54 protein-coding genes and 2 tRNA genes (1 of these 56 running past the window's edge) are annotated in these 57,248 nt (G+C 60.8%); 34 read left to right on the top strand and 22 right to left on the bottom strand.

Annotated features, from left to right (window positions below):
• On the top strand, positions 1–1,283 hold the 3' portion of the coding sequence (gene mqo / locus J5M72_RS23845; protein WP_207867270.1) for a malate dehydrogenase (quinone). 226 nt of this gene lie to the left of the window's left edge; only the last 1,283 of its 1,509 coding nucleotides appear in the window; the start codon falls outside the window, past its left edge; its stop codon occupies positions 1,281–1,283.
• Positions 1,284–1,358: 75 nt separating this feature from the next.
• On the opposite strand, the gene J5M72_RS23840 is transcribed toward mqo, so the two are convergent.
• From J5M72_RS23840 to J5M72_RS23830, 3 genes are all read right to left on the bottom strand, one after another.
• The gene (locus J5M72_RS23840) at positions 1,359–1,646 is read right to left on the bottom strand and encodes a PA4642 family protein (protein ID WP_169431888.1); all 288 of its coding nucleotides are present in this window, start codon (positions 1,644–1,646) and stop codon (positions 1,359–1,361) included.
• Between the two features lie 63 nt (positions 1,647–1,709).
• Positions 1,710–2,189 (bottom strand): hypothetical protein, encoded by a 480-nt coding sequence (locus J5M72_RS23835; RefSeq protein WP_207867269.1) that lies wholly within the window; start codon positions 2,187–2,189, stop codon positions 1,710–1,712.
• Between the two features lie 182 nt (positions 2,190–2,371).
• Positions 2,372–2,929 carry a hypoxanthine-guanine phosphoribosyltransferase gene (locus J5M72_RS23830; RefSeq protein WP_085709312.1) on the bottom strand — a complete coding sequence of 186 codons (558 nt, stop codon included), beginning with the start codon at positions 2,927–2,929 and terminating at the stop codon, positions 2,372–2,374.
• Positions 2,930–3,094: 165 nt separating this feature from the next.
• Between J5M72_RS23830 and upp the strand changes: the two genes are divergently transcribed.
• Positions 3,095–3,733: a uracil phosphoribosyltransferase gene (gene upp, locus J5M72_RS23825; RefSeq protein WP_007951682.1), complete on the top strand. Its 639-nt coding sequence runs from the start codon at positions 3,095–3,097 to the stop codon at positions 3,731–3,733.
• A gap of 2 nt (positions 3,734–3,735) precedes the next feature.
• Positions 3,736–5,010, top strand: a complete 1,275-nt coding sequence (locus J5M72_RS23820) for a uracil-xanthine permease family protein (protein WP_169431890.1) — start codon at positions 3,736–3,738, stop codon at positions 5,008–5,010.
• Positions 5,011–5,107: 97 nt separating this feature from the next.
• Here the strand turns inward: J5M72_RS23820 and hemH are convergent, their stop codons facing one another.
• Together hemH and J5M72_RS23810 are read right to left on the bottom strand one after the other, a co-directional pair.
• Entirely contained in the window at positions 5,108–6,133 is a 1,026-nt protein-coding gene (gene hemH, locus J5M72_RS23815; RefSeq protein WP_169431891.1) for a ferrochelatase, read from the bottom strand.
• A gap of 13 nt (positions 6,134–6,146) precedes the next feature.
• Positions 6,147–7,049, bottom strand: a complete 903-nt coding sequence (locus J5M72_RS23810; RefSeq protein ID WP_169431892.1) for a TIGR01777 family oxidoreductase — start codon at positions 7,047–7,049, stop codon at positions 6,147–6,149.
• Between the two features lie 197 nt (positions 7,050–7,246).
• On the opposite strand from J5M72_RS23810, the gene J5M72_RS23805 reads away from it, so the two are divergent.
• The 12 genes from J5M72_RS23805 to J5M72_RS23750 all read left to right on the top strand — a co-directional run bounded on the left by J5M72_RS23805 (position 7,247) and on the right by J5M72_RS23750 (position 17,276).
• Positions 7,247–8,233, top strand: a complete 987-nt coding sequence (locus J5M72_RS23805) for an FAD-dependent oxidoreductase (RefSeq protein WP_169431893.1) — start codon at positions 7,247–7,249, stop codon at positions 8,231–8,233.
• Positions 8,230–8,445 (top strand): TIGR02450 family Trp-rich protein, encoded by a 216-nt coding sequence (locus J5M72_RS23800; protein ID WP_207867268.1) that lies wholly within the window; start codon positions 8,230–8,232, stop codon positions 8,443–8,445. The genes J5M72_RS23805 and J5M72_RS23800 overlap by 4 nt, the downstream gene beginning before the upstream one ends.
• A 111-nt stretch (positions 8,446–8,556) precedes the next feature.
• Positions 8,557–9,519, top strand: coding sequence for a DUF523 and DUF1722 domain-containing protein (locus J5M72_RS23795; RefSeq protein WP_169431895.1), 963 nt, complete (start codon positions 8,557–8,559; stop codon positions 9,517–9,519).
• Positions 9,519–10,460 carry a MerR family transcriptional regulator gene (locus J5M72_RS23790; protein WP_207867267.1) on the top strand — a complete coding sequence of 314 codons (942 nt, stop codon included), beginning with the start codon at positions 9,519–9,521 and terminating at the stop codon, positions 10,458–10,460. The genes J5M72_RS23795 and J5M72_RS23790 overlap by 1 nt, the downstream gene beginning before the upstream one ends.
• 20 nt (positions 10,461–10,480) lie before the next feature.
• On the top strand, positions 10,481–11,926 hold the full coding sequence (phrB, locus tag J5M72_RS23785; protein ID WP_207867266.1) for a deoxyribodipyrimidine photo-lyase: 1,446 nt from the start codon (positions 10,481–10,483) through the stop codon (positions 11,924–11,926).
• On the top strand, positions 11,919–12,341 hold the full coding sequence (locus J5M72_RS23780) for a nuclear transport factor 2 family protein (RefSeq protein WP_169431898.1): 423 nt from the start codon (positions 11,919–11,921) through the stop codon (positions 12,339–12,341). Before phrB ends, J5M72_RS23780 begins: the two co-directional genes overlap by 8 nt.
• The gene (locus J5M72_RS23775; protein WP_207867265.1) at positions 12,338–13,120 is read left to right on the top strand and encodes an SDR family NAD(P)-dependent oxidoreductase; all 783 of its coding nucleotides are present in this window, start codon (positions 12,338–12,340) and stop codon (positions 13,118–13,120) included. The genes J5M72_RS23780 and J5M72_RS23775 overlap by 4 nt, the downstream gene beginning before the upstream one ends.
• The gene (locus J5M72_RS23770) at positions 13,117–14,364 is read left to right on the top strand and encodes an FAD-dependent oxidoreductase (RefSeq protein ID WP_207867264.1); all 1,248 of its coding nucleotides are present in this window, start codon (positions 13,117–13,119) and stop codon (positions 14,362–14,364) included. The genes J5M72_RS23775 and J5M72_RS23770 overlap by 4 nt, the downstream gene beginning before the upstream one ends.
• Positions 14,361–15,176, top strand: coding sequence for a DUF1365 domain-containing protein (locus J5M72_RS23765; protein ID WP_207867263.1), 816 nt, complete (start codon positions 14,361–14,363; stop codon positions 15,174–15,176). Before J5M72_RS23770 ends, J5M72_RS23765 begins: the two co-directional genes overlap by 4 nt.
• Positions 15,163–16,434, top strand: coding sequence for a cyclopropane-fatty-acyl-phospholipid synthase family protein (locus tag J5M72_RS23760; protein WP_169431902.1), 1,272 nt, complete (start codon positions 15,163–15,165; stop codon positions 16,432–16,434). The genes J5M72_RS23765 and J5M72_RS23760 overlap by 14 nt, the downstream gene beginning before the upstream one ends.
• On the top strand, positions 16,427–16,918 hold the full coding sequence (locus J5M72_RS23755) for a DUF2878 domain-containing protein (protein ID WP_169431903.1): 492 nt from the start codon (positions 16,427–16,429) through the stop codon (positions 16,916–16,918). The genes J5M72_RS23760 and J5M72_RS23755 overlap by 8 nt, the downstream gene beginning before the upstream one ends.
• A gap of 52 nt (positions 16,919–16,970) precedes the next feature.
• Complete coding sequence (locus tag J5M72_RS23750) at positions 16,971–17,276, top strand: YkgJ family cysteine cluster protein (protein WP_169431904.1); 306 nt, start codon at positions 16,971–16,973, stop codon at positions 17,274–17,276.
• Between the two features lie 57 nt (positions 17,277–17,333).
• Here J5M72_RS23750 and J5M72_RS23745 read toward each other — a convergent pair whose 3' ends face one another.
• The 6 genes from J5M72_RS23745 to hemA form a co-directional block, all read right to left on the bottom strand.
• Positions 17,334–17,852 (bottom strand): acyloxyacyl hydrolase, encoded by a 519-nt coding sequence (locus J5M72_RS23745; RefSeq protein WP_169431905.1) that lies wholly within the window; start codon positions 17,850–17,852, stop codon positions 17,334–17,336.
• Between the two features lie 112 nt (positions 17,853–17,964).
• Positions 17,965–18,756 (bottom strand): glutamate racemase, encoded by a 792-nt coding sequence (gene murI / locus J5M72_RS23740; RefSeq protein ID WP_207867262.1) that lies wholly within the window; start codon positions 18,754–18,756, stop codon positions 17,965–17,967.
• A complete protein-coding gene (locus tag J5M72_RS23735) occupies positions 18,749–19,504 on the bottom strand; it encodes a molybdopterin-synthase adenylyltransferase MoeB (protein ID WP_169431907.1) in 756 nt (251 codons plus the stop codon). The genes murI and J5M72_RS23735 overlap by 8 nt, the downstream gene beginning before the upstream one ends.
• Positions 19,498–20,328, bottom strand: coding sequence for a peptide chain release factor N(5)-glutamine methyltransferase (gene prmC, locus J5M72_RS23730; RefSeq protein ID WP_207867261.1), 831 nt, complete (start codon positions 20,326–20,328; stop codon positions 19,498–19,500). The genes J5M72_RS23735 and prmC overlap by 7 nt, the downstream gene beginning before the upstream one ends.
• Positions 20,329–21,411 (bottom strand): peptide chain release factor 1, encoded by a 1,083-nt coding sequence (prfA, locus tag J5M72_RS23725; RefSeq protein WP_114885501.1) that lies wholly within the window; start codon positions 21,409–21,411, stop codon positions 20,329–20,331.
• Entirely contained in the window at positions 21,408–22,694 is a 1,287-nt protein-coding gene (gene hemA, locus J5M72_RS23720; protein ID WP_103306074.1) for a glutamyl-tRNA reductase, read from the bottom strand. The genes prfA and hemA overlap by 4 nt, the downstream gene beginning before the upstream one ends.
• Positions 22,695–22,876: 182 nt before the next feature.
• Here hemA and J5M72_RS23715 point away from each other — a divergent pair, with 182 nt between their 5' ends.
• The 8 genes from J5M72_RS23715 (at position 22,877) to ychF (ending at position 29,798) form a co-directional block, all read left to right on the top strand.
• Positions 22,877–24,601, top strand: a complete 1,725-nt coding sequence (locus J5M72_RS23715) for a tetratricopeptide repeat protein (RefSeq protein WP_169431909.1) — start codon at positions 22,877–22,879, stop codon at positions 24,599–24,601.
• 3 nt (positions 24,602–24,604) lie between these two features.
• Entirely contained in the window at positions 24,605–25,222 is a 618-nt protein-coding gene (gene lolB, locus J5M72_RS23710) for a lipoprotein insertase outer membrane protein LolB (protein ID WP_169431910.1), read from the top strand.
• Positions 25,223–25,224: 2 nt separating this feature from the next.
• Positions 25,225–26,076 (top strand): 4-(cytidine 5'-diphospho)-2-C-methyl-D-erythritol kinase, encoded by an 852-nt coding sequence (gene ispE, locus J5M72_RS23705; RefSeq protein ID WP_207867260.1) that lies wholly within the window; start codon positions 25,225–25,227, stop codon positions 26,074–26,076.
• 37 nt (positions 26,077–26,113) lie between these two features.
• A tRNA-Gln gene (locus tag J5M72_RS23700) sits at positions 26,114–26,188 on the top strand.
• A gap of 45 nt (positions 26,189–26,233) precedes the next feature.
• On the top strand, positions 26,234–27,175 hold the full coding sequence (locus J5M72_RS23695; protein WP_003171603.1) for a ribose-phosphate pyrophosphokinase: 942 nt from the start codon (positions 26,234–26,236) through the stop codon (positions 27,173–27,175).
• A 141-nt stretch (positions 27,176–27,316) separates the two neighbouring features.
• On the top strand, positions 27,317–27,919 hold the full coding sequence (locus tag J5M72_RS23690) for a 50S ribosomal protein L25/general stress protein Ctc (RefSeq protein WP_169431912.1): 603 nt from the start codon (positions 27,317–27,319) through the stop codon (positions 27,917–27,919).
• Between the two features lie 171 nt (positions 27,920–28,090).
• Positions 28,091–28,675, top strand: coding sequence for an aminoacyl-tRNA hydrolase (gene pth / locus J5M72_RS23685; RefSeq protein ID WP_007951726.1), 585 nt, complete (start codon positions 28,091–28,093; stop codon positions 28,673–28,675).
• A gap of 22 nt (positions 28,676–28,697) precedes the next feature.
• Complete coding sequence (gene ychF, locus J5M72_RS23680; protein WP_085709288.1) at positions 28,698–29,798, top strand: redox-regulated ATPase YchF; 1,101 nt, start codon at positions 28,698–28,700, stop codon at positions 29,796–29,798.
• 62 nt (positions 29,799–29,860) lie between these two features.
• On the opposite strand, the gene J5M72_RS23675 is transcribed toward ychF, so the two are convergent.
• Positions 29,861–31,078, bottom strand: a complete 1,218-nt coding sequence (locus tag J5M72_RS23675) for an MFS transporter (RefSeq protein ID WP_207867259.1) — start codon at positions 31,076–31,078, stop codon at positions 29,861–29,863.
• A 333-nt stretch (positions 31,079–31,411) separates the two neighbouring features.
• Between J5M72_RS23675 and J5M72_RS23670 the strand changes: the two genes are divergently transcribed.
• Together J5M72_RS23670 and J5M72_RS23665 are read left to right on the top strand one after the other, a co-directional pair.
• The gene (locus tag J5M72_RS23670) at positions 31,412–33,469 is read left to right on the top strand and encodes a methyl-accepting chemotaxis protein (protein ID WP_207867258.1); all 2,058 of its coding nucleotides are present in this window, start codon (positions 31,412–31,414) and stop codon (positions 33,467–33,469) included.
• Between the two features lie 115 nt (positions 33,470–33,584).
• Positions 33,585–33,661 (top strand) — tRNA-Met (locus J5M72_RS23665).
• 84 nt (positions 33,662–33,745) lie between these two features.
• Here the strand turns inward: J5M72_RS23665 and J5M72_RS23660 are convergent.
• Positions 33,746–34,846, bottom strand: a complete 1,101-nt coding sequence (locus J5M72_RS23660; protein WP_207867257.1) for a DUF2817 domain-containing protein — start codon at positions 34,844–34,846, stop codon at positions 33,746–33,748.
• A 155-nt stretch (positions 34,847–35,001) separates the two neighbouring features.
• On the opposite strand from J5M72_RS23660, the gene ggt reads away from it, so the two are divergent.
• A complete protein-coding gene (ggt, locus tag J5M72_RS23655) occupies positions 35,002–36,834 on the top strand; it encodes a gamma-glutamyltransferase (RefSeq protein ID WP_207867256.1) in 1,833 nt (610 codons plus the stop codon).
• Positions 36,835–36,922: 88 nt separating this feature from the next.
• On the opposite strand, the gene J5M72_RS23650 is transcribed toward ggt, so the two are convergent.
• From J5M72_RS23650 to J5M72_RS23640, 3 genes are all read right to left on the bottom strand, one after another.
• Positions 36,923–37,522 carry a flavin reductase family protein gene (locus J5M72_RS23650; RefSeq protein ID WP_207867255.1) on the bottom strand — a complete coding sequence of 200 codons (600 nt, stop codon included), beginning with the start codon at positions 37,520–37,522 and terminating at the stop codon, positions 36,923–36,925.
• 87 nt (positions 37,523–37,609) lie between these two features.
• Entirely contained in the window at positions 37,610–38,926 is a 1,317-nt protein-coding gene (locus J5M72_RS29195; protein ID WP_169431918.1) for a PAS domain-containing methyl-accepting chemotaxis protein, read from the bottom strand.
• Between the two features lie 117 nt (positions 38,927–39,043).
• Positions 39,044–40,357, bottom strand: coding sequence for an MFS transporter (locus J5M72_RS23640; RefSeq protein ID WP_207867254.1), 1,314 nt, complete (start codon positions 40,355–40,357; stop codon positions 39,044–39,046).
• A gap of 199 nt (positions 40,358–40,556) precedes the next feature.
• On the opposite strand from J5M72_RS23640, the gene J5M72_RS23635 reads away from it, so the two are divergent.
• From J5M72_RS23635 to J5M72_RS23620, 4 genes are all read left to right on the top strand, one after another.
• Positions 40,557–41,975: a TIGR00366 family protein gene (locus tag J5M72_RS23635; RefSeq protein WP_207867253.1), complete on the top strand. Its 1,419-nt coding sequence runs from the start codon at positions 40,557–40,559 to the stop codon at positions 41,973–41,975.
• Positions 41,976–42,131: 156 nt separating this feature from the next.
• Positions 42,132–43,832, top strand: coding sequence for an acid phosphatase (acpA, locus tag J5M72_RS23630; protein ID WP_207867252.1), 1,701 nt, complete (start codon positions 42,132–42,134; stop codon positions 43,830–43,832).
• Positions 43,833–43,951: 119 nt separating this feature from the next.
• Complete coding sequence (locus J5M72_RS23625; protein ID WP_169431922.1) at positions 43,952–45,124, top strand: hypothetical protein; 1,173 nt, start codon at positions 43,952–43,954, stop codon at positions 45,122–45,124.
• A gap of 177 nt (positions 45,125–45,301) precedes the next feature.
• Complete coding sequence (locus J5M72_RS23620) at positions 45,302–45,826, top strand: SET domain-containing protein-lysine N-methyltransferase (protein WP_169431923.1); 525 nt, start codon at positions 45,302–45,304, stop codon at positions 45,824–45,826.
• A gap of 8 nt (positions 45,827–45,834) precedes the next feature.
• On the opposite strand, the gene can is transcribed toward J5M72_RS23620, so the two are convergent.
• On the bottom strand, positions 45,835–46,479 hold the full coding sequence (can, locus tag J5M72_RS23615) for a carbonate dehydratase (protein WP_007951756.1): 645 nt from the start codon (positions 46,477–46,479) through the stop codon (positions 45,835–45,837).
• Between the two features lie 142 nt (positions 46,480–46,621).
• Here can and J5M72_RS23610 point away from each other — a divergent pair, with 142 nt between their 5' ends.
• On the top strand, positions 46,622–47,026 hold the full coding sequence (locus J5M72_RS23610; protein ID WP_169431924.1) for a serine kinase/phosphatase: 405 nt from the start codon (positions 46,622–46,624) through the stop codon (positions 47,024–47,026).
• 47 nt (positions 47,027–47,073) lie between these two features.
• Here J5M72_RS23610 and rimI read toward each other — a convergent pair whose 3' ends face one another.
• Both rimI and J5M72_RS23600 read right to left on the bottom strand, forming a co-directional pair.
• Positions 47,074–47,526, bottom strand: a complete 453-nt coding sequence (gene rimI / locus J5M72_RS23605; protein ID WP_169431925.1) for a ribosomal protein S18-alanine N-acetyltransferase — start codon at positions 47,524–47,526, stop codon at positions 47,074–47,076.
• Positions 47,519–48,271 carry an energy transducer TonB gene (locus tag J5M72_RS23600; RefSeq protein WP_207867292.1) on the bottom strand — a complete coding sequence of 251 codons (753 nt, stop codon included), beginning with the start codon at positions 48,269–48,271 and terminating at the stop codon, positions 47,519–47,521. The genes rimI and J5M72_RS23600 overlap by 8 nt, the downstream gene beginning before the upstream one ends.
• Before the next feature lie 232 nt (positions 48,272–48,503).
• On the opposite strand from J5M72_RS23600, the gene mksB reads away from it, so the two are divergent.
• The 3 genes from mksB to mksF are packed head-to-tail and all read left to right on the top strand — an operon-like array spanning position 48,504 to position 53,312.
• On the top strand, positions 48,504–49,784 hold the full coding sequence (gene mksB / locus J5M72_RS23595; RefSeq protein WP_162803512.1) for an Mks condensin complex protein MksB: 1,281 nt from the start codon (positions 48,504–48,506) through the stop codon (positions 49,782–49,784).
• Positions 49,774–50,475: an Mks condensin complex protein MksE gene (gene mksE / locus J5M72_RS23590; protein WP_169431926.1), complete on the top strand. Its 702-nt coding sequence runs from the start codon at positions 49,774–49,776 to the stop codon at positions 50,473–50,475. Before mksB ends, mksE begins: the two co-directional genes overlap by 11 nt.
• Positions 50,472–53,312, top strand: coding sequence for an Mks condensin complex protein MksF (gene mksF / locus J5M72_RS23585; RefSeq protein ID WP_207867251.1), 2,841 nt, complete (start codon positions 50,472–50,474; stop codon positions 53,310–53,312). Before mksE ends, mksF begins: the two co-directional genes overlap by 4 nt.
• Positions 53,313–53,457: 145 nt before the next feature.
• Here mksF and J5M72_RS23580 read toward each other — a convergent pair whose 3' ends face one another.
• Genes J5M72_RS23580 through J5M72_RS23570 form a run of 3 tightly spaced genes read right to left on the bottom strand, consistent with a single transcriptional unit; the run spans position 53,458 to position 57,023 of the window.
• The gene (locus J5M72_RS23580; protein WP_169431928.1) at positions 53,458–55,761 is read right to left on the bottom strand and encodes an MlaD family protein; all 2,304 of its coding nucleotides are present in this window, start codon (positions 55,759–55,761) and stop codon (positions 53,458–53,460) included.
• Positions 55,754–56,377, bottom strand: a complete 624-nt coding sequence (locus J5M72_RS23575; protein ID WP_169431929.1) for a paraquat-inducible protein A — start codon at positions 56,375–56,377, stop codon at positions 55,754–55,756. The genes J5M72_RS23580 and J5M72_RS23575 overlap by 8 nt, the downstream gene beginning before the upstream one ends.
• A complete protein-coding gene (locus J5M72_RS23570; RefSeq protein ID WP_169431930.1) occupies positions 56,364–57,023 on the bottom strand; it encodes a paraquat-inducible protein A in 660 nt (219 codons plus the stop codon). The genes J5M72_RS23575 and J5M72_RS23570 overlap by 14 nt, the downstream gene beginning before the upstream one ends.
• Between the last annotated feature and the right edge of the window lie 225 nt (positions 57,024–57,248).

Raw genomic sequence — 57,248 nt, 5'->3', positions numbered from 1 at the left:
ACATCAAGAAAGCCGTGCACATCAACACCCAGTTCGAGGTGTCGAAGCAGTTCTGGTCGTACCTGACCAAAAAAGGCACGTTCGGCTCGTGCAAATCCTTCATCAGCCCGGTGCCGCACCTGAGCTACGTCGAAGGCGAAAAAGGCGTTTCGTTCCTCAAGGAACGCTTCAACGTGCTGCACAAGCACCACGCCTTCGCCGACATGGAATACACCGAAGACAAGGCGAAGATGGCCGAGTGGATGCCGCTGATGATGCCGGGTCGTCCAAAAGACCAGGTGCTCGCCGCCACCCGCGTGATCAACGGCACCGACGTCAACTTCGGCGCCCTGACCAATCAGCTGCTCAAGCACCTGACCAGCGCCCCGGATGCCCAGGTCAAGTACTGCAAGCGTGTGACCGGCCTCAAGCGTAACGCCAACGGCTGGACTGTCAGTATCAAGGACGTCAACAGCGGCAGCAGCCGTGAAGTCGACGCCAAGTTCGTGTTCCTCGGCGCCGGTGGCGCGGCCCTGCCGCTGCTGCAAGCCTCGGGCATCGAAGAAAGCAAAGGCTTCGGCGGCTTCCCGATCAGCGGCCAGTGGCTGCGTTGCGACAACCCGGAAGTGGTCAAGCATCACCAGGCCAAGGTTTACAGCCAGGCCGCCGTGGGTTCGCCACCGATGTCCGTGCCGCACCTGGACACCCGCGTGGTCGACGGCAAGAAATCCCTGCTGTTCGGGCCTTACGCCGGTTTCACCACCAAGTTCCTCAAGCACGGCTCCTTCATGGACCTGCCGATGTCGGTTCGCGCCGGCAACATCGGCCCGATGCTGGCCGTGGCCAAGAACAACATGGACCTGACCAAGTACTTGGTCAGTGAAGTGATGCAGTCGATGGAGCAGCGTCTGGAATCCCTGCGCCGTTTCTACCCGCTGGCGAAAGCCGAAGACTGGCGCCTGGAAGTGGCCGGCCAACGGGTGCAGATCATCAAGAAAGACCCGAAGAAAGGCGGCATCCTGCAGTTCGGTACCGAACTGGTGGCGGCGAAGGACGGCTCCCTCGCCGCCCTGCTCGGCGCCTCGCCAGGTGCTTCGGTGACCGTTTCGATCATGCTGGAACTGATCGAGAAATGCTTCCCGGCCAAGGCCAAGGGTGAGTGGGCTGCCAAACTGGCGGAAATCTTCCCGGCCCGTGAAAAAGTCCTGGAAACCGACGCTGTGCTGTATCGCAAGATCAACACGCAGAACAACGTCGCGCTGGAACTGGTCGAAGCCAGTAACGAGACCGAAAGCTACGCCTGATTCGGCTCCATGAAAAACGCCCCGCACTCGATGAGTGCGGGGCGTTTTTTTATGCCTCGGAAAACTGCGCAGGTATCAGCCGCGCGCTTTCTCGATCAGCTCGATGTATTCCTGTGCGTTGCGTTGATCGCGGATCTGGTCGACGAAAGTCTTGCCGTGCTCGTCCTTGCCGTCCACGTCATAACCGGCTGCAACGAAGAACGTCAGGAAACGCTCGAAATCGTCGATGCGCAGGCCGCGGTAGGCCTTGACCAGTTTGTGCAGCGACGGCGAAGTGGCGTCGACGGGCTCAAAATCGAGAAACAGCTTGATCTGCTCATCGCCGATCTCGTCACCAATCACTTGTTTCTTATCTTTACGCATTGCCGACTCCAGCTCGCAGACATTTCACGGGGCGGGCAGTTTACCCTTGCCCGGGCACGGGGCTCAACGCGCACGCGTGCTGCCGGTGTGCAGATCGGCCCAGATGTGGCCGTTGGCGTAGCTGAGGAATTGCACGTACACGGTGTCATTGCGCAGCAGATCGATGATTACCCGGTATTGAGCCAGCGGATAGAACAGGGTCAGGGTCTTGCGCTGGTCGTCGTATACCGGTTTTTTCAGGCTTTTGCTTTCGCCATCGAAGCTGACCAGCACCTGATTGATCGTCGCGCCCTTGTTCAGAGGCTTGCCCTTGAGGCGGATCATCAATGGCGAGGTGACCGGAATCGGCTGCTGATTGGACTGACGCTGGGCACCGACCACCACCGAATAGTCGAGGACCTGCAACAGTTGTTGCTGCTCGGGTTCGGCATCGCGCAGGCTCAGGTCGTCGGGTGGCAGGAACTGACTGTGCATCGGCGCGGCGACCAGGGGCAGGCTGAGGGTCAGCAACAGGGCGGCGCAGCTGCGGATCAAGAGGCTCATGACAGGCTCCGGGGGGCGGGGCCGAGCACTCTAGCATGGGTATCGCGGATGGATCAGCACACACAAAACAACTGTGGGAGCGTGGCTTGCCCGCGATAGCGTCGGCATATCCGACATCAATGTGTCAGACAGTCCGCCATCGCGGGCAAGCCCGCTCCCACAGGGATCGGGGTTACCCGGAATTACATGCCTTTGACGGCGAAGATCCCGTTGGCGTTGCGCCAGTAGCCTTTGTAGTCCATGCCGTAACCGAAGATGTAACGGTCGACGCACGGCAGACCGACGAAATCGGCTTTCAAGTCAGGACGGGCCTTGCGGTCGTGGTCCTTGTCGATCAGCACAGCGGTGTGTACGGCTCGGGCACCGGCGTGTTTGCAGAAGTCGATGATCGCGCCCAGGGTGTGACCTTCGTCGAGGATGTCGTCGATGATCAGCACGTCGCGATCGATGAACGAGACTTCCGGCTTGGCTTTCCAGAACAGGTCGCCGCCGCTGGTTTCGTTGCGATAGCGGGTAGCGTGCAGGTAGGACGCTTCCAGCGGGAACTGCAGATGGGTCAGCAGTTTGCCGGAAAAAATCAGCCCGCCGTTCATCACACAGAACACCACCGGGTTGCTCTCGGCCAGTTGTTCGTTGATTTGTGCACCGACGCGGGCAATGGCAGCCTCGACTTCAGCTTCGGTGTACAGGCAGTCAGCCTCTCGCATGATTTGACGGATATGCTCGAGATCAGCGGACATGGCGCTCTCCAAGGGGGGTCTGTTTCGGAAAAGCGGGCAAAGGTACGCATCCCGCACGGCCGAATCAAGCATTTGTGGACTAACGTTCTGTATGTCCTATAGGACATCACCCTCGGATAGATTAATCTAGGCCGGTTTTTTTGCCCGCCGCCGGAGCCTTTCCCCATGTCCATCCAAGAGATCCGCCATCCGCTGATCCGTCACAAACTTGGCCTTATGCGCCGTGCAGACATCAGCACCAAGAATTTCCGTGAGCTCGCTCAGGAAGTCGGTGCCCTGTTGACCTATGAAGCTACAAAAGACCTGCCGCTGGAAACCTACGATATCGAGGGTTGGTGCGGCACCGTGTCGGTCGAGAAAATCGCCGGCAAGAAAATTACCGTCGTGCCGATCCTGCGTGCCGGCATCGGCATGCTCGAAGGCGTGCTGAGCCTGATACCGGGCGCCAAGGTCAGCGCCGTCGGCGTTGCCCGTAACGAAGAAACCCTGCAGGCCCACACCTACCTGGAAAAGCTGGTTCCGGAAATCGACGAACGTCTGGCCATGATCATCGACCCGATGCTCGCCACCGGCAGCTCCATGGTTGCAACCATCGACCTGCTGAAGAAGGCCGGCTGCAAGGACATCCGCGCGATGGTGCTGGTGGCCGCGCCGGAAGGCATTGCCGCTGTCGAGAAAGCTCACCCGGACGTGATCATCTACACCGCGTCCATCGATCAGAAACTCAACGAGCACGGTTACATCATTCCTGGGCTTGGCGATGCCGGTGACAAGATCTTCGGCACCAAGCAGAAGGACGCGTAACCATGCAGCAAGAGTTCAACGATCCGCTCTGGCGCACGGTACTGTCCGGCGCACAGATGCTGTTCGTGGCTTTCGGCGCCCTGGTGCTGATGCCGCTGATCACGGGTCTTGACCCGAACGTGGCACTGTTTACCGCGGGTTTAGGCACGATTCTGTTCCAGATCGTCACCGGGCGTCAGGTGCCGGTGTTTCTGGCGTCGAGCTTTGCCTTCATCACCCCGATCATTCTCGCCAAGGGCCAGTTCGGCCTCGCCGCGACCATGGGCGGCGTGATGGCGGCCGGTTTCGTCTACACCTTCCTTGGCCTGGCCGTGAAGATCAAAGGCACCGGCTTCATTGACCGTCTGCTGCCACCGGTAGTGATCGGTCCGGTGATCATCTCCATTGGCCTGGCCATGGCGCCGATTGCCGCGAACATGGCGATGGGCAAGGCTGGTGACGGTTCGGAGCTGATCCATTACCAGACCGCGATGATGATCTCGATGCCGGCGCTGCTGACCACGCTGATCGTGGCGGTGTTCGGCAAAGGCATTTTCCGCCTGGTGCCGATCATTTCCGGCGTGCTGGTGGGTTTCGCCATGTCCTTCTATTTCGGTGTCGTCGACACCGCGAAGATTGCGGCGGCCCCATGGTTTGCACTTCCTCATTTCACCGCGCCGGAGTTCAACTGGCAGGCGATCCTGTTCATCGTCCCGGTAGCTTTGGCCCCGGCGATCGAACACATCGGCGGCGTGATTGCGGTCGGCAGCGTGACCGGTCGCGACTACCTGAAAAAGCCGGGCCTGCATCGCACCCTGCTCGGTGACGGCATCGCCACCACGGCAGCCGGCCTGTTCGGCGGCCCGCCCAACACGACCTACGCGGAAGTGACTGGCGCGGTGATGCTGACCAAGAACTACAACCCGAAAATCATGACCTGGGCGGCGATTTTCGCCATCAGCCTGGCGTTCATCGGCAAGTTCGGCGCCCTGCTGCAAAGCATTCCGGTGCCGGTGATGGGCGGGATTCTGTGCCTGCTGTTCGGTTCGATCGCGGCGGTGGGGATGAACACCCTGATCCGTCACAAGATCGATCTGGGCGAAGCACGCAATCTGGTGATCGTTTCGGTGACCCTGGTGTTCGGTATCGGCGGTGTGCTGGTCGGCACCGGCACAGGTCCGGATGACTTCGGCCTCAAAGGCATCGCGCTGTGCGCGGTGGTGGCGATTGCGCTGAACCTGATCCTGCCGGGCAACGACAGCTGGAAACACAAGAAGGCGGATGAGCCGCTGATCTAAGACTTAGCTTCATCGCCTGAAAGACCGCTATCGCCAGCAGGCTGGCTCCCACATTGGAATGCGCTTTCCTGTGGGATCCAGCCTGCTGGCGATGCTTTTAGAGGGCCAGTGGCGCCCGTTCACACAGCGTTGCCAACGCCTTCGCCCATTGCGGGTCATCGTTCAGGCACGGCACCAGCACCAACTCCTCCCCTCCCGCCTCGCGGAACTGTTCCTTGCCGCGATCGCCGATCTCTTCAAGGGTCTCGATGCAATCGGCGACAAACGCCGGGCACATCACCAGAATCTTCTTCACGCCGCTTTTGGCCAGTTCATCCAACCGCGCTTCTGTGTAGGGCTCGATCCATTTCGCCCGGCCCAGCCGCGACTGAAACGACACCGACCACTTGCCGTCCGGCAACCCCATGCGTTGCGCGAACAGCGCCGCCGTACGCAGGCACTGGGCGCGATAACAGGTGGCCAATACGGCAGCCGAGGCGTTCCTGCAGCAATCTTCATTCTTGAAGCAATGATTGCCGGTCGGGTCGAGTTTGGTCAGGTGCCGCTCCGGCAAACCGTGGAAGCTCAGCAACAGGTGATCGTAATCCTGTTGCAAATGCGGTTTGGCGCTCGCCACCAGCGCGTCGAGGTATTCCGGCTGATCGTAGAACGGCTGCAACACCGACAGCTGCACATCGAGCTTCTTCTCGCGCAGCACCCGCTTGGCTTCTTCAATCACCGTAGTGGTGGTGCTGTCGGCGAACTGTGGATAAAGCGGCGCGAGGGTGATGCGTTTGTGCCCCGCCGCGACCAGCTTCAACAGGCTAGTTTCAATCGACGGCTCGCCGTAACGCATGGCCAGCTCAACCGGGCCGTGAGTCCACTGCGCCTTCATCTGCTGTTGCAGGCGACGGCTGAGCACCACCAGCGGCGAGCCTTCGTCCCACCAGATCGAAGCGTAGGCATGGGCCGACTGCTCCGGGCGCTTGATCAGGATCAGTGACACCAGCAGACGCCGCACCGGCCAGGGCAGGTCGATCACGTACGGGTCCATCAGAAATTGATTGAGGTAGCTGCGCACGTCGGCCACCGAAGTGGAGGCCGGCGAACCCAGGTTGACCAGAAGCAAGGCGTGATCGGTCATGCAACGTCCTATTTCAGAGGCGGCTGGAGAGATCGTCCAGGGCCGCGCGTAAATCCGTGAACCGGAAGGTGAATCCGGCTTCCAGCAAGCGTGCCGGCGTGGCCCGCTGACCACCCAGCAACAGCAATGACATCTCGCCGAGCACGACCTTAAGGGCCAGCGCCGGCATCGGCATGAACGCCGGGCGATGCAGCACGCGGCCCAGCGTCTTGGCAAATTCGCGATTGCGCACAGGTTTCGGCGCGCACGCATTATAAGGACCACTCGCCTGATCGCGGTGCAGAAGAAAATCAATCAGGGCGATTTGATCGTCGATATGAATCCACGACATCCACTGCCGACCATTGCCCAAAGGCCCACCCAGCCCGAGTTTGAACGGCAGCAACAGGCGCGACAAAAAACCGCCCTCGGCCGACAGCACCAGCCCGGTTCGTACCAGTACCACACGAATATCCATCGCTTCGGCGCGCTGCGCGGTTTCCTCCCAGGCAATGCACAACTGACTGGCGAAGTCATCGATCACCGGTGGCGATTGCTCGGTCAACTCACGCTCACCGCCGTCACCGTACCAGCCCACCGCCGAACCGGAAATCAGCAGCGACGGTTTCTGTCCGCGGTTTTCCAGCCACGTCAGCAGCGTCTCGGTGAGCGTGATCCGGCTGCTCCACAGTAATGCCTTGCGTCGATGTGTCCACGGCCGATCGGCAATCGGCGCGCCGGCGAGGTTGACGATCACGTCCACGGCTTCGTCGCCAAGGTCCTCCAGACGCGCGATGCCACGCACTTGAGCGCCGCAGATTTTCGCGACCTTTTCCGCACGACGGCTCCACACGGTCAACCGGTGGCCCTGACCCGACCAGTGCCGGCAGAGCTGACGTCCGATCAATCCAGTACCGCCGGTCAGCAATATGTGCATGACGTCTTCCTCACGTGGCGTTTTACTTCGATCACTAGTCTATTTTTATAGGCAGGGATCTTTTCTATCGGACAAGCTCTATTGTTTAACAATAGGCCAAGCTGTCAGAACGAGAATGCTGGAAGTTATACCAAAAAACAAAATTGTACAGGTTTCATCCACGGCGTAGTCTGTACAGAAAGGTAAACGAGGCCCCTATGACTGTACCTATCGCAATCATCGGCACCGGCATCGCCGGGCTCTCCGCCGCCCAGGCCCTCACCGAGGCCGGGCACACCGTTCAGTTGTTCGATAAAAGCCGCGGCAGCGGCGGGCGCATGTCGAGCAAGCGCAGCGATGCCGGCTCGTTGGACATGGGTGCCCAATATTTCACGGCCCGCGACCGGCGCTTCGTCACCGAAGTCCAGCGCTGGCAAAGCCAGGGCTGGGTCGCCGAGTGGACGCCGCAGCTCTATACCTTTCATGGCGGACAACTGAACCTGTCACCGGACGAGCAGACCCGTTGGGTCGGCTCGCCGCGCATGAGCGCCATCACCCGTGGTTTGCTCGATGGCCTGGAAGTGCATTTCGCCTGCCGGATCACCGAGGTCTATCGCGGCGAAGAGCACTGGCACCTGCAAGATGCCGAGGGCTTCACTCACGGGCCGTACAGCCACGTGGTGATCGCCACGCCGGCGCCGCAGGCCACCGCCCTGCTGGCCGCCGCGCCGAAACTCGCCGGTGCCGCCGCCGGGGTAAAAATGGACCCGACCTGGGCCGTCGCCCTTGCCTTCGACACGCCGCTGGATACGCCCATCGAAGGCTGCTTCGTCCAGGACAGCGCCCTCGACTGGCTGGCCCGCAACCGCAGCAAACCGGGACGCGACACCACGTGCGATACCTGGGTCCTGCACGCCACCAGCGCCTGGAGCCGGCAACACATCGACCTGCCCAAGGAAGCGGTGATCGAACAATTGCACGGCGCCTTCGCCGAACTGTTGCACAGCGCCATGCCGGCCCCGACCTTCAGCCTCGCCCACCGCTGGCTTTATGCCCGCCCGGCCAGCAGTCATGAATGGGGCACCCTGGCCGACGCCGATCTGGGCCTGTATGCCTGTGGCGACTGGTGCCTGTCGGGGCGGGTCGAAGGGGCGTGGCTCAGTGGTCAGGAGGCTGCAAGACGCTTGCACGAACACTTACAGTGAACCGCATCAACCCGCGCAAATTGCTGCTGTCGAAATGGACAGCAGCCCACCCGAAAAACCGTGAAAAGCATTTCCTGGTGACCGAACTGTTCCGCGACGAGGACGGCACGGTGCTGGAAATCGAATTGCAGGCCGTGCTCACCCGGCGTACCGAGCAATGCGACTGGCAGACTCTGCAAGATGATTCACACTGGAAAATGGGCTGGCGCTAAAAACCTCAAAAAACTTATACAAATAGTTTGACTTGTACACCCATGAATCTATGCTGAAAGAATGTTGTACAGATCTATCCGTCTGTACAGGATCAGATTCGAGGTTGTTGCATGTCCGACTCATCGACGTCCCTACCGAAAATCGCCATCAGCGCCTGCCTGATGGGTGCCGAAGTGCGGTACAACGGCGGGCACAAGGAATCGCGGTTGTGCAGCCGCACCCTGGCCGAGCATTTTGAGTTCGTTCCGGTATGCCCTGAAGTAGCGATCGGCCTGGGAATTCCCCGCGAGCCGATTCGACTTGTTGGCGACCCGGCCAAGCCTGAAGCGGTCGGCACCGTCAATCCATCGATCAATGTCACCCAACCGCTGGCGGCCTATGGCGCAAAAATGGCTGCAGAGCTCGATGACATCTGCGGCTACATCTTCATGCAGCAATCGCCTTCCTGCGGTCTGGAGCGCGTCAAGGTCTACCACGCCAACGGTGCACCGGTGAATGGTGGCGGGCGCGGCATTTACGCTGAGGCGTTCTGTGCACAGCATCCGGATCTGCCGGTGGAAGAAGCCGGGCGCCTTAACGATCCGGTGCTGCGGGAGAACTTTATCACCCGCGTGCTCGCCTACCGCGAATGGCAGCAGGTGCTCAAGCAGGGCCTGAGCCGCCGCGTCCTGACCGACTTCCACTCGCGCTACAAATACCTGCTGATGGCCCACAACCCGGTGCAATACAAGGCACTGGGCAATCTGCTGGGCAACATGAGCGGAATCGATCCCGTGGAGCTCGGCCCGCGCTACTTCAGCCAGTTGATGGCGGCACTCACTACCTGCGCTACACGCCGCACCCACAGCAACGTGTTGCAGCACATCAGCGGCTACTTGAAACGCGCCATCAGCGCCGAAGACAAACAGGAAATGCAGCACGTCATCGGCCAGTACCGCCACGGTATCGTGCCGCTTGTGGTGCCGCTGACGCTGCTCAAACATCACTTTCGCCAACACCCCGATCCGTACATCGCGCAACAGGTTTACCTGCAACCGCACCCGGAAAACCTCAGCCTGCGAAACGCCATTTAATGAACGACACACCCGACAGCAGCGCCCGCGAAGACCTCGGCGCCGACTTCAAGAAAGCCCTCGACGAGGGCTGGCTGCCGATCCGCGAGGTCGCGCGCCAGACCGGCGTCAACGCGATTACCCTGCGCGCCTGGGAACGTCGCTACGGGCTGATCGTGCCCCAGCGCACGCCCAAAGGTCATCGCCTGTATTCGGCCGAACACGTGCAGCGCATCCAGACCATCCTCACCTGGCTCAACCGTGGTGTGGCGGTCAGTCAGGTCAAACCGCTGCTCGACACCCCGCAAACCATCGATGAACCACCGGAAAATGAATGGCACCCCTTGCGTCAGGCCGCGCTGCTGGCGGTCACACAGCTGAATGAACGCAGCCTAGACGACAGCATCAACCAGGCCATGGCGCTGTACCCGCCACGAACGCTGTGCGAGCAATTGCTGATGCCGTTGCTGGCGGAACTCGAACAGCGCTGGCAAGGCCAGTTCGGTGCGCAGATGGAGCGGGTGTTCTTTCATTCCTGGCTACGTAGCAAATTCGGCGCACGCATCTACCATAACAACCGTCAGTTGCGCGGCGCACCGTTGCTGCTGATCAATCAGTCGGATCTGTTGCTGGAGCCACACCTGTGGCTCTGCGCCTGGCTGATCAGCAGCGCCGATTGCCCGGTGCAGGTGTTCGACTGGCCGCTGCCAGCCGGTGAACTGGCGCTGACAATTGATCACCTGCAAGCCCGCGGCGTTCTGCTGTATTCCAGCAAAGCCATGAATCTTGTGCAGTTGCCGAAACTGTTGAACGGCATCAACTGCCCAAAAATGATTGCCGGACCAACGGTGTGCATCCACCACGCCGAGTTGTCCGTAAGAACTTCCGAGATCGCTGATCTGTACCTGGCCGAAGATCCCTTGTCGGCACATCGGGCACTCCTTCAGCGTGGGTTGATTTAATGATTCGTGCAGAGAACACCATGCAATTGATCTGGCTGCGCAGCGATCTGCGCCAACATGACAACACCGCCCTGACGGCCGCCGCCGAGCGTGGCCCGACCGTGGCCGTGTACCTGTTGAGCCCCGAGCAATGGCAGGAACATGACGATGCACCGTGCAAGGTCGATTTCTGGCTGCGCAACCTGCGGGTATTGAGCAAGAGCCTGGGCGAATTGAACATCCCGCTGTTGATCCGCAGCGCCCCGCACTGGGATCAGGCACCCGCAGTGCTGCTTGAGCTCTGCCGGCACTTGAAGATCGAGGCCGTTCACGTCAATGAAGAATACGGCGTCCACGAGAGCCGACGCGATGCAGCTGTTGCCCGGGTATTGCAGGCTGAAGGGATTGCATTTCACAGCTATCTCGATCAGTTGCTGTTCAAGCCCGGCAGCGTGCTGACCAAGACCGGCACCTACTTTCAGGTGTTCAGCCAGTTCCGCAAGGTCTGCTATGAACGCCTGCATCGCTCGATGCCGCCACTGATAAAGACGCCCTCCTCGCAGGCCCCGCTGAAGATCGACAGCGACCCGGTGCCCGAGTCCATCGAGGGCTTTGCGACGCCCGGCCAATCCCTGCGCAACCTTTGGCCCGCCGGCGAAACCGAGGCCCAACGACGCCTCGACACCTTCGCCGACGTGCAAATCGACTACTACAAGAGCGAGCGCGACTTCCCGGCCAAACCCGGCACCAGTCAGCTCTCGGCCTATCTCGCCGCAGGTGTGATCTCGCCGCGCCAGTGCCTGCATGCCGCACTGCAAAGCAATCAGGGCGAATTCGAAAGCGGCAAGGTCGGCGCGGTCACCTGGATCAACGAACTGTTGTGGCGCGAGTTCTACAAACACATTCTGGTCGGCTACCCACGGGTGTCCCGACATCGCGCGTTCCGCCCGGAAACCGAAACCCTGGCCTGGCGTGATGCGCCGCAGGAGCTCGCGGCCTGGCAGGAAGCACGCACCGGCCTGCCGATCATCGACGCGGCCATGCGCCAATTGCTCGAAACCGGCTGGATGCACAACCGCCTGCGGATGGTGGTAGCGATGTTCCTGACCAAAAACCTGCTGATCGACTGGCGCGAAGGCGAACGCTTTTTCATGCGTCACCTGATCGATGGCGATCTGGCGGCCAACAACGGCGGCTGGCAGTGGAGCGCATCGACCGGCACCGATGCAGCGCCGTACTTCCGGATTTTCAACCCGGTCAGCCAGTCGGAAAAGTTCGACAGCGAAGGCCTGTTCATCAAGCACTGGCTGCCCGAACTGGCCGGGCTGAACAAAAAAGAAGTGCATAACCCGGCCAGTGCCGGCGGGCTGTTCGGCGTGGCGGACTATCCGCCGCCGATCGTCAACCTCAGCACCTCACGGGAGCGGGCGCTGACAGCGTTCAAGAACCTGCCCTCTCGTGAGTCTATCGGAGAAGGCCATGAGTGAATTCCTGCGCCGCTTCGCCCGCCAGTTTGCGCAGTTGAACAAAGACAACCTGCACAACCTGGAGGCGCTCTACAGCGAGGACATTCATTTCACCGATCCACTGCACGAGGTGCAGGGACTGACGCAACTGCGCAGTTACTTCAGCGAGCTTTACGCCAACGTCACCGAGTTGCGGTTCGACTTCCACGGTTTCGACCAGATCGGCGACTGCGAAGGTTACCTGCGCTGGGTCATGAGCTACCGCCACCCGCGCCTGGCGGGTGGACGATTGATTCGCGTCACGGGCTGCTCGCATCTGCTCTGGCGCGACAAGGTTTATCGCCACCGGGATTACTTCGATGCCGGAGCGCTGCTTTATGAACATCTACCAGTGTTGGGCCGGGTGATCGCCTGGCTGAAAAGGAGAATGGGATGAGTCGTACACCTCCAAGACGTTATTGGCTGACCGGTGCCAGCAGTGGCATCGGTGCAGCACTGGCTGAAGAGATTCTGAAAACCGGCGCGCACCTGGCGGTCAGTTCCCGTCAGGTCGCACCGCTCAAAGTGTTGTCGCAACGTTATCCAGGACGAGTTCTGGTAGTGTCCGGGGATTTGACCAACAGCCAGACCGTGCGGGAAATCGGTGAAAAGATCGCGATGGAGTGGGGCTCGCTGGACACCGTGATCCTCAACGCCGGCACCTGCGAGTACGTCGACGCAAAGCAGTTCGACGCGACGATCATCGAACACGTGGTGCGCACCAACCTGCTGGCCAGCAGTTACTGCATCGAAGCCGCCCTGCCGTTGCTGCGCAAAGGGACTGCGCCGCATCTGGTGGGCATGGCCAGTTCCGTCACCTACGTGCCGCTGCCACGGGCCGAAGCCTACGGCGCGTCGAAGGCCGGCCTGCGTTATCTGTTCGAATCGCTGCGCATCGATCTGGCAGACGAAGGTATCGAAGTCACGGTCATCAGCCCGGGTTTTGTCGATACACCGCTGACAGCGAAAAACGATTTTCCGATGCCATTGAGCTGGCCTGTGGACAAAGCTGCGCGGCACATCTTCGGTCGACTCAAGGATCGGCCTCTGGAAATCGCTTTTCCAGCGCTGTTCATGGCGGCGCTCTGGCCCCTTTCGAAAATGCCCGCGCGCGTGCAACTGGCGATCGGTAAGCGCATGGTGCGCAGCACACCACCGCTGCGGGATGCGACATGAATATCGCCATCGTCGGCAGCGGGATCGCAGGTCTGACTTGCGCGTATCTGCTCAGTCGCCGACATACCGTCACCGTCTTCGAGGCTGGCGCCTGGGTCGGCGGCCACACCCACACCGTGCCAGTCACGGTGGATGGGCGCGAATATGCCGTGGACACCGGATTCATTGTGTTCAATGACTGGACGTACCCGAACTTTATTCGTCTGCTCGGCCAGTTGGGTGTGAGCAGCAAAGCCACCGAGATGAGCTTTTCGGTGACCGATCCCGACACTGGCCTGGAATACAACGGCAACAACCTCGACAGCCTCTTCGCTCAACGCAGCAACCTGATTTCGCCGGGCTTCTGGGGCATGCTGCGCGACATCCTGCGGTTCAACAAGGAGGCCCGGCGCGACCTCACCGAACAGCGGATCGCCAGCGACACCACACTCGACGACTACCTCAAGGCCGGTGGCTACGGCGAACGCTTCATCCTGCATTACATCGTGCCGATGGGCGCGGCGATCTGGTCGATGCCGATGGCCGAGATGTTGAATTTTCCGTTGCAGTTTTTTGTGCGGTTCTTCGAGAACCACGGTTTGCTGTCGGTCAGCAACCGTCCGCAATGGCGAGTGATCGAGGGCGGTTCCAGTGCCTATATCGCACCGCTGACCGCAAGCTTCAAAGACCGGATCCGCCTGAACTGCCCGGTCAACCGGATCGACCGCGACGAGCACGGTGTGGTTATCCACAGCCCTGTCGGCATCGAGCATTTCGACAAAGTCGTGCTGGCCTGCCACAGCGACCAGGCGCTACGCCTGCTGGGCAGTCCCGGTCGTGCCGAACGGGAGATCCTCGGTGCACTGCCTTACGCCGACAATGAAGTGGTGTTGCACACCGACACCCGCCTGCTGCCGACACGCAAACGGGCCTGGGCCAGCTGGAATTATCGCCTCGGCGGTGCGGGGCATACCCAGGCAGCCGTGACCTATGACATGAATATCCTGCAGGGCATCCAGAGCGACACCACGTTCTGTGTCAGCCTCAACCAGAGTGCCGGGATCAGCCCGTCCAAAGTGCTTGCCCGTTTCACCTACGCCCATCCGCAATTCAGCCTCGCGGCGGTGGCGGCACAACAGCGCTGGGGCGAACTCGACGGCGCGCAACACACGCATTATTGCGGTGCCTACTGGGCCAACGGTTTTCATGAAGACGGCGTGGTCAGCGCTTTACGCGTCGCCGCAGCGTTTGGAGAAAGCCTGTGAACAGCGCGCTCTACAGCGGCTGGATCGCCCACCGGCGCTTCGCCCCGCGTCGGCATGAATTCCGTTACCGGATCGGGCTGATCTATCTCGATCTGACCGAACAGGATGCCGTGCTGAACCTGTCGCCCCTGGCAGGCACGAGCCGGTTTGCACCGTTCTCGTTTCGCGAGACCGACTACCTCAAGACGTTCACCGGTCGCGGCGTGCGGCTGATCGATGCCGTGCGCCTGCAGGTCGGCGCGGCGCTCGGTCACGAGCCGCAAGGCTCGATCTGCCTGCTGACCCAGCCGCGCAGTTGGGGCCTGGCATTCAACCCGGTGAGTTTCTTTTATTGCCACGAAGCCGACGGGCAACTGGCGGCGATTCTCTGTGAAGTCAGCAATACGCCGTGGCGCGAGCGCTATCACTACGTACTGCCGGCGCGGGCGCCGACCAGCGTGCGTGACTTCCACCAGCACTTCGCCGTGGCCAAGGCGTTCCATGTATCACCGTTCCTGCCGCCGGACCTGGAATACCGCATGAGCTTCAGTCCTGTCGCGCAAACCCTTGGCGTGCACATGGCCGACTGGCAGGGCGAACGCAAACTGTTCGACGCCACGCTCAATCTGAAGCGCGAACCTCTTGATCGATCTCACCTGCACCGGCATTTGTGGCGCTTTCCATGGATGACCGCCAAGACCGCCCTTGCGATCTATTGGCAGGCCCTGCGTTTGCTGCTCAAGCGCACCCCGCTGTTCACCCATTACGCGGCCGATGACAGTTTTCGCACCGCCACTGCATCTCCCGAGGAGCACCGCCATGAAGTCCTCTAGCGTTTCGGCCAGAGCCATTCCGTTCAGCACTCACGGGATCACCGGTTCGCTGCTGCGTCGCGGAGTCCTGCGCCAGCTCGCACAGCTCAAGCACGGGCAACTGGTGGTGATCGAGGACGGCGAGCGTCAGGTCTTCGGCACACCGGGCAGTGCGTTGGTGGGCGAAATTCATGTCCTCGACGTGGCGGCCTGGGGCATGGTCGCGAGCAATGGCTCGATCGGCGCCGGGGAAGCGTTCATTCACGGCTACTGGAGTTCTCCGGACCTGACCGCCGTGGTACGCGTCTTCGTCAGCAACCTTGAAGTGCTCGACGGCCTGGAGGGCGGACTGGCAAAAATCGGCCGGCCGCTGGTGCGCGGTCTGCACTGGCTCAACCGCAACACGCGCAAGGGCTCGCAGAAAAACATCGCCGCGCACTACGACCTCGGCAACGATCTGTTCGAACAATTCCTCGACCCGACCATGATGTATTCGGCGGCGCAGTTCCTCAGCCCGGACGACAGCCTGGAACAGGCGCAATTGAACAAACTGGAACGGATCTGCCAGAAACTCGCACTCGAACCCGGTGACCACCTGCTGGAAATCGGCACCGGATGGGGCAGCATGGCGCTGTATGCCGCGCAGCACTATGGCTGCAAAGTCACTACGACCACACTGTCCAGAGAGCAATACGCGTTCACCGCCCGGCGCATCGAAAGCCTCGGCCTGCAGGACCGGGTGACGCTGTTGCTCAAGGACTACCGCGACCTCACCGGCCAGTACGACAAACTGGTGTCGATCGAGATGATCGAGGCGGTCGGCCATCGCTTTTTGCCGACCTATTTCAAGCAATGCGCGCACCTGCTCAAGAGCAACGGCCTGATGCTGCTGCAAGCGATCACCATCCGGGATCAGCGCTACGAGCAGGCAAAACGCGGCGTGGATTTCATTCAGCGCTATATCTTCCCCGGCGGCGCCCTGCCCTGTGTGCAGAAAATGCTCGAAATCGTCAGCCGCGATACCGACATGAACCTGCTGCACATGGAAGACTTCGGCCTGCACTACGCCCGGACCCTGCGCCTGTGGCACGAGAACTTTCGCCACGCCCACGGTCGCCTGAGCGAATTGGGCTACGACGATTATTTCCTGCGGCTGTGGGAGTTTTACCTGTGTTACTGCGAGGGCGGATTCCTCGAACGCACCATCGGCACCGCACAATTGCTGTTGGCCAAACCGGGGGCCATGCCTGCGCCACTGCTTGGGCGTTTCGATGCCTGAACGGATCGCCAATGCCGTACTGTTCCAGATCGGCTGGCTGGCCTGCGTGCTCGGTGGCAACAGCCTGTGGTTGCTGGTGGCGCTGGCAGTCTTGGTGATTCATCTGCGCTGGGTCAGCAGTTGGGCGGCGGAAGGTCGCCTGATTCTCAGCGTGGTGATTATCGGCACCGCCGTGGACAGCGGCCTGCGCGGTCTCGGCGTCTTCGAGTTCAAGGACCTGTCGCCCCTCATTCCGCTGTGGCTGATGCTGCTGTGGGCACTCCTTGCCACGACGCTGCGCCACTGCCTGCAATGGAGCGCGCGGCCATGGTGGCTGGCGACTCTGCTCGGGGCCGTCGGAGGCGCATTGTCTTACTGCGCCGGAGGACGACTGGCCGGGGTGCAGTTTCCCTACGGCGAACTGCCAACCCTGATCGGTATCGGCCTGTTGTGGGCGCTGCTGTTCCCCTTGCTGCACTACATGTCCCGACGCCTGGTGCAGTAATCGTCCGTCAGGGCTTTCACACGCACGCGGTTCGCTGCCGTACACTGCGGCCATGAAGACCATTCCTCTCCAGCCAATCGACGAACCCGCAGTGACCTGTTCGACCTGCGCAGCCTGCTGCTGTCAGCTCGAAGTCATGCTGATCACCGACACAGGTGTGCCCGAGCGCTTCATCGATACCGATGATTGGGGGGGTGAAGTGATGTTGCGTCTGGACGACGGCTGGTGCGCCGCACTGGATCGCGACTCGATGATGTGCACCATCTACGAGAAGCGCCCGCTGATCTGCCGCGAGTTCGAAATGGGCGCACCGGAATGCATTGAGGAACGCCAGGGAATTGCCACGGCGTATCGCTGAGCACAAAAAAAAGGAGCGCCTGGCGCTCCTTTTTTCTTGAACGGACTGTCCGGATGCTTACAGCGGCATCGTGTAATGCAGCGAGTAGCTTTCGACCCCGTCGTTGTCGCTGCTCAGGCCGGCGTTGGAATAGTGCGTCGCACGGATCCCGACTTCATGCCCGCCATTGAAGCGCAGGCCGAAACCGAAGCGGTCTTCGAACTGGAAGGCGCCGCCGAGCTTGTTGTCTTCGTATTCGGTGTTGGAGAACAACGCCACGCCGATCCCTGCCTCGACATACGGTTTGACCGACTGACCGGCAAACTCGTAAACAAACACCGGCGAGAACGACAGGCTGTTGTTGCCAGAGGTCTTGTCACCTTCCCAGTAAGTGTAAGCACCGCTCCAGTAACCGGTCAGACGCCCCACGTCACTTTGCAGCCAACTCTTGTCCCAATCGAAATTCATGCCCAGGCGATAAGTCATGGTCGAATCGCTGGTGGCACCCACTGCAAACTCGACGCCAGCAGCTTGTGCGGTAAAACTTTGCCCCATCAGTGCAGCCGCAATCGCGGCCAAGCAGAATAGTCGCTTCACGTTGAAACTTCCTTTTCCGGAACGATCGTTTGGTTTTTTAGGTCACTCTGCGCTATAGAAATCTGCGCTTGGTCAGAAGTTCAGCTGACTTTTTAGATATTTCACATTTTTTTTACAAGGTGAATTTTTCGACATCGCCGGCGACTTGGCCCAACAGGACCAGGGTACTGCGCAAAGACTCGGGATCGGCGCTGGTCCAGAATCTGACCGGCCGGTTTGGCCCTTCGGCGAGCAGATCACGCGCGGCCAGCAGCCGCTGCAATTGCCGTGCGACCGCCGCGCCCGTATCGATCAGGCTGATGCTCTCGGGGATCATCGACTTGAGCATCGGCTTGAGAAACGGGTAGTGAGTGCAGCCCAGAATGATCGTGTCACAACCGCTGGCCAATAGCGGATTGACGTAGTGCCTGAGCAATGCTCGCAACTCGGCGCTGTGCAGATCGCCGCTTTCAATCCGCTCGACCAATCCGGGGCACGGTTGAGTGACGACCCGCACATCGGTGGCAAAACGATCGAGCAGCGCCGCAAACTTCGCACTCTGCAAGGTGCCCGTGGTGGCGAGTACGCCCACTACGCCGCTGCGGGTGGCAGCAGCCGCCGGCTTGACCGCCGGCTCCATGCCGACAATCGGCCAGTCGGGGAAATCCCGCCGCAGATCCGCGACGCCCGCCACGGTCGCGGTGTTGCAAGCGATCACCAATGCCTTGGCGCCCTGCTCGCGGAAAAAACCGGCCATCACGCTGCAACGCTGGCGAATGAATTCCGGGGTTTTCTCGCCATACGGAATGTGGCCGCAATCGCCGAAGTACAGCAGCGATTCATTGGGCAGCAGATGCTGGATTTCCGCCAGCACCGACAGCCCGCCGACGCCAGAATCGAATACAGCGATCGGCGCCTCACGCATGGTGCGAACCACAGACGCTGCATCCCGGATCCCGCTTGACCCGCAGCTCACGAAATCGCGAGCCCAGAGCATCGATCAACAGCAGACGCCCCACCAGTGGTTCGCCGAAACCCGCCAACAACTTCAGGGCTTCCAGCGCTTGCAGGCTGCCGACCAGACCGACCAGCGGCCCGACCACGCCGGCTTCGCTGCAAGTCAGTTCGGCTTCGCTGCCGTGACCGTACAGGCAGTGGTAGCACGGGCTCTCGGCGCGACGCGGGTCGAACACCGACAGTTGTCCTTCAAGGCGGATCGCCGCGCCGCTGACCAGCGGTTTGCGCGCCGCCACACACGCGGCGTTGACCGCTTCGCGGGTGGAGAAATTGTCCGAGCAGTCGAGCACCAGACCCACTGCAGCCACGGCGGCGGCGAGAGAATCCTCGTCCAGTGCCTGACGATGAGGCACCAGTTTGATTTCAGGGTTGATTGCGCTCAGGCGCTTGAGCGCCGAGTCGACCTTGGTCATGCCGACACTGTCGGTGTCGTGGATGATCTGGCGTTGCAGGTTGGTCAGGTCGACCGTGTCGAAGTCCGCCAGATGCAATTCACCGACACCCGCCGCCGCCAGATACAAGGCCACCGGCGCACCGAGACCACCGAGGCCGACGATCAGCACCCGGCTGTCCTTGAGCTTCAACTGGCCATCAATATCGATGTGTTGCAGGAGGATCTGCCGACTGTAGCGCAACAATTCCTGATCATTCAGCACGGCAGGCGCCCCAGGCTGATCCGTTGATGGCCGCCCAGATCGGTGCGGCTGTGGACTTCTTCGAAACCTTGAGTGAGCAGCAGATCGCGCACGGCTTCAGCTTGATCATAGCCGTGTTCGAGCATCAGCCAGCCACCGGCCTCCAGATGTGCCGGCGCCTGAGCGATGATCAGACGCAGATCGTCGAGCCCGTCGATGCCGGCCACCAGGGCGCTTTCCGGTTCGAAACGCACATCGCCTTCGACCAGGTGCGGATCAGCAGCGCGGATGTACGGCGGATTGCTGATGATCAGCTCGAAACGCTTGCCTTCGAGGGCGCTGAACCAGTGACTGCTCAGTACCGTGACGTTGTTCAGGTGCAAACGCTGACGGTTGCGCTCAGCCAGGGCCACGGCTTCAAGCACACGATCCACGGCAGTGACGCTCCACGCCGGGCGCTCGCTGGCCAGGGCCAGGGCAATCGCCCCGCTGCCGGTGCCGAGGTCGAGAACCCTGGCCGGGGCCGCCGACAATAATTCCAGTGCGGCTTCCACTAGCAGTTCGGTGTCCGGACGCGGTATCAGCGTGTGCGGTGCGACTTCCAGATCGAGCTTCCAGAACCCTTGCTGACCCAGAATGTAGGCCACCGGCTCGCCGCTGCGACGACGCTGCAGGTACTCGGCGAACACCAGTGCGGCTTCGCTGGGCACGATGCGCTCAGGCCAGGTGTGGAGAAAACTGCGGGACTTGCCCAGCGCGGCGGCCAGAAGCAATTCGGCATCCAGGCGTGCGGTGGGCGAGTCTGGCAGTTCGGCGGCGCGCAACAGACTGGCGATGATGGTCATTTACTCACCTATCGCTGCGAGCTGGTCAGCCTGGTATTCGGCCAGCAACGGCTCGATCACCGCTTCGACGCCACCGGCGAGGATTTCGTCCAGGGAATACAAGGTCAGGTTGACGCGGTGGTCGGTGACCCGGCCCTGGGCAAAGTTGTAGGTACGGATACGCTCGGAGCGGTCACCGGAACCCACCAGCAATTTACGCTCGCTGGCGATGGCGTTGGCCGCCGCCGTGGTCTGCTGGTCATTGAGCTTGGCCGACAGCCAGGCCATCGCCCGTGCACGGTTCTTGTGCTGGGAACGTTCTTCCTGGCATTCGACCACGATGCCGGTCGGCAAGTGAGTGATGCGGATCGCCGAGTCGGTCTTGTTGACGTGCTGACCACCGGCCCCGGAGGAACGGTAGGTGTCGACACGCAAGTCCGCCGGGTTGATCTCGATCGCTTCCTGCTCGTCCGGCTCCGGCAACACGGCCACGGTGCAGGCCGAGGTGTGGATCCGGCCCTGGGATTCGGTGGCCGGCACGCGCTGCACGCGGTGGGCGCCGGACTCGAATTTCAGCTTGCCGTAGACATTGTCGCCTTCGACCCGGGCGATGACTTCTTTATAGCCGCCATGTTCGCCTTCGTTCTCGGAAAGGATTTCCACCCGCCAGCCGCGTTTCTCGGCGTAGCGCGAGTACATGCGGAAAAGGTCGCCGGAGAAGATCGCCGCCTCGTCGCCACCGGTACCGGCGCGGATCTCGAGGAACACGTTGCGCCCGTCGTTGGGGTCCTTGGGCAGCAGCATGCGCTGCAAGGTGGCTTCCAGTTCGATGAGTTGCTCTTTGGTTTCGCGAACTTCTTCCACGGCCATTTCGCGCATGTCCGGGTCGCCGTCCTTGAGCAGCGCCTGGGCGCCTTCCAGATCGGCCTGGGCCTTGAGCAGCTGTTTATAGGCTTCGACGACCGGCTCGACTTCGGCGTATTCCTTGGAATAGGCGCGAAATTTGGTCTGGTCGGAAATGACTTCGGCGTCGCCGAGCAGCGCCGTCAGTTCCTCGAAACGGTCCTGGAGGATATCCAGCTTATTGAGCAGTGACGCTTTCATTGCGGTTTTTTATCCGAAAAGCTATCCGGTGAGCCCTCGAGGGCAAAGAGTTCCTGGGCCATGGCCAGCGCATCGAGGCGGCCTTCGGCAGAAAGCTTTTTCAACTGCACGCTCGGGGCGTGCAGGAGTTTATTGGTCAGGCCACGGGCCAACTGACCCAGCACGTCTTCGGCGTTGCCGCCGTTGGCCAGCAAGCGCAGGGCCTTTTGCAGTTCCTCGTCGCGCAGGCGTTCGCTCTGTTGACGATAGGCCTTGAGCACATCGACCGCCGCCAGCTCGCGCAGGCGCACCATGAAATCGTCGGCGCCGACCGAGACCATCTCTTCGGCAGCCTGCGCTGCGCCCTGACGGCTCTTGAGGTTTTCGGCGACCACTTCGTGCAGATCGTCGACGCTATAGAGGTAAACGTCGTCGAGTTCGCCGACTTCCGGTTCGATGTCCCGGGGAACGGCGATGTCGACCATGAAGATCGGCTTGTGCTTGCGCAGCTTCAGCGCGCTCTCCACGGCGCCCTTGCCGAGGATCGGCAACTGACTGGCGGTGGAACTGATAACGATGTCGCTGCGCACCAGTTCGGCCGGGATGTCCGACAGCAATACCGCGTGGGCGCCGAACTGTTCGGCCAGCAGACTCGCACGCTCCAGCGTCCGGTTGGCCACCACGATACGCTTGACTCCCAGTTCGTGCAGATGACGGGCGACCAGGGTGATGGTCTCGCCGGCTCCGATCAGCAGGGCCTGGCTGCGTTGCAGGTCGCTGAAAATCTGTTTGGCCAGGCTGACGGCAGCAAACGCCACGGACACCGGGTTTTCACCGATGGCAGTGTCGGTGCGCACTTGCTTGGCGGCATTGAAGGTCGCCTGAAACAAGCGCCCGAGCAGCGGCCCGATGGTGCCGGCCTCGCGGGCCACGGCGTAGGCCGACTTCATCTGGCCGAGGATCTGCGGTTCGCCCAGCACCAGCGAGTCGAGCCCGGAGGCGACGCGCATCATGTGACGAACTGCCGCATCATCTTCATGCACATAAGCACTCGCGCGCAGCTCGTCGAGGCTTAAATGGTGATAGTCGGCCAGCCAGCGCAGCACGATATCGGCCGAAAGCTGATCCTGTTCTATATACAGTTCACTGCGATTGCAGGTGGAAAGGATCGCAGCTTCGCGGCTGTCGGTGATTCGGCAGAGCTGCTGCAAGGCCTCCACCAGCTGCTCAGGAGTAAAGGCCACGCGCTCGCGGACGTCTACTGAAGCAGTCTTGTGGTTGATACCGAGTGCAAGGAAGGCCATTCAAGGTCGCTGATGGTGACGTGAAGCCGGCAATTGTCCTACTTCGTCAGATTCAGAACAACTACCGCTGACTATTGTCCCAATTGCCGGCCCCTATAATGGCCACAATCGAGACTCGGTTATGTTTGGCCGAAGGCTTGTGTCATGATGATCCGACCGCAGGTTAGTCGTCCTCTTCCCATATGAATAGATCTTCCGCGTTGCTCCTTGCTTTTGTCTTCCTCAGCGGCTGCCAGGCCTTGGCCCCCGTTTCGCACGATGGCGCCCCGCCGGTCGAAGACACCACGCCGGCCCCTGAAAAGCCCAAGGTTTACAGCTCGTTCAGCGAGGAAACGGTTTTCAGCCTGCTGAGCGCCGAACTCGCCGGCCAGCGCAATCGTTTCGATATTGCCCTGGACAACTACGTGACCCAGGCGATCAACACTCAGGATCCGGGCGTTTCCGAGCGGGCGTTCCGTATTGCCGAGTACCTGGGCGCGGATCAACCGGCACTGGATACGGCGCTGATCTGGGCGAAAAATGCTCCCGACGACCTCGAAGCGCAACGCGCCGCCGCCGTGCAACTGGCACGCGCCGGGCGTTATGACGACTCGATGGTCTACATGGAGAAAGTCCTGCAGGGCAAGGGCGACACCCATTTCGACTTCCTCGCGCTGTCGGCCGCCGACACCGATCAGGAAACCCGCAACGGTCTGATGAAGAGTTTCGACCGTCTGCTGCAGCGTCACCCGCACAACAATCAGCTGATTTTCGGCAAGGCCCTGCTGATGCAGCAGGACGGCGATACCAAGGGTGCGCTGACCCTGCTTGAAGACAATCCACCGGACGACGGCGAAATCGCCCCGATCCTGCTGCGTGCCCGTCTGCTGCAAGGGCTGAACCGTGGCGACGAAGCCCTGCCGTTGCTGCAGAAGAACATCAAGAAATATCCGGAAGACAAGCGCCTGCGCCTGACTTACGCGCGGATGCTGGTGGAACAGGACCGGATGGACGACGCCAAGGTCGAGTTCTCCACGCTGGTCCAGCAATACCCGGAAGACGACGAACTGCGTTACTCCCTGGCGCTGGTCTGCCTGGAAGCCAAGGCCTGGGACGAGGCCAAGGGTTATCTGGAAGACCTGATCGCCCGTGAAAGCCACGTCGACTCGGCCCACCTGAACCTGGGTCGCATCGCCGAAGAACGCAACGACCCGCAAGGCGCGCTGATCGAGTACGCCCAGGTCGGCCCGGGTAACGACTATCTGCCGGCGCAACTGCGTCAGGCCGATATTCTGATGAACAACGGCAAGACCGCCGAAGCCCAGAGCAAACTGGCCGCCGAACGTGATGCGCAGCCGGATTACGCGATCCAGCTGTACCTGATCGAAGCCGAGACCCTGTCCGCCAACAATCAGGGCGACAAGGCCTGGAAAACCCTGCAACAGGCGTTGCTGCAATACCCGGACGATCTGAATCTGCTCTACACCCGGGCCATGCAGGCGGAAAAACGCAATGACCTGGGGCAGATGGAAAAAGACCTGCGCCTGATCATCAAACGCGACCCGGACAACGCCATGGCGCTCAACGCCCTTGGCTACACCCTGTCCGACCGCACGACTCGCTACGCCGAAGCCAAGACACTGATCGAGCAGGCTCACCAGATCAACCCGGAAGACCCGGCGGTACTCGACAGCCTCGGTTGGGTGAATTTCCGCATGGGCAACCTGGATGACGCGGAGAAATATCTGCGTCAGGCGCTGGAGCGCTTCCCTGATCACGAAGTCGCCGCGCATCTGGGCGAAGTGCTGTGGGCCAAGGGCAAGCAGCGCGAAGCGAAACAAATCTGGGGCAAGTTCCTCAAGGACCAGCCTGACAGCACTATCCTGCGCAGCACCATCAAGCGCCTGACCGGATCCGAGACTCTTTAACTCATGTTTTTGCGCCACGTCATCGTTTTCAGCTTCATCGCCCTGCTCGCCGGTTGCGCGGGCTTCGGCGCCCGCGAATCCGTCGAAGGCCATGGCAGCCCGGCACAATGGGCCGCGAACAAACAGCAGCTGACCGGTCTCGACGGCTGGCAGATCGACGGCAAGATCGGTATCCGCGCCCCGAAAGACTCCGGCAGCGGCACGCTGTTCTGGCTGCAACGCCAGGATTACTACGACATCCGCCTGTCCGGCCCGCTGGGTCGTGGCGCAGCACGACTGACCGGTCGCCCGGGCAAGGTCTCGCTGGAAGTCGCCAACCAGGGCCGCTACGACGCGCAGTCCCCGGAAGTCCTGCTGGAAGAACAGCTCGGCTGGAAGTTGCCGGTATCGAACCTGGCCTGGTGGGTCCGCGGCCTGCCGGCTCCGGCCAGCAAAAGCCGCCTCACACTCGATGCCGACAGTCGCCTGGCCAATCTGGAACAGGACGGCTGGCAGGTCGAGTACCTCGGTTATGCCGAACAGAACGGTTACTGGCTGCCCGAGCGGATCAAGCTGCACGGCACCGACCTGGACGTGACGCTGGTCATCAAGACCTGGCAACCGCGCAAATTGGGGCAATAAGCATGACCGCTCCACGCCTGACGCTGCCTTCTCCGGCCAAACTCAATCTGATGCTGCACATTCTCGGTCGCCGTGAAGACGGTTATCACGAATTGCAGACAATTTTTCAGTTCCTCGATTACGGCGACGAAATCACCTTCGCCGTGCGTGACGATGGCGTGATTCGCCTGCACACCGAATTCGACGGCGTGCCTCACGACAGCAATCTGATCGTGCGCGCTGCGCAAAAACTTCAGGAACAATCCGGCTGCTCGCTCGGCATCGACATCTGGATCGACAAGATCCTGCCGATGGGCGGCGGCATCGGCGGCGGCAGCTCGAATGCGGCGACCACCCTGCTTGGTCTCAATCATTTGTGGCAACTGGGCTGGGACGACGATCGACTGGCCGCACTGGGCCTGAGCCTGGGTGCGGACGTCCCGGTCTTCGTGCGTGGGCACGCGGCATTCGCCGAGGGTGTCGGCGAGAAACTGACCCCGGTCGAGCCGGCCGAACCGTGGTATGTCGTGCTCGTTCCGCAAGTCTCTGTTAGTACGGCAGAAATTTTTTCAGATCCATTGTTGACACGTAACACGCCGCCCATTAAAGTGCGCCCCGTTCCCGAGGGAAACAGTCGAAATGACTGCTTGCCGGTGGTCTCGAGGCGTTATCCAGAAGTACGTAACGCATTGAATTTGTTAGGTAATTTTACCGAGGCAAAACTCACCGGAACTGGAAGTTGTGTGTTTGGGGGCTTCCCAAGCAAAGCTGAAGCTGATAAAGTCTCGGCCCTTCTGACAGAGACCCTTACAGGGTTTGTAGCGAAAGGAAGCAACGTTTCGATGTTGCATCGCAAGCTGCAAAGTCTGCTCTAAAGGAATCAAGTGCCCGGCACTTGAAAGCAACAGATACAGGGGCGTCGCCAAGCGGTAAGGCAGCAGGTTTTGATCCTGCCATGCGTTGGTTCGAATCCAGCCGCCCCTGCCATTTTCTATACTCATCCAGGTTACCCTCAGCCTCTAGGTACTGCGCGTGTCCAAGATGATGGTCTTTACGGGGAACGCTAACCCCGATCTGGCTCGGCGTGTCGTACGTCAGCTGCATATCCCTCTCGGTGACATCTCTGTCGGTAAATTTTCCGACGGCGAAATTACAGCCGAGATCAATGAAAACGTTCGCGGTAAAGACGTCTTCATTATTCAGCCGACTTGCGCTCCGACCAACGATAACCTGATGGAACTGGTAGTGATGGCTGACGCCTTCCGCCGCTCCTCGGCTACTCGTATCACTGCTGTTATTCCTTATTTTGGTTATGCCCGTCAGGATCGCCGTCCGCGTTCCGCACGTGTGGCCATCAGCGCGAAAGTCGTTGCTGACATGCTCACCGTAGTCGGCATCGACCGTGTTCTCACGGTTGATCTGCATGCTGACCAGATTCAGGGCTTCTTCGATATTCCGGTAGATAACATCTACGGCTCCCCGGTTCTGGTGGATGACATCGAAGATCAGCGCTTCGAGAACCTGATGATCGTGTCCCCGGACATTGGTGGCGTCGTGCGTGCACGTGCCGTTGCCAAATCCCTGGGCGTGGATCTCGGGATCATCGACAAACGCCGTGAGAAAGCCAATCACTCTGAAGTGATGCATATCATCGGTGATGTCGAAGGGCGTACCTGCATCCTGGTCGATGACATGGTCGATACCGCCGGCACTCTGTGCCACGCGGCCAAGGCCCTGAAAGAGCATGGCGCAGCCAAGGTCTTTGCCTACTGCACACACCCTGTGCTGTCGGGTCGGGCCATCGAGAATATCGAAAATTCCGTGCTGGACGAGCTGGTGGTCACTAACACCATCCCGCTGTCCGCTGCAGCACAAGCCTGTGCACGTATCCGTCAACTGGATATCGCACCGGTTGTTGCCGAAGCGGTTCGCCGCATCAGCAATGAAGAATCGATCAGCGCGATGTTCCGTTAAGGGCCCTGCCCTTCTCGAAATGTCTCGTTGACGAAAAGCGCCCCGCCCCGGCATCTCTGCCGGGGCGGGGCTTTTTTGCCCATACCGTGTTCGGCGCTGGTCGCAAACGCCACTCGGTCATGGCTATTTTGGAGATACAAAATGAACGATTTTACTTTGAATGCTGAACTGCGTTCCGACCTGGGGAAAGGTGCGAGCCGCCGCCTGCGTCGTCTCGCCTCCCTGGTTCCAGCTGTTGTTTACGGTGGCGACAAAGCCCCTGAATCCATCAGCATGCTGGCCAAAGAAGTTGCCAAACTGCTCGAAAACGAAGCTGCCTACAGCCACGTTATCGAACTGAACGTTGGTGGCACCAAGCAAAACGTGATCATCAAGGCTCTGCAACGTCACCCGGCCAAAGGCCACGTGATGCACGCTGACTTCGTCCGCGTTGTTGCCGGCAAGAAACTGACCGCAATCGTTCCTGTGCACTTCATCAACGAAGCTGCTCCAGTGAAGAAAGGCGGCGAGATCTCGCACGTTGTTGCTGAAATCGAAGTTTCCTGCGAAGCGAAAGACCTGCCTGAGTTCATCGAAGTCGACCTGGCTAACGCTGAAATCGGCACCATCGTTCACCTGTCGGACCTCAAAGCTCCTAAAGGTGTCGAGTTCGTTGCTCTGGCACACGGCGATGACAAGGCTGTTGCCAACGTCCACGCTCCACGTGTTGCTCCAGAAGCTACCGAAGAAGGCGCAGCAGAGTAATTCACTCTGTCATGCCTGAGTGAGCAGGTAACATCGCGGACTGGAACGTAGCGAGAAAGCGGGCGGGAACGCGGAGTTTACATCCATGGTAAATGAGCATTTTTCGTCCACTTTCGCCGCCTTCCCTGATCGCGGCGATGTTATCCACCACTCAAAGGAAGGGCCCCTATCGTGACTGCCATCAAACTGATCGTTGGCCTGGGAAATCCAGGCGCTGAATACGAGCAGACCCGGCATAACGCAGGGGCCCTTTTTGTTGAGCGCATCGCCCACGCACAGAACGTGAATCTCGTGGCCGATCGCAAGTATTTCGGCCTGACCGGGCGTTTTTCGCATCAGGGTCAGGATGTTCGTCTGCTGATTCCCACCACCTACATGAACCGCAGCGGCCAGGCCGTGGCGGCACTCGCCGGTTTCTTCCGCATCAAGCCCGAAGAAATCCTGGTGGCGCACGACGAACTCGATCTGCCTCCGGGCGTCGCCAAGCTCAAAGTCGGCGGCGGCCATGGCGGTCACAACGGGTTGCGCGACATCATTGCGCAATTGGGCAATCAGAATACGTTCCACCGCCTGCGGCTTGGCATCGGCCACCCGGGCGTCGCCAGTATGGTTTCAAATTTCGTCCTGGGTCGTGCGCCACGCGCCGAACAGGAAAAACTCGATGCCAGCATCGACTTTGCCCTCGGCGTGCTGCCGGATATCCTCGCCGGTGAATGGAACCGCGCGATGAAAAACCTGCACAGCCAGAAGGCCTGACTCTAATCCGAGGGGAAACACCATGGGATTCAATTGCGGCATCGTCGGCCTGCCTAACGTCGGCAAGTCCACCCTGTTCAACGCCCTGACCAAATCCGGGATCGCGGCCGAGAACTTCCCCTTCTGCACCATCGAGCCGAACAGCGGTATCGTGCCGATGCCGGATCCACGCTTGAACGCTCTGGCGGAAATCGTCAATCCGAAGCGCATCCTGCCGACCACCATGGAGTTCGTCGACATCGCAGGCCTGGTGGCCGGCGCGTCGAAAGGTGAAGGCCTGGGCAACAAGTTCCTGGCCAATATCCGTGAAACCGACGCGATCGCTCACGTGGTGCGCTGCTTCGAAGACGAGAACGTGATCCACGTTTCCAACAGCGTCGACCCGAAGCGCGACATCGAAATCATCGACCTGGAACTGATCTTCGCCGACCTCGACAGCTGCGAGAAGCAACTGCAGAAAGTTGCGCGCAACGCCAAGGGCGGTGACAAGGACGCGGTGGCCCAGAAGGCCCTGCTGGAGCAGTTGATCCCGCACTTCACCGAAGGCAAGCCTGCGCGCAGCCTGATGAAGAACATGAGCGCTGACGAGAAGGCGATCATCAAGGGCTTCCACCTGCTGACCACCAAGCCGGTCATGTACATCGCCAACGTCGCTGAAGACGGTTTCGAGAACAACCCGCACCTGGACGTAGTCAAGGCCATCGCCGAAGAAGAAGGCGCGATGGTCGTTCCGGTCTGCAACAAGATCGAAGCGGAAATCGCCGAGCTGGACGACGGCGAAGAGAAAGACATGTTCCTCGAGGCCCTGGGCCTGGAAGAGCCTGGCCTGAACCGCGTGATCCGCGCCGGCTACGAAATGCTGCACCTGCAGACCTACTTCACCGCCGGTGTCGAAGAGGTCCGCGCCTGGACCGTCCGCGTCGGTGCCACCGCACCGCAAGCCGCTGGCGTGATCCACACCGACTTCGAAAAAGGCTTCATCCGCGCCGAAGTGATCGCCTACAACGACTTCATCCAGTACAAGGGCGAAGCCGGTACGAAGGAAGCCGGGAAATGGCGTCTGGAAGGCAAGGATTACATCGTCAAGGACGGCGACGTGATGCACTTCCGCTTCAACGTGTAAAAGCTGCACCCAAGAAAAAGCCGCGTTGATACGCGGCTTTTTTGTGCCCGACATTCAGCCTGTCAGGCCTTTTGGGTTCTCGGCAGGAAGATCGCCAGCACCCCGAACAGCGGCAGGAACGAGCACAGGAAGTACACGTACTCGATGCCGTGAATGTCCGCCAGATGCCCGAGCAACGCCGCACCAATCCCGCCAAAACCGAACATCAGCCCAAAGAACACGCCGGCAATCATTCCGACATTGCCTGGCACCAGCTCCTGCGCGTATACCACGATCGCCGAAAACGCCGAAGCCAGGATGAAGCCGATCACCACACTGAGGACGCTGGTCCAGAACAGGTCGACATGCGGCATCAGCAAGGTAAACGGCGCCACACCAAGGATCGAGAACCAGATCACTGCCTTGCGCCCGATCTTGTCGCCAATCGGCCCGCCAAAGAATGTGCCCGCCGCCACCGCGCCGAGGAACAGGAACAGATGCAGCTGGGAACTTGCCACCGACAGGTCGAACTTCTCGATCAGGTAGAAGGTGAAGTAACTGGTCAGGCTGGCCATGTAGAAATACTTGGAGAACACCAGCAGCCCGAGCACCACCAGCGCGCTGATCACCCTGCCCTTCGACAGTCCATGAGTGGCGGCCTGGCCAGCCTTGAGCTTGAACAGGTTCAGGTGATGGGCGTACCAGCGGCTGATGCGATACAGCACGAACAGCGCAAACACCGCGAACAGTCCGAACCAAGCCACATTGCCCTGCCCGAAAGGAATGATGATCGCCGCCGCCAGTAACGGGCCGAATGCCGAACCGGCGTTACCACCGACCTGAAACGTCGATTGCGCCAGACCAAAACGTCCACCGGAGGCCAGCCGTGCGATACGAGAAGCTTCGGGGTGGAAGGTCGAAGAGCCAATGCCGATCAACGCCGCCGCCAGCAAGATAAGAGGGAAACTGCCCACCATCGACATCATCACAATGCCGATCAGTGTGCACACGGAACCTGCCGGCAGCAGCCACGGTTTCGGATGCCGGTCGGTGTGATAACCGACCCACGGCTGCAACAGCGAAGCAGTCAATTGAAAGGTCAGGGTAATCAGGCCGACCTGGGTGAAACTCAGGCCATAGTTGGCCTTGAGCATCGGATAGATCGACGGCAGCACTGACTGGATCAGGTCGTTGATCAAATGCGCCAGCGCCACCGCGCCGATGATGCGCATCACCAGAGGACTGCTTTGGGGCGGAGCGGACGCCGACGTAGCGGCGGTCTGAACGTTGCTGATAGCCATGGGAGTTTCCGTACAGCAGATGAGTGCACGCAGGCAGGTGCGTCAATGTGCCATTTTTCGGTGCGCCAGCGCCATCCCCTTAGCCAGCTAACGAACTATTCTTCCATCGCGGCGCAAGTGATAGCGCAAAGCCATGGTCTGAATCTTGCCTTGCTTATCCGCTTGAACGCGGCGCCCTTACAAAGGGCATCGAGAATGGGAAGTTTCGCTACAGAGCCTGCCTACAGAGCGGGCAAGGGTGAACTTTCGAGGCCTTTTAGCAGGGCACCAATCCCGGTCGCAACGATCGCGATGCACGCCGATGGTGCGTGGTGTCCAGAGGAGTCATGAGGCATGCAGGCTTTTTTATCACCGGGGATCGGGCTGCTGGGGCGGTTTGGCTTCGCGCGTAAATTCCAGTTGTTGTTTCTGCTGTTTATCCTGCCATTGGCCGGCAGCCTGTTGATGATCGGCCAGGACTACCGCGAAAAACTCAATCTGATCGCTGGCGAACGTGCCGGTGTGCGGCAGTTGCTCGCCCTCGATGCACTCGACAATCTTCTCGCCGCCCAGCGTGATCGCGCTGCCCGCTGGCGCGCCACGGAAACCAATCGTCAGCCGACGCCCGCCACCCTCGCCGCCATGGCTGCATTCGATTCCGTGCAACCTGCGGTCGCTCAGGCCACACTGGATCTGGGTAACGCGTTGAAAGCCGAAGGTGCGGAAGGCGAAACCCTGGTCCGCTATCAAGCCCTGCAAACCGCGCTCGGCACTCTGGACTCCAAGAGCCTGGCCGGCGTCGGCTGGTGGCCGGACGGTTACGATCGCTTCACCAACGCCCTCAGCGCCCTGCAAGCATTGCGCGAACAAATCGCGATGGACAATCGCCTGATCCTCGCGCCGTGGCTGGAAACCTATCTGCTGACGCAGATTTCCACCCAGCACGCACCAGACCTGATCGAACGGGTCGGCCGACTGGCAGCCGTCGGCCAAGCCTCTGTAGTGTCCGGTCAATTCACTCTGCAAAGTCGCTTGCAACTGCGTGATCTGCGCAGCCGCATCGGCGATGCCCGCGAGCAGTTGGTGAAAACTGCGGGCCTGCTCGAAGCGCGTCTGCCGCCAGCCCTGCAAGGCTGGGCCGGGCAGTATCACGACAGCCTCAAGCAACTGGATACCGGATTGAAAGTGCTGGATGACGGCGTGTTCGGCGGCAGCATCAATCTCAAGCCTGACGAATTCGAGCGCACTCTCGATGCCCTGCTCGGCAACCTCGCCACGCTGCGCCAGCAATCGCTGGTGTCACTGGACCAGCGGCTGGATGACTACCATGGATCGGCGATTCGTCAGTTCATTATTGTCGCGGCGATTTTCGGTTGCCTGTTGCTGGCGGCACTGTACTTGTTCGTTTGCCTGCAAGCCTCGATCCGCCGCAGCGCCAGCGGCATCACGCTGCTCGCCGAAGCCTTGCGCGACGGTAATCTGAGCCTGCAAGTGCCGGTCGTGGGCCGTGATGAACTGGCGTCGATCAGCACCGCGCTCAACGTGGCCGTCGTGCAGTTGCGCACCAGCCTGTTGGGTGTCGATCACGAGACTTCGCAACTGAGCAATGCGGTGCGCAGCCTTAACGAGCACTCCAGTGGCGCCCTCAGCGAAGTGGAAGCACAGCAATTGCAGATCAGCCAGATCGCCGCAGCGGCCACGCAACTGGCGGCGACGTCTCAAGGTGTGGCGCAGAGTTGCGAACAGGCTTCCGGCAGCGCCCAGCACACCCGGCGCATCGCTGCCGACAGCAGCCGTGACAGCCAGCGCACCACGGCGAGCATTCAACAACTCAATCAGCGCTTGAACGAGACTGCAGCAGCACTCGGTCGGGTCAGCGAGCAAGGGCAGCAGATTCAGTTGGTGGTCGACACCATTCGTGGCGTCGCCGAACAGACCAACCTGCTGGCGCTCAACGCCGCCATCGAGGCCGCTCGCGCTGGTGAACAGGGTCGCGGTTTTGCCGTGGTGGCCGACGAGGTACGCAGCCTGTCACAACGCACGCAATCGTCTACCGCACAGATTGCCGACACGGTCGACAGTCTGCGCAATACGGTCAACGAAGCGGTAAGCCTGATGGAAGCAGCGTGCGGCCAGGCGCAGTCGGATGCCGAAGCCGTCACCGGGCTGGGCGAACGCCTGGGGGAAATCGCCAGCGCCGTGCAGAGCGTCACCGACACCCTCGCCCAGATCGCCACGGCGGTCGAAGAACAGGCGAGCACCGCTGATGAGGTCAGCGGCAATATCCAGCAGGTGGATCAGGCGGCGGTTCGCCTGCTCGAAGGTGCTCGGGCGGTGAACCTTGCGGCGGACACGTTGAGTCAGGGCAGCCATGCCTTGAGTGCCAACACCGGAAGATTTCAGCTGCGTTGAAAGCCCCTCCCGCCCCGATTTTCGGCGCGGGAGGATAAGCGGTTGAAAATAAGAAGAAATATTTTGAATTTACGCTTGACGCTTTTCCATTTCAGGGGAATAATGCGCGCCACTTGGCTACATAGCTCAGTTGGTTAGAGCATAGCATTCATAATGCTGGGGTCCGGGGTTCAAGTCCCTGTGTAGCCACCAAGTACTAAAAACGGCTTACCGAAAGGTAGGCCGTTTTTTTATGCCTCGAGAAAAGTGCCGGCCATCACCAGCCCGCACATTCTTTTACTCGGCCAGTGCAGCCAGCCCTTTCGCCCAGATCTGCCGCGTGCGCAAACCGACCATCGCCCGCCAGTCCGGATCTGCCGGATAAAACTGCTCCAGCAGATTCAGTTTGATTTCGCGCCCCGTCGCATCCAGCGGATCGCCATGCAGATGCAGCCAGTGATCGTCGCGCAGGTAACGATGCACGTCCGGCCCCGGATAGGTCCCGCACTCGATCACGAATGGCATCAACTGCACATTCGGCAACGCATTGAGCAGTGCCTGCGAGGTGTAACCGGTAGCGGTCGCTGCAACACCGGTTTCGCTCAGGGTTTCGGCACCGGTATGCAGCGTGTAGAGCCACGGGCCGTAAATCGATTGCGCCCGGGACAACGCCGGATACGGTGCCTGGGTAATCGTCAGCAACATCGGATGGCCATACTCGCCGGCGCCGGTGTGCAGGTCGAAGCACATCACGGTTTCAGCACCGGCCAAATGATTCTCGATGATTGAATGTAGCGTGCGATTCGACCAGCTCGGCGCGAGTCCGCCAAAGAACAGGCCGTCGGGATGACTGTGCTGGCCGCCCTCGACAATCGACATGACGGCCGGCCAGCCGCGCTCGGCAATTTGCGCATCCAGCAAGGCATCAGCCTTTTGCCGCTCGGGGCCATTCAAATCGGTACAGACGTAGATCTCATGCAGCGCCGCGTAAGCGCGGTTGTCCGGGAGCGGTCGGCTGAAATCCAGGTGATTGCGGTTGAGGTCGATGTTGTCTTCGTTGACCCGCCGCAGCCATGCCGTGCCCCACGGGTTGATCAGGTGAATCATCACGACCGCGACATCCTTGGGCAGCGAGTCCGCCGTGAAATGCTTCAGCCAGTCGATCTGGCACTCCGAACCGTAATAGCCCTCAACCCCATGGGTGCCGCTGAGCGCCACCAGACGCCGTTTGGCCGATGGATCCCCCAGCACCGCGACCTCGGTACTCAAAGACTCGCCAAACGGCCCGTTGAGCGGATGCGCGTACGAATAGAGCATGGCACCGGCCACCTTCGCGGCGGCAAGAAATCGCTCGCGCTGTTCGCGGTAGCTGGGCTGTGTCGGAAATGCGTTGTGCATGGCGGCCTCTTGTTGATTGTTCTGGCTTCACTATTGGCTCTGACCCTACAGAAAATTCGCCAAGGCATGAAGGACAAACACGCCGATGGTTTGCGTCCTGCACGGTCGGCCGATACAGTCCATCAGACTTTTATCCCACGGACGGAGAGCCCCGCGTGTTTCCAGCCCTGCCCCTGAACCGCTTTCGCCTGCCCGCCCTGACCCTGATCGTCAGCGCCATCACCCTCGCCGCCTGCAACGCACCGCCCTCCTCGACCTTGCCGCTGGCTCCGGAAGCCGCCTCCGGTTACCGCACCGGCCTGCAAGCCAGCCACGCCGAAAAACACATGGCCGCCGCTGCCAATCCGCTGGCCGCCGAAGCCGGTCGCGAGATGTTGCGTAAAGGTGGGTCGGCCATCGATGCAGCCATTGCGATGCAAGCCGTGTTGACCTTGGTCGAACCGCAATCCTCAGGGATCGGCGGCGGCGCGATGATCGTGCTGTGGGACGGCAAACAGGTGCGCACCTACGACGGTCGCGAAACCGCACCGGCCGGCGCGACCGAGAAGCTGTTTCTGCAGGCCGACGGCAAACCGATGCCGTTCCCGCAGGCGCAGATTGGTGGACGCTCTGTCGGCACGCCGGGCGTGATGCGTGCATTGGAACTGGCGCACAAAAAGCATGGCCGCTTGCCGTGGGCGACGTTGTTCGAGCCGGCAATCAAACTGGCCGAGCAGGGTTTTGCGATCTCCCCGCGCCTGCATTCTCTGCTGGAATCCGACCCGGTGGTGCGTCGTTCGCCGGATATGGCCAGGTATTTCCTCAACAGCGATGGCAGCGTCAAAGCTGTCGGCACACGACTGCAAAACCCTGCCTTGGCCGCCGTGCTCAAGCGCATCGCCAATGAAGGCGCAGACGCGCTGTACAAAGGCCCGATCGCCGAAGAAATCGTGGCCAAGGTTCAGGGCCACGCCAACCCCGGCAGCCTGTCGCTGAACGACCTTCAGCACTATCAGGCCAAGGAGCGTGCGCCACTGTGCACCGATTACAAACGCTGGCAGGTTTGCGGGATGCCGCCACCGTCATCGGGCGGGATTGCAGTCGCGCAAATCCTCGGCACCTTGCAGGCACTGGAAACCCGCGATCCGCGCCTGTCCCTGACGCCGCTCAAGCCTGTGAAGACCGATAAGCCCGCCGGCATCGAACCTGCACCGCAAGTCGTGCACCTGATCGCCGAAGCCGAGCGTCTGGCCTACGCCGACCGCGCGCAATACGTAGCCGATACCGACTTCGTGCCGGTACCGGTCAAAGGCCTGGTCGATCCGGGTTACCTGGCCAGCCGCGCCAGCCTGATCAGCGAACGCAGCATGGGCAGCGCCAAACCCGGTACACCGCCGGGCATACAGGTTGCCTATGCGCCGGATCGCTCGCCGCTGCGCATTTCCACCTCCCAAGTGGTGGCCGTGGACGACTTCGGTGGCGCCGTGTCGATGACCACCACCATCGAAGCGGCATTCGGCTCGCATCTGATGGTTCAGGGCTTCCTCCTCAACAACCAGATGACCGACTTCTCGTTCATCCCCGAAGAGAACGGACAGAAAGTCGCCAACCGCGTGGAGCCCGGCAAACGCCCGCGCTCATCGATGGCACCAACCCTGATCTTCGATCGTAACAGCGGCGAATTCGTCGCCACCGTTGGCTCTCCCGGCGGCTCGCAGATCATCGAATACGTGGCCAAAACCACCGTCGGCCTGCTCGACTGGAACCTCGACCCGCAAACCGCCATCAGCCTGCCCAACTTCGGTAGCCGCAACGGCCCGACAGAACTGGAGCAGGGCCAGTTCAGCCCGACGCTGATCCAGGCACTCAAGGACAAGGGCCACACCGTCAACGAAATCGACATGACCAGCGGCACCCAGGCTATCGTGCGGGTCAAGGATGCTGCGGGGAAGGCAACGCTGTCAGGTGGAGCAGATCCACGGCGTGAAGGAGTAGCGCTGGGGGATTGATTGACCGCTGCCAACTGAAAAAGGCTTACCGAGAGGTAAGCCTTTTTTGTATTGCAACATCCGGCCATGACTTGTCACCAAGCGGCGTTCAAACCTCGAGCGTCTTGCCATCCACCGGATCGCCAATCTTCAAAAAATGCCCGCCGGCCACATGGTGCAACGTGCGCAGGCCGTCATGCCCATCGAAGTGCCAGCGTCCATCGCTGAACACTCGCGAGTCAGCCTGCGCCGCGATCACCTCGGCCAGAAACAGATCGTACTGTTCATGATTGCGCGGCTCCGGCAGCAACCGGCATTCGAGCCAGGCGACACAACCGTCAAGCATTGGTGCATCAATCTGTTCAGCTGCGAAGGTCTGCAAGCCGTAAGCCTGGAATTTGTCCTGGCCTTGATCGCGATTGATTTCCAGGCCCGAAGTCGAACCGACGGTCTGCACGATGTCGGCCTGATTCACGCACGGCACGTTAAGAACGAAGGTGCCCGAGGCCTCGAGCAGTTGTCGGGTCCAGGTAGATTTGTCGAGGACCACCGCCACTTTCGGCGGTTCGAAATCCAGCGGCATGGCCCAGGCAGCGGCCATGATGTTGCGCCGCCCGTCATGGGCGGCGCTGACCAGCACGGTCGGCCCGTGGTTGAGCAAACGATAGGCTTTGTTCAGGGGAACCGGGCGACGAAAGGACTCGCTCATGGGATCTGCTCCGGGAAAAAGAGCCGATTGTAACGGGATAAAAACAACGAAGGGATGGCCGTAGACCACCCCTTCGCCCGTGCGGCATCAGCTGGATAGCTGGTTGGCGAACTGACCGACCGCGTTCACTACCTTCTGCGCGCCGTCCTGAATCTCGACGATCACCGTACCGGCCTCTGCCGCCAGCGCCAGCCCTTGTTCGGCCTGCTGCTTGCCGTCGGTCATCAGGGCCACGGCGTTGCGTGCCATGTCCTGGTTCTGGCGCACCACGCCGACGATTTCCTCGGTCGCCTGGCTGGTGCGCGAAGCCAGTTGCCGCACTTCGTCGGCTACCACGGCAAAGCCCCGGCCCTGCTCACCCGCGCGAGCGGCTTCGATGGCGGCGTTGAGCGCCAGCAGGTTGGTCTGTTCGGCAATGCCGCTGATGGTCTTGACGATGGTGCCGATTACCTGGGATTGCTCGTTCAGCGCCTCGATGCCTTCGCCGGCGGTTTGCATGTGACTGGACAGATCGCGCATCACGTTGACCGCCTCGGTGACCACACGGGTGCCACGCTGGGCGGTGCTGTCAGTCTGCAAGGAGGTGCTGTAGGCGATGTTGGCAGCCTCGGCGACGGCCCGTTCCTGATTGACTTGATCGGTGATCACCGTGGCGAACTTCACCACTTTGTAGAGTTTTTCGTTGGCGTCGAGCACCGGGTTGTAGGACGCCTCCAGCCAGACCTCGCGACCATGACTGTCGATCCGCTTGAAGCGTCCGGCCACGAACTCGCCGTTGTTCAGTCGACGCCAGAAATTCTGGTACTCGGCACTGTTGGACTCGCCCGAGTCACAGAACATGCGGTGATGTTTGCCCTTGATCTGCGCCAGGCTATAACCCATGCCCTGAAGAAATCGGTCGTTGGCGCTCAACACGTTACCGTTGAGGTCGAACTCGATCACGGCAGTCGAACGCACCAACGCGCCGATCAGATTTTCGTGTTCGCGAGAGGCTTCGATGGTGCGGGTCAGGTCGCTGGAGAAAATCGAGAAATGCTTGATCCGGCCATCCGAGGAGCGAACCGGCTGCACGATAGAGCGCAACCAGGCTTCGTCGCCATTGCCACGTAAAAGGCGTACAGCACCGGCGAAATGCTCGCCACGGGTCAGTGCAGCCTTGAAGCGGTGATGAAACTCGTCTGACTTCACATGAGCCGGCACGATGTCTTCGATGGCGCGGCCGATCAGGTCGTGGCTCTTGTAGAGCATTTCGTCGAGGAAATTCTGGTTGACCGACTGAATCCGTCCGTCGGGCTCAAGGGTGAGCACCAGCATCTCGCTTTCCAGGCTCTCCTTCACTTGCAGAAGGCTGGAGAGTTCTTCACGAAGAGCCGCCAGCTCTTGCTTCAGGCGTTTGTTGAACATGGGAAAGCACCGATGGACTGGATGGATAGCGGGTATGCAGCCTAGCCATCGGCCTTGGAAATCTTTTCTGAAGAGCGCGCGAGGCTTGTCCTACAAAAATAGTTAAGCCTCGACAACTCAGGCGGTGCCGGCCACCGGACACTGCTCCGCCCGCGGCATCCGCGAACCGAAATACGCCGCACTGACGACGCCCACCGCGCCCATCACCGCGCAGAACATCACGCAGATCCACGGGCTCCAGGGCATCAGACCGATCAGCAGCAGAGGCGTGACACTGGCCCAGGCGGCGTAGGCAATGTTGTAGGTAAAGGAGATCCCGGAGACGCGGATCCGCGCCGGGAACAGGCTGACCATCACCGACGGCACCGCACCGACCACGCCACAGCACAACCCGGCGATGGCGTAGGCCAGACCGACCCAATCGCCGCCGCTGATCAGGCAGGTGTAAAGCAGGCCGATCCCCAGTGGCAACAACAGGCTGTAGAGCATGACCGTGCGCCAGGCGCCGATGCGATCGACCAGCCGACCGGCAATCACGCAGCCGATGTTCAGAAACACAATGCCCAGCGCGCTCAACGCAAAAGTATGGCCGGCGGTCATGCCGAAGGTTTTCTGCATCATGGTCGGGGTAATGACCACGAACACCACCACCGCCGAAGTCAGCACGCAGGTCAGCAGCATGGCCGGCAGCATGGCCAGACGATGCTCACGCAGCACGGTGCGCAGCGGCAGTTCGACCCGTGCCTCGCGCTGCGCTTCCATGGCCATGAACACCGGGGTTTCGCTCAGCCATCGGCGCAGGTATACGCCGATCACGCCGAACACTCCGCCGAGCAGGAACGGATAACGCCAGGCGTAATCCAGCACTTCGGCCGGGGTGAACACTTGTGCCAGGAAGGTCGCAGTCAGCGCGCCGATCAGATAACCGAAGGTCAGCCCGGCCTGCAGAAAGCCCAATGCATAACCGCGATGCCCGGCCGGCGCGTGCTCGGCCACGAACACCCAGGCGCTCGGCACTTCACCGCCCACTGCCGCGCCTTGCAGGATGCGCAACGCCAACAGCAACAGCGGTGCGAAATAGCCGATCTGGGCGTAGGTCGGCATGATCCCGATCAGCAGGCACGGCAGCGCCATCATCAGGATGCTCAGGCTGAAGACTTTCTTGCGCCCCAGCCGGTCGGCGAAATGCGCCATCAGTATTCCGCCCAGCGGGCGCGCCAGATAGCCGGTGACGAAGATTCCGAAACTTTGCAGCAGGCGCAGCCACTCGGGCATTTCCGGCGGGAAGAACAGCTGGCTGAGGGTCAGGGCGAAGAACACGAAAATGATGAAATCGTAGATCTCCAGCGCCCCGCCCAGGGCCGCAAGGCCGAGGGTCTTGTAGTCGGAACGGCTGAACGGCGCCGGTCGGGCTGTGGGTTGGGCAGTCATGGCAAAGAACTCTGGCAGGCAAAAAACCAAGGCGCCCATGGTCTACGCAAACGGGCCGCCGGACAACCCGTTAGACCATAGTCTGATTCAGTGAAACACGGTCACAAAAATCCACCGGTTGATTTACTGTTAGCACCTGTCCAGACGGGCCGGCCAAGCCCCGAAGACCACAATAAACATAAAAATCCGAGGTACTCCCGTGGCCGTTGATATCGAAGATAGCCGCTCTGCGCGCTTTGCCTTGCGCTGTTCAAGTTTTGCCGAACGCTGGTTTCCCGACTCCTGGGTCTTCGCCGCGCTGGCGGTGATCATCGTCGCGCTGGCGACCCTGGTCATGGGCGCCAAACCCACCGACGCCGCCATGGCGTTCGGCGACGGTTTCTGGAGCCTGATCCCGTTCACCATGCAGATGGCCTTCGTGGTGATCGGCGGTTATGTGGTGGCCAGCTCGCCACCCGCCGTAAAGCTGATCGATCGTCTGGCGCGGATCCCGAAAAACGGACGCTCGGCCGTGGCCTGGGTTGCGCTGATCTCGATGGTCGCGTCACTACTGAACTGGGGTCTGTCGCTGGTGTTCGGCGGTCTGCTGGTACGCGCCCTCGCCCGCCGTACCGACCTGAAAATGGACTACCGCGCCGCCGGCGCCGCCGCCTACCTTGGCCTCGGCGCCGTGTGGGCTTTGGGCCTGTCGTCATCTGCCGCGCAGTTGCAGGCCAACCCCGCCAGCCTGCCACCGTCGATCCTGTCGATTACCGGGGTGATTCCATTCACTCAGACGATTTTCCTCTGGCAGTCGGGAGTGATGCTGCTGGCGCTCGTGGTGATCTCGATCATCATCGCCTACGCCACCGCGCCCGGCCCGAACTCGGCGCGCGATGCCAGGGCCTGCGGGATCGACCCGGCCTTCAACCTGCCGCCGCTGCAACCGCGCACCCGCCCCGGCGAATGGCTGGAGCACAGTCCGTTGCTGATCATTGTGCTGGTGCTACTGGCAGCCGGATGGCTGTTCCACGAGTTCTCGACCAAACCTGCGATCACCGCGATTTCCGGGCTCAACACCTATAACTTTCTGTTCATCATGCTCGGCGCATTGCTGCACTGGCGCCCGCGCAGCTTCCTTGATGCGGTGGCGCGGGCGGTGCCGACCACCACCGGCGTGCTGATCCAGTTCCCGCTGTACGGCTCGATTGCCGCGCTGATGACCACCGTCAAAGGCACCGATGCCCAGACTCTGGCCCACCACATCTCGACTTTCTTCGTCAGCATCGCGTCCCACGACACCTATGCGTTGTTGATGGGTGTGTACTCGGCGATTCTCGGCTTCTTCATTCCGTCCGGGGGCGGCAAGTGGATCATCGAGGCGCCGTACGTGATGCAGGTGGCCACCGACCTGAAATACCACCTGGGCTGGGCCGTGCAGATTTACAACGCCGCCGAAGCCCTGCCTAACCTGATCAACCCGTTCTACATGCTGCCGCTGCTGGGCGTACTGGGATTGAAGGCGCGGGATCTGATCGGCTTCTCCTTCGTGCAACTGCTGGTGCACACGCCGCTGGTGCTGCTGTTGCTGTGGGCGCTGGGGACGACGCTGGCGTATACGCCGCCGGTGATGCCATGACGCGGAATCATCTTCAGGCGTAATTCTTATGAGGGAGCTAGCGTATTGGCTCCCTCATTTGTTTCTGCGCCTTGGAAATGTCACCCAACCGTCACATTCCCTTGCTAGCGTCCGCCCGAAACATACTGAAACAATTAGGCATAAACGGACTTCTACATGAACGACGACACCGACGGCAAAGATCTCTCCTCGCCAGAATCCGACAATCCCACCGATACCAGCCGCCGTCGTTTTCTCGGCGGTGTCGCCGTGCTGGGTGTGGGCGCCACGCTGGCCGGGTGCGGGAAAGCCGATGATCAGCCGGGCAAGCCCGATGAGCGTCCGCTGACGCCCGCCGAGCTGGACAAGGCCCTGCGCGATCAGGTGAAGACCGTCGTGGTGATCTACGCCGAGAACCGCAGCTTCAATAACCTGTTCGGTGACTTCCCCGGTGTCGAGAAGCCGCTGTCTTCACTCAAGCCCGAGCAATACCAGCAGCGCGACCGCGATGGCAGCCTGCTGCAGACCCTGCCGCCGGTCTGGGGCGGTGTATTGCAGATCGGCCCGCAAACCCTCGATGGCGTGACCTATCCCAACGCCGTGCAGTTTCAGGAAAACCTGCCCAATGCACCTTTCGCTCTGAAAGGCCCGAATGCCGAAGACCTGCCCCTGGGTCTGGTGACTCGGGATCTGTGGCACGTGTTCTATCAGAACCAGATGCAGATCAACGGCGGCAAGAATGACGGCTTCGTTGCCTGGGCCGACTCCGGCGGCCTCACCATGGGCCACTATGCCCAGAGTCGCTATTCCCTGCGCCTGTGGGATGTGGCTCAGGAGTTCGTGCTGTGCGACAACTTCTTCCAGGGCGCCTTCGGCGGCTCGTTCCTCAACCACCAATACCTGATCAGCGCCACCGCGCCGTTCTACCCGAATGTCGCCAGTTCGGTCGCCAAAAGCCAGATCGCCGCGCTGCAAAGCGATGACCCGGCCGACCCGCGACTCAAGCCCCTGGAGCAATCCCCGGCCAGCGCCATGACCGGCCCACCACAGTTCGGCCCGAGCGCGCTGACCCCGGACGGTTACGGGGTCAATACCCTCGCCCCGCCGTATTGGCCGACCTGGATTCGCGACCCGGAGCGCCCGGCGTATTCCAAGGCCGATCTGCCGAACGTCATGGTGCCGCAGACCCACGAGCACATTGGCGACAAGCTGTCGAAGAAGAACATCGACTGGGCGTGGTACGCCGGCGCCTGGCAGGCGACGCTGGAGCAATACAAGGATTCCGGCGGCATCCCGAAAATCCCCAACTTCCAGTATCACCACCAGCCGTTCAACTACTTCCAGCAGCAAGGCCCGGAGCATCCCGAAGAACGCAGCAAGCGCCTGCGCGACGCGGGTCTGGGCGATGAGTCGAGCACCAACAAATTCTTCGCCGATGCCGAGGCGGGCAAGTTACCGGCCGTGAGTTTCTACAAGCCTCAGGGCAACCTGAACATGCACGCCGGCTACGCCGATGTGGCCTCCGGTGATCGACACATCGTCCGCGCGTTGAAAGTGCTGCGGGAAAGTCCGCAGTGGAAAAACATGGTGGTGATCGTGACCGTCGATGAGAACGGCGGCTGGTGGGACCACGTCGCGCCGCCCAAGGGCGATCGCTGGGGGCCGGGGTCACGGGTGCCGACGCTGGTGGTGTCACCATTCGCCCGCAAGGGTACGGTGGATCACACGGTCTATGACACCGGGTCGATCCTGCGCCTGATCACCCGTGTCTTCCAGCTGGAGACGCTGGCGGGTATCAAGCAGCGCGACGATGCGATGACCGGCCGTGGCCAGAAACCCATGGGCGACTTGACCAATACCCTGCATTTCAAGGCCTGAGGACAGCTCCTGCGGCACAGCTCAAAAAACTGTCACTGACGGCTTCTCGCCATCACTCGGCTGATCCAATATGTGGCGCACCCGAGCAACGGGGAACCCACGCTGAAAAGGATCTGAGCATGTTCAAACTCGCAGGACTCACCCTCGCTGCGCTCACACTGAGCGCAGCCGCCCACGCCGATGTAGACCTGAAACTGGGCAGCACCGAGCGCGTCACCCGCCTCTTCGCCTATCCCAACAATTGCAGCGTGATCTGCTTTCGCAACTGGACGCTTGAGCAGACTGTCGCTCACTACCTGAGCCAAAGCGTGCAACGCGATGGCTATACCGGTGCCAAGGTGCTGGTGAAGAATGACAACGGACAGATCTATGCCGAGATCAGCGGCGTGCCCAAAGGCTACGACAAGCCGTTGACCGCGCTGCTGGATGCCGGCGACCTGGCCTACACCGGCGCCAGCAAGCTCAACGCCGATGGCAAGTGGGCTTACAGCTGGTACCTGTTCCTGCCATTGGGCATGGCCCTGGAAAACCGTAAAAGCGTCGAGCTGCTGCACTTCCCGCCGGATTACTCGCTGACCCAGGCCCAGGACTACCTGCGCTCCAACACCACAGACCGCTGGGCTGCGCTGCTGACCGACAACGGTATCCCGGCCGACCAGACGCCCGGCTACCAGACCATCGTCGACATCGCGCCGATCGCCGCACCTGCCAGCGCCGGCAAGGACCTTGAAGGCGTCTATGACTACTTCAAGGATTACCAGACCACCATGGTCAAACAGGTCAGCGTCAGCGCCAGCGGTGCTGCCCTGCCGATGGTGGCCTTCGGTGCACCGGTGCGTAACTGGATCAAACAGCAATATGGACCGACCGTGAACGTGCTGGGCCTGGCAACCATCACTCCGAGCACCGGGGTGAACGTGCCGGTACTGGGTTCCAACCACCCGAGCTACATCTGGTACGCCGCCGACCCCAAGAGCTACACCGGCGACGACGCCGAGGCCAAGGCTGACGCGGCGGGGCTGAAAGTGATGGGACAGGACTTGAGCGCCGCCTGCTGGCAGGCCGGCATGGGCAGCAAGCCGGGCACCGACCCGAAAACCCTGCTGAACAGTTGCACCCAGACGTGGCAAGTAACGCAGAAGGTCAAGACTTGCGAGTTGTTCTACACCTCGATCCGCAACCTGACCGCAGAACAAGCCGCTGCCAAGTGCGCCACCACGCCGATCAAGGCTCAGTTGAAACAACTCCAGAGCCCGATGCCTGAGACCGCGGTGCCTGCTCCGCACATTTGACGCGGAACGCTATTTCCCCGTGTCAGCCTTGGCTGACACGGGGAAACGTCTATCACGCCTGTCAGATATGACAGTAGATCTGCTATCCCATATGCGCGAATATTGGATCCCATGTGTTGCAGGGTTGGAAGGAGTCTGGCCCGTTGAAGTAGCAGCACCTGTCTGACAGGGAACGTTATGAATACGCACGTACTTCACCAGCACTCATCCCGCAATACCGAGGGGATCTACCCTTTCATCGGGCTTCCCGTGCGCCTCGGATTCCCTTCCCGGGCCGACTTCGAAGTGCTTCACGACGCCCAGGCAAGGCCTTGCGCAATCGTCGCGCGCCGGGAATTCCTGCGCATCACCCGCATGTGCAGGGTGTCGGGCCAGCTGCTGCCCTACCGCTGCCGTCAGACCCGGCAATTGCAGACCGGTATTCACATCTACGATCGACTGTTCTGCGGACTGATCGAACACTCCTGCGACCCGAACGTGTTCATCGACATGAGCGAATTATGGTTGTGGGCCCTGCGTGACATTCAGCCGGGCGAGCGACTGACCATGGATCTCACTGCCACCGAAGACAAACTGCTCAAGCAGTTCGCCTGCGGTTGCAGATCTGCACATTGTCGCGGCTGGATCACCGGTTACGACGAACCACCCAGCCTTGAAGGCCAGCGCTACTTAAAGAACTGGCTGCGACAAGGCATACGCTGAATTGCAGGTTATGGCGCGCCAACCGGCCGCAGGCGATATTGCGGTGGCAGTTGCTCGAAACCGCTGATGGTGGTGTTCAGACTTTTCCAGCGCCCATCCTTGATGCCGTAGATGCAACCGTGGATCGACAGGCTCTGACCGCGATGCCAGGCGTTCTGGATGATGCTGGTGTGGGCGACGTTGGCCACTTGCTGGATCACGTTGAGCTCGCACAGGCGATCGACCTGCTCTTCTTCGGTCGGCAGTTTGGCCAGTTCTTCGCGCTTTTCGTAATACAGATCGCGAATCGACCGCAGCCAGCCATCGATCAGGCCGAACTGGCGGTCCTGCATCGACGCCCGCACACCGCCGCACCCGTAGTGGCCGGTGACCAGGATGTGTTTGACCTTGAGCACGTCCACTGCATACTGAATCACCGACAGGCAGTTGAGGTCGGTGTGCAGTACCACGTTGGCGACGTTGCGGTGAACGAACAGATCCCCCGGCAACATGCCGACGATTTCGTTGGCCGGAACCCGCGCATCGGAGCAGCCGATCCACAGGTATTCAGGCGTCTGCTGGCGAGCCAGTTTGGCGAAGAAATCCGGGTCTTCCTTGGTGATCGCGTCAGCCCAACGCTCGTTGTTATCAATCAGGTCTTGTAAGTCATGCATGCTGTAAGGCCTCAAGAAAGATGCGCTGCTTTGACAGACGACCGCCTGTCGGGGTCACGAAAGGATCGCAAGTGATTTCGTTGGAATTTCTCGCGTGCCCGATGAGTCCACCTCAGTAAGGCCCACAGTATGAGGATTTGCCATGACTGATACACGACGCTCCTTCGACGCGGTGCAACCAGAGCCCATCGATGATAACGAAGACCGCATGGGATCGGTGCATGAGCTGAATTTTGACGACGAACACCCCGGCGCGAAGATCGGCGATGAACTGCAGGATCGTGAGCGCGAACAACGGATGCCCCGGGAACGGGGGCGTGAAGCCGGCATGACCGGTGCTTCAATGCCAGACCACGAGCCGACCGACGATGACCTTAGCCCGGAAACCCTGATCCATGAGGACGGCGCCCGTGATGCCGATGAACTGGGTTCAGGTAAACAGGCGGATTGGGACTTGAGCATTGTCGATGAGGACGACATTGGTGGTGGCAACGGTCTGGATGAAGCGGAATTGGCGCGACGCGATCCGATGGATGGCAAACGCTGAAGTGCTCGTTAGAGGCTGCCTCAGGTTGAGGCAGCTTCGACTGGCGATCAGTCAACCAAAGTACAGGCCATGACCACGGCGTCCTCACGCCCACCCACCGCCGGGTAGTAATCGCGACGACGGCCGATTTCATTGAAACCGTAGCGCTCATACAGGCGGAAAGCCGCCGTGTTGCTGTCGCGCACCTCCAGGAAACATTCCCGGGCATCTGCTGCATAGGCACGGGACATCAGGTATTCGAGCAGTGTCAGCCCCAGACCGCGGCCCTGATTCTCCGGTTTTATCGTGATGTTGAGCAGGTGAGCTTCATCCAGAATGATCTGCACCACGCCGTGACCGACCTGCTGCTCGCCTTCGAACATCAGCCAGATCTGATATTTGCCCAGCCCGTCGAGAAATATCCCGCGGGTCCAGGGGTGGCTGTAAGCCGCGAATTCAATTTTCAGCACAGCGTCCAGATCGGCTTCGACCATCGGACGGAAAGTTACAGCATCACTCATTCGATTCTTTCCAGCGCGCCATCAGCCGACGCATGGCTTGCCACACGGCGGCTTTGCGCTGTGGCTCTTCCATCAACAATTCCAGTCCCGGCACGGCCCAGGCCAGGCCAAGACCTTCGATCTGCAATTCACTGTTGAACGCTTCGGCGTCCTTCTCACCGGCGAAGCGCACCGCTGGCAGACCGATCAGCCACAGGCAGGCGCACGGCGATGTCTCCATTTGCACCGAAAGGAAACCCTGGACGAAATCCCGGGCCGCATCCGGGCCCTGATCCATGGTGCCGCGCACCAGGAGTGGCCAACGCACCGGATCGCCGACGATCTGCGGCGCATCCGGCAAACCGGCGGCACGCAGCATGTCCTTGAGCAGCAGATAGGCAGGATCCCGGCTCTGGAACGATTCGCCTGTGGGTAACTCCACCAGCAACAGGCAACGACCGGCGCGCAGCAATTGCAGGGCGAAACGCGGTGGCGGCACCGGCGCGGGCCGCGCAACCACCGGCGCTTCTTCGACTTCTTCCACCGGTTTGGCGGCAGGGCGGCCGCTGGCGGGCGTCGGTCGCGGGACCTCGATCTTCGGCCGTTCGACCACGCGTGCGGCAGGCTGCGCAGGCGCGCCGGCCTCGGGGGCCGGCGCTACGGGCAGCAGAACCTCGGGCTCCGGCGCCAGAGGCTCAAGCAGCTCGGGCCGCGACGGTGCGGCAAAGGGCAATTCGGTGCGCGGCAGCCAGTTGACCACCTGCATGGCGTTCAAATAGGCGCGGCGGCGGGACTCGATTAGCAAGGGTCGGCCACTTGTGGATAACTGAAGTGCGCTGATTCTACCGCCCTTCGCTCAAGATCGCTTGCGGTTGATCGATAGTCTTGAACGCTACTCTTCACCTCAGAAAAAGCGACAGCCCGTCCCGAGAGTGAATCGCATCGTCCGTGATGCAGTACAATCGCGGCTTTTAATCGCCAACCAGCCGGCCATTCCGATGATCGAACCCAAGCGCGTCTTGCGCGCCCTCGCTGAACACTGGGCACTTCTGGAGCCACTGTGCGAGCACTTCGACCAGGGCACCCTGAGCCTCAACGAACTGCGCACGCAACTGGCCGCCCAACAACTGGAAAGCACGCCGCAGGACATCACCAGCCTGCTCGATGTGTGGATTCGCCTCGACATTCTGGTGCCCGTGGCGAAAAGCCCGAACCGCTTCGAGCTCAATGCGCAGATCCACGACTTTCTCGCCTACCTGCGCCGGGAGCACCGGCTGGGCCTGTGCCTGGAGATCGAAGCCTACCTGCGTCACCTCGAGCGTCTGGCCGGTTATATCCAGGATGCGTTCGACATTCGTGACGGCAATGACCTGGCCCGTCAGCTGCGCCTGCTCGACATGCGCGTGCGCGATGTTCTGAAGAAACTCGACAACGACGAACAGGCGCTGGTGGCCGTGGCTGAACGGGCCAAGACCAGCGACCGGCAGATCCCCCTGCGTCAGCGCTACGCCGAGGTGCTGGCGACCTGGGACGAATACGTCGAGCCGATGATCGATCTGGTGAACGCCGACGGCGCCTTCGAACAAGGCGTGCGCAAGGTCGAAACCGTGCTGCTGAAGATGCTCAGCGAACAGCAGCGCCTCGGCCATCTGGTCGATGACGACATGTTGCTGCGCACCCACGCGCGCATCCTCGAAATGCAGACCAGCGCCCAGCTGACCCTGCGTCACGCCCGGGAATTGCTGCTGCCATTGCGTGAAGAAGCGCGCCGGCACAACGCCGTGACCCGGGGCGCCGCGCTGGCGCTGGCCGCGATCCGCCGCAAAGGCATCGACGCCGTACCGCAAGCCGCGATGCCGCTGTTCACCCGGCCGCAAAGCACCTTCCTCGGCAGCGCCAGTCAGGTTGAAGCCTACGTCTACGCCCTGGCCCGTTTCGAGCCGAAACCGGCGCGTTTTCCCAAGGCGCACAAATCGCAGAAGACCGGCGATGCCCCGCGCGCACCGCGCACCGTGCGCGAGATGGTCGACCGCTGCGAAGAGTCCCTGCCGATGCCGGATCTGATGACCTGGCTGCTGGAGCAGGAGCCGGACGGCGCGACCGACGAATTGCTTTACTGGTTCTCGCGTCTGTCGCGGGAAAAACGCTTCAAGCGCGAGCGTCTGGAACGCCGCGAATACCACACTCACGAGCACCAGGTCAGCCTGCGCTCCTTCGCCCTGCTCTCGGCCCGCGACCCCGCCGCCGAGGATTCTGCGAGCACCCCACATGCATCTTGATCTCTCCGAACTGTCTCAACTGGCGCCGATCTTCCGCGAACTGTTCAAGGGCTACCACGTCAGCCGCCGCGATCCGGAGCTGTACGCGCAGCTGTCGAACTTCCAGGACCAGTACCGCACACTGTTCAAGGCACTGGGCTTCGAACTCGTCTGCGATACCCGTGGTTTTTACTACTTCGTGCCGGACATGGCCGCAGCGGCGGTGAACAAGACCGCTCAGCGCCTGGCGTTGTTCACCTTCATCCTCGTCGAGCATCTGGCCGATCAGGGTCGCGACCCGATCGCCGTGCTCGACGGCGGCAGCCTCGGCCGCGACGAGCTGCCTTCGCTGCTGGAAAAGTACCGCGACCTGTTCATCCAGGCCGAAGTGCAGACCGTTGATGAGCTGGAAGAGAAAATCATGCGCCGCATGACCCAGCTCGGTTTCGCCGGGGAAGAAAACGGCGTGTACCGCTTCCTGCCGCCGATGCACCGTTTCCTCGACGTCTGCCTGTCGGTTCAGCAGGACCGCGATCTGGCGGCCAGCGTGCACAGCGTTCTGCCACTGCCGGCACCGGTGCTGATCGACGAAGAGGCCGAGGCCAAACTCCTCGAAACCGACGATCCACTCGATCTTTCCGACTTTGAAGAAGAGAGCGAAGAAGACGCACTGGCCCGAGCCATTGCCGAAGAACAGGAGTCCGACGCATGAGCCAGGAACGCTACGGCATCCGCCGCTTTGCCCTTTTGAACACCGCCGGTTACAGCCTCGGTCTGTTCCCGCTGGAAGAACCGTTGTCGGTCTACGGCGCGAACAACCTCGGTAAATCCGCCTCGATCAACGCCTTGCAGTTCCCGATTCTGGCGCGTATGTCGGACATGAGTTTCGGCAAATACAGCCTGGAACAATCCCGGCGCTTCTACTTTGCTTCGGACACCAGCTACATCCTGGTCGAAGTGAACCTGCCCCACGGCCCGCACGTGATCGGCGTGGTCGGTCGCGGCCCGGGTGGCGGTTTCGGTCACCAGTTCTTTGCCTATGCCGGCAAGCTCGATCTGGCGCATTACCAGAAGAACGACACCTGCCTGCGCCAGAAAGAGCTGTTCAGCAACCTTGAGAAAGAAGGCCTGAAAGCTTACGAACTCAAGCCGGATGAATTGCGTCGCTTGCTGGTGGGCGGTCATACGTCGATCCCGCTGGACCTGACGCTGATCCCGCTGCGCTCCACCAGCGAACAGAGCCTGAAGACCTTCCGTGCGCTGTTCATCAACCTGCTGCACATGCGCGAAATCACCGCAGCCAAGCTCAAGCAGCTGTTCCTCGATGCCTTCGAACACAGCCTGCGTTCCGGCAGCGTCGATTACATTGCGGCGTGCGAAGAAGCCTTCCGCGATGTACGTCGCATGGAACAGGACTACAACTCGCTGGTGGCTGCCGGCCCGCTGGTCGAAGCCTTGGCCAATGGCGTGAAACAGCGCGATGTGCTGCGCGGCAAACTGCATCGCCTGTCGCCGCTGCTCGACTCGTTGCTCGGCACCTGGTCGGACTACGCCACGGCGCGCAAGGAAGAACTGACGATCCAGGCCGAACACTACCGTCGCGAGCAGGACGATCTGCAAAACGATCAGCGCGGTGGCACTCAGGAACTGATGCGTCTGGAGCGGGAAATCTCCGGCATCCAGCGCTGGCTCGGTGAGTTGTCGGTTCTGAAAAACCGCTTTGCACTGGTCGATGACGTCAAAGTGCTGGAGCAGCAACTGCTGGCGGCCAAGGACGCTCACGACGAACTGGCCGGTGCGCTGGCGCAGTCCCGTCAGTTCAGCGCCGAGGATCTCGAAGAACGTCTTCGCGATCTGGAAAAACGCCTGAAGTCGGTGAAGCAGCAACTCGATCACGCCGACAACAACAGCTACGCCCGCCTGCGCGAAGAGTTCTCGCAACAGGACGTCGAACGCCTGATGCGTCTGTTCAACAGCGCGTTGTTCAGCCTGCCGCTGGGCGAACATGGCATCACGCTCGACGAAAACGGCGAGTGGGTGAAGTCCGTGGAGCTGATTCTCGACGGCTTCAAGGGCGAGCGTTTCGAAGTGCCGGGCCTGTCGATCGACATCTCGCACATCGAGCCTCCGGCTCTGCAAGCGCTGGCCGACCGTGCCGCGCTGCGCGATCAGAAAGAGCGTCTGGAAAAAGAGCTCAAGCAACTCAAGACTCAACAAGCCGTGGCCGCCGACCGCGCCGCGAGCAAGACCCAGACCGAAGCGCTGTACCAGCAGGTACTGGATGCGCAGAAGGCTCTGGAAGACTTCCGCCGCACCCAGACCCTGAGCGCCGAAGAAGGCGACAAGCTCGAGCAACTGGCGCAGATGGAAGCCGCGCAGGACGAACTCAAGCGCTCCAGCGATGCGTTCACCGAGCGCGTCCAGCAACTGTCGGCCAAGCTGCAACTGGTCGGCCGGCAAATTGCTGACATGGAAGCCAAGCAACGCACTCTTGACGATGCCCTGCGTCGCCGCCAGTTGCTGCCGGCGGATTTGCCGTTCGGCACGCCGTTCATGGATCCGGTCGACGACTCGATGGACAACCTGCTGCCGCTGCTCAACGACTATCAGGACAGCTGGCAAGGCCTGTTGCGTGCCGATGGCCAGATCGAAGCGCTGTATGCGCAGGTACGCCTCAAGGGCGTGGCCAAATTCGACAGCGAAGACGATATGGAGCGCCGTCTGTCGCTGTTGATCAACGCGTATGCACACCGTACCGACGAAGCCCTGACTCTGGGCAAGGCCCGTCGTGCAGCCGTGACCGATATCGCGCGGACCCTGCGCAACATCCGCAGCGACTACGACAGCCTCGAACACCAACTGGCGCTGTTCAACCGCGAGATCAACAAGCGTCAGGTGTCCAACCTGCAAAGCTTCCGTATCGTGCTCGCGCCGAACAAGGAAGCACTCAAGCACATTGATCAGATCATCCACAGCGCCGGTCAGTACGAAGAAGGCGAAACCCTGTCGGTGTTCGACCTGAGCCAGAGCGCCGAGCAGGACAACAAGAACGAAGAGGCCAAGGAATACCTGGCGCGGCTGGTGGCGGCGAACCACAACCAGCTCGGCCTCAAGGACTTGTTCGAACTGGCGTTCGAGATCACCAAGGTCAACGGTCAGCCGGTTATCCACACCGACATCGATGGCGCGGCGTCCAACGGCACCACCATGACCATCAAGGCGCTGACCAACATGTACTTGTTGCTGCACCTGATGGATCGCGATCTGGCCGGTCGCGTGCGCCTGCCGTACTACCTCGACGAGGCGGCGGACATCGACGAAAGGAACCAGGCCGCACTGCTGGAAACCAGCCTGCAACTGGGCTTCGTGCCGATTCTGGCGAGCGTGAAGCCGCAGGTCTGCGCCAGTGTCGCCATCGACCTGGAAGGCGGCAGCGGCCCGGCCGGCATCTACATTGACGAGGCGGACTGGAAGTACATCCGTCGCCATGACGCGGTGAAGGCCACCGTCAACGTCGAGGCGGACGAGCCGGAGCTGGATGCGGTTTGACCGGCGTTAACTGACGGGCAATAAAAAGGCCGCGATCTGTCTGGATCGCGGCCTTTTTTATGGCTTGGATTTTGTGCTCAATGACAGGGCCTCTTCGCGGGCAAGCCCGCGAAGGCGTCCTCCCAGACGCCACCTGTTTCCCAGACTACTTGCCGAGGGGGATTTTCGGCGCCCAGGTCAGCCATTCGTCTTCGAACTTGTCGAACAGCGGGAAGGTCTGTTCGGCGCGTGCCGGATTCCCCATCTTCTCGCCGTCCGGTGTGGCGAAGGCGATACCGCCCTGAATCGCCGTTTCGAGAGACTCGGTCCGTACGGTCAGACCATTGAACAAGCCAATGTCGAAACCGACACCACTGGTGTTCCAGAAGCGACTGCCACTGCGAACCAGCGGCGCATACTTCGGCTCGATCAGGATGTGCACCAGAACGCGGTCGGCGGTCTGACCCAGTTCGTAACCAGTGACTTTCCCCACCGTGATTTCGCGGTAGGTTACCGGCACGCCAGGCTTCAAAGAACCACGGCGGGCAGCACTCAATACCAGGCTGAGGCCGGCCTCTTGCTTGCTCACTTCCGGCGGATTGGCCAGGGCCACAAAGTTTTTCTGCGGGCCGAGGTTTTTCGCCGCGGGTTGGACTTCGATGTACTGACCCGTTACCAGAGTTTCCAGATTCGAGGTCTTGATCAGCCCCAGTTCCGGCTTGACCACCCAGAACTGACTGCCGACCCGGGCAATCTTCTCCGGCACTTCAGTAATGCGCGCGGTGAGGATCACCGATTGCAGGTCATCGGTCAGATCGACACTTTCGATCTTGCCGACATCCAGTCCCTTGAAGCGAACCGGGGTGCCGCTGCGCAGACCGTCGGCGCGGTCCACTTTGATGGTCACCACCTCGCCCTTCTGATTGGCCTCGTCATGGTTGGCGAACAGGCGGAAGCGTGGAATCCGTTTCTGCAACGGCGCCTTGGCTTGCGGCGTCTCGAAGGCGATGCCGCCGGCCATCAGGGTCTGCAAGGATTCACTCTTGACCTGAATACCGCCGGTCAAACCGCCGGTCAGCGTGACGCCGCTGACGTTCCAGAAACGGGTCGAAGCGTTGACCAGGTTTTCGTATTCCTTCTCGATGTGGACGCCGATCACCAGTTGTTTGCGGGTCTTGGAGAACTGATAGCTCTGCACGGAACCGACCTTGACCTGCTTGTAGAGGATCGGGCTGCCGACATCGATCGAGCCGAGGGTGTCGGTAAACAGCACCAGGTGCAGGCCCGGTGCGCGCAGATCCAGCGGCGGCGCTTTTGGCCGGGCTTCGAATTCACGTTGCGGAGCGCCGCCCTTGTCACCCGGGCGTACGGCGATGTAGTTACCTTTTACCAGCGCTTCCAGACCGGTGATGCCGGCCAGAGAAATCGACGGTTTGACCACCCAGAACTGAGTGCCGGTAACCAGGTATTCCTCAGCCAGAGGATCGAGGGTCAATTCAGCCGTGGCGCTGGACAGATCCGGATCAATCTTCAGTGCTTTCAGGTTACCGACCTGAATGCCTTTGTACATCACCGGGGTACGCCCGGCCTGCAGACCTTCGAAATCGCTGAGTTTGACCTTCACGCGGATACCGGCGGCGGCCGCATCGAAGTCTTCGTACAGACGAAACGGCAGGCTTGGATCGGTGGGCGGACTGTCCTTGCGGTTCTCCGGCGTAGCGAACGCGATACCGCCGGCGACGATGCTGGCCAGGGACTCGCTGCGCACTTTCACCCCGGACAGGTTGGCGTCGATGCTGATGCCGCTGGCGTTCCAGAAACGCGTGTGTTTGCGCACCAGTTTGGCGTAGGTCGGCTCGATGAACACCTTAAGCTCGACGGTGCTCTGGTCTTCCGACAGCACGTAGCTTTTGATCTGGCCGACTTTGATCTGCTTGTAGAACACCGGGCTGCCACGGTTCAACGAACCGAGGCGATCAGCTTTGATCGTCAGGTGCAGGCCGGGTTTGGAGTCCGACAGCGGCGGCTCTTCGGCCAAGGCCTTGAACTTGCGGGTCGGCTCGCCTTCGCCGGGACTGATGGCGACGTAGTTACCCGATACCAGGGTTTCCAGCCCGGTGATCCCGGCCAGGGTCACGCTCGGTTTGACCAGCCAGAAACGGGTGCTGGTCTTCAGGTACTGATCGACATCCTTGTTCATCTCGATGGTCGCGATGACACCTTTGGAGTTGCCTTCATCATCGAGTTTGAGGGCTTTCACCTTGCCGACCGGCATGCCTTTGTAGACCACTTCGGTCTTGTTGGCCTGAATGCCTTCACCGCTTTCAAAACGCACCTGAATCTCGATGCCGGTTTCGGTATAGGCACGCCAACCGAGCCATCCGCCGATAATCAGGGCGATGAGGGGCAGCACCCAGATGGCAGACCAGTTCGAAGCCGGTCGGGTTTTCGCTACAGGCAAATCAGTCATGGTCGGCGTCCGACTCCGTGTTATCCCAAATCAGTCGGGGATCGAAAGTGACAGCGGCAAGCATCGTCAGAATCACCACACTGGCGAAGGCGATGGCGCCAAGATTGGCTTCGACGCTGGCTAGCCGGCCGAAGTTGACGACTGCCACCAGAATGGCAATCACAAAAATATCGAGCATGGACCAGCGGCCGATGAACTCGATGAAGCGGTACATCCAGATCCGCTGGCGCGCGGAGAGTGGCTGACGGCGTTGAACCGAAAACAGCAGAAGCGCAATGCCTACCAGTTTGAAGGTCGGCACCAGGATGCTGGCGACAAACACCACAGCCGCGATCGGAATCATGCCGTGCTGCACCAACTGGATGACGCCGGACATGATGGTGCTCGGATCACCCTGGCCCAGCGAGCTGACCGTCATGATCGGCAGGACATTGGCCGGAATGTAGACGATCGCGGCCGTGATCAGCAGCGCCCAGGTTCTCGCCAGACTATTGGGCCGCCGGGCGTGAACCAATGCACCGCATCGGGTGCAGGTCTGCTGATCGCTGTCGGCATCCTGCTTGTTCAGTTCGTGGCATTCGGTACAGATCAGAATGCCCGCATCAATCGCCCGCATGGGCATCCTCTCCTGATAACGCCTGCCAGATCTGGTGCGGTGACATCACCACTTCGAGCCAGACCTGAACCAACAACAAGCCGATGAAACATGCCAGACCGAGACCGACGGTGATGGCGGCCATGTCCGCCAGTTTGACGATCGCCACCAGGACGCCCATGAGGTAGACCTCAAGCATGCCCCAGTCTTTGAGGTGGTGATAAATGCGGTAGAGCAACAGGCCGTAGCTACGACCGAAGTTAAAACGGATGGTCAGCAACACGATCAACTGACACAGCAGTTTCAGCAGCGGAATCGCCATGCTGCAAAGGAATACGACAACTGAAACACCACGCATATCGGTATTGAACAGACCGACAACGCCGCTCCAGACAGTGTCCTGCGACGATTGCCCGAGAACATTGAGCTGCATGATGGGTAAAAAGTTCGCCGGCACATAGAGCAACAGCGCGGCAATGACCAGGGCGAGACTGCGCTGCACCACATTATGACGGTGAGCGTACAGTTCGTAACCGCAACGTGGGCAGAGGGCTTTTTCGCCGTGAGCAAGCTTGGGCTTGCGCATCAGCAGATCGCACTCATGGCAGGCCACCAAGTCATCCAGCGGTAAATCTGACAGCCCTGGGGCGTCAACCGAATCCGACATAAGGGCTCTGGCTCCGAAAAAGTTGGGATCTATTCTAGTGTCCTGATTCGAAAATAACTGTGCAAATTTGTTCTCTGACGCAAGCAAAAACTTTCCTTCGGGCAAAACAAAACCCCAACTGCTTTCGCAATTGGGGTTTCGGAATTTAATCTTGACGATGACCTACTCTCACATGGGGAAACCCCACACTACCATCGGCGATGCATCGTTTCACTTCTGAGTTCG

The sequence above is a fragment of the Pseudomonas sp. 58(2021) genome (genome assembly GCF_017491585.1).
In the GTDB taxonomy this organism is placed as follows: Bacteria; Pseudomonadota; Gammaproteobacteria; order Pseudomonadales; family Pseudomonadaceae; genus Aquipseudomonas; species Aquipseudomonas fluorescens_BT.
The sequence above is the reverse complement of the archived record's forward strand: the minus strand, read 5'-3'. Positions and strand labels throughout refer to the sequence as shown.

Coding starts and splice junctions, on each gene's coding strand:
- J5M72_RS23840 (WP_169431888.1), bottom strand. CDS start 1,646: ATGCGTAAAGATAAGAAACAAGTGATTGGTGACGAGATCGGCGATGAG.
- J5M72_RS23835 (WP_207867269.1), bottom strand. CDS start 2,189: ATGAGCCTCTTGATCCGCAGCTGCGCCGCCCTGTTGCTGACCCTCAGC.
- J5M72_RS23830 (WP_085709312.1), bottom strand. CDS start 2,929: ATGTCCGCTGATCTCGAGCATATCCGTCAAATCATGCGAGAGGCTGAC.
- upp (WP_007951682.1), top strand. CDS start 3,095: ATGTCCATCCAAGAGATCCGCCATCCGCTGATCCGTCACAAACTTGGC.
- J5M72_RS23820 (WP_169431890.1), top strand. CDS start 3,736: ATGCAGCAAGAGTTCAACGATCCGCTCTGGCGCACGGTACTGTCCGGC.
- hemH (WP_169431891.1), bottom strand. CDS start 6,133: ATGACCGATCACGCCTTGCTTCTGGTCAACCTGGGTTCGCCGGCCTCC.
- J5M72_RS23810 (WP_169431892.1), bottom strand. CDS start 7,049: ATGCACATATTGCTGACCGGCGGTACTGGATTGATCGGACGTCAGCTC.
- J5M72_RS23805 (WP_169431893.1), top strand. CDS start 7,247: ATGACTGTACCTATCGCAATCATCGGCACCGGCATCGCCGGGCTCTCC.
- J5M72_RS23795 (WP_169431895.1), top strand. CDS start 8,557: ATGTCCGACTCATCGACGTCCCTACCGAAAATCGCCATCAGCGCCTGC.
- J5M72_RS23790 (WP_207867267.1), top strand. CDS start 9,519: ATGAACGACACACCCGACAGCAGCGCCCGCGAAGACCTCGGCGCCGAC.
- phrB (WP_207867266.1), top strand. CDS start 10,481: ATGCAATTGATCTGGCTGCGCAGCGATCTGCGCCAACATGACAACACC.
- J5M72_RS23780 (WP_169431898.1), top strand. CDS start 11,919: ATGAGTGAATTCCTGCGCCGCTTCGCCCGCCAGTTTGCGCAGTTGAAC.
- J5M72_RS23775 (WP_207867265.1), top strand. CDS start 12,338: ATGAGTCGTACACCTCCAAGACGTTATTGGCTGACCGGTGCCAGCAGT.
- J5M72_RS23770 (WP_207867264.1), top strand. CDS start 13,117: ATGAATATCGCCATCGTCGGCAGCGGGATCGCAGGTCTGACTTGCGCG.
- J5M72_RS23760 (WP_169431902.1), top strand. CDS start 15,163: ATGAAGTCCTCTAGCGTTTCGGCCAGAGCCATTCCGTTCAGCACTCAC.
- J5M72_RS23755 (WP_169431903.1), top strand. CDS start 16,427: ATGCCTGAACGGATCGCCAATGCCGTACTGTTCCAGATCGGCTGGCTG.
- J5M72_RS23750 (WP_169431904.1), top strand. CDS start 16,971: ATGAAGACCATTCCTCTCCAGCCAATCGACGAACCCGCAGTGACCTGT.
- murI (WP_207867262.1), bottom strand. CDS start 18,756: ATGCGTGAGGCGCCGATCGCTGTATTCGATTCTGGCGTCGGCGGGCTG.
- prmC (WP_207867261.1), bottom strand. CDS start 20,328: ATGACCATCATCGCCAGTCTGTTGCGCGCCGCCGAACTGCCAGACTCG.
- prfA (WP_114885501.1), bottom strand. CDS start 21,411: ATGAAAGCGTCACTGCTCAATAAGCTGGATATCCTCCAGGACCGTTTC.
- hemA (WP_103306074.1), bottom strand. CDS start 22,694: ATGGCCTTCCTTGCACTCGGTATCAACCACAAGACTGCTTCAGTAGAC.
- J5M72_RS23715 (WP_169431909.1), top strand. CDS start 22,877: ATGAATAGATCTTCCGCGTTGCTCCTTGCTTTTGTCTTCCTCAGCGGC.
- lolB (WP_169431910.1), top strand. CDS start 24,605: ATGTTTTTGCGCCACGTCATCGTTTTCAGCTTCATCGCCCTGCTCGCC.
- ispE (WP_207867260.1), top strand. CDS start 25,225: ATGACCGCTCCACGCCTGACGCTGCCTTCTCCGGCCAAACTCAATCTG.
- J5M72_RS23690 (WP_169431912.1), top strand. CDS start 27,317: ATGAACGATTTTACTTTGAATGCTGAACTGCGTTCCGACCTGGGGAAA.
- ychF (WP_085709288.1), top strand. CDS start 28,698: ATGGGATTCAATTGCGGCATCGTCGGCCTGCCTAACGTCGGCAAGTCC.
- J5M72_RS23675 (WP_207867259.1), bottom strand. CDS start 31,078: ATGGCTATCAGCAACGTTCAGACCGCCGCTACGTCGGCGTCCGCTCCG.
- J5M72_RS23670 (WP_207867258.1), top strand. CDS start 31,412: ATGCAGGCTTTTTTATCACCGGGGATCGGGCTGCTGGGGCGGTTTGGC.
- J5M72_RS23660 (WP_207867257.1), bottom strand. CDS start 34,846: ATGCACAACGCATTTCCGACACAGCCCAGCTACCGCGAACAGCGCGAG.
- J5M72_RS23650 (WP_207867255.1), bottom strand. CDS start 37,522: ATGAGCGAGTCCTTTCGTCGCCCGGTTCCCCTGAACAAAGCCTATCGT.
- J5M72_RS29195 (WP_169431918.1), bottom strand. CDS start 38,926: ATGTTCAACAAACGCCTGAAGCAAGAGCTGGCGGCTCTTCGTGAAGAA.
- J5M72_RS23640 (WP_207867254.1), bottom strand. CDS start 40,357: ATGACTGCCCAACCCACAGCCCGACCGGCGCCGTTCAGCCGTTCCGAC.
- acpA (WP_207867252.1), top strand. CDS start 42,132: ATGAACGACGACACCGACGGCAAAGATCTCTCCTCGCCAGAATCCGAC.
- J5M72_RS23625 (WP_169431922.1), top strand. CDS start 43,952: ATGTTCAAACTCGCAGGACTCACCCTCGCTGCGCTCACACTGAGCGCA.
- J5M72_RS23620 (WP_169431923.1), top strand. CDS start 45,302: ATGAATACGCACGTACTTCACCAGCACTCATCCCGCAATACCGAGGGG.
- can (WP_007951756.1), bottom strand. CDS start 46,479: ATGCATGACTTACAAGACCTGATTGATAACAACGAGCGTTGGGCTGAC.
- J5M72_RS23610 (WP_169431924.1), top strand. CDS start 46,622: ATGACTGATACACGACGCTCCTTCGACGCGGTGCAACCAGAGCCCATC.
- rimI (WP_169431925.1), bottom strand. CDS start 47,526: ATGAGTGATGCTGTAACTTTCCGTCCGATGGTCGAAGCCGATCTGGAC.
- J5M72_RS23600 (WP_207867292.1), bottom strand. CDS start 48,271: ATGCAGGTGGTCAACTGGCTGCCGCGCACCGAATTGCCCTTTGCCGCA.
- mksB (WP_162803512.1), top strand. CDS start 48,504: ATGATCGAACCCAAGCGCGTCTTGCGCGCCCTCGCTGAACACTGGGCA.
- mksE (WP_169431926.1), top strand. CDS start 49,774: ATGCATCTTGATCTCTCCGAACTGTCTCAACTGGCGCCGATCTTCCGC.
- mksF (WP_207867251.1), top strand. CDS start 50,472: ATGAGCCAGGAACGCTACGGCATCCGCCGCTTTGCCCTTTTGAACACC.
- J5M72_RS23580 (WP_169431928.1), bottom strand. CDS start 55,761: ATGACTGATTTGCCTGTAGCGAAAACCCGACCGGCTTCGAACTGGTCT.
- J5M72_RS23575 (WP_169431929.1), bottom strand. CDS start 56,377: ATGCGGGCGATTGATGCGGGCATTCTGATCTGTACCGAATGCCACGAA.
- J5M72_RS23570 (WP_169431930.1), bottom strand. CDS start 57,023: ATGTCGGATTCGGTTGACGCCCCAGGGCTGTCAGATTTACCGCTGGAT.